This is a genomic window from Pseudomonas sp. QTF5 (assembly GCF_000512695.2).
Classification (GTDB): Bacteria; Pseudomonadota; Gammaproteobacteria; order Pseudomonadales; family Pseudomonadaceae; genus Aquipseudomonas.
Genome location: NZ_AZRW02000004.1, coordinates 57,197 through 114,867 on the forward strand (window position 1 = coordinate 57,197; position 57,671 = coordinate 114,867).

At 59.9% G+C, this 57,671-nt stretch carries 51 protein-coding genes and 1 other RNA gene (2 of these 52 running past the window's edge); 17 read left to right on the top strand and 35 right to left on the bottom strand.

Annotation, left to right across the window (positions count from 1 at the left end; all coding sequences use genetic code 11):
- From IC37_RS04440 to IC37_RS04450, 3 genes are all read left to right on the top strand, one after another.
- On the top strand, nt 1-73 hold the end of the coding sequence (locus IC37_RS04440) for an efflux RND transporter periplasmic adaptor subunit (RefSeq protein WP_030129829.1). It extends 1,088 nt beyond the left edge of the window; the window shows 73 of its 1,161 coding nt (coding positions 1,089-1,161); its start codon lies beyond the left edge, outside the window; the stop codon is at nt 71-73.
- On the top strand, nt 70-3,171 hold the full coding sequence (locus IC37_RS04445; protein ID WP_030129828.1) for a multidrug efflux RND transporter permease subunit: 3,102 nt from the start codon (nt 70-72) through the stop codon (nt 3,169-3,171). Before IC37_RS04440 ends, IC37_RS04445 begins: the two co-directional genes overlap by 4 nt.
- Before the next feature lie 316 nt (nt 3,172-3,487).
- Nucleotides 3,488-4,984: a sensor domain-containing diguanylate cyclase gene (locus IC37_RS04450; protein WP_030129827.1), complete on the top strand. Its 1,497-nt coding sequence runs from the start codon at nt 3,488-3,490 to the stop codon at nt 4,982-4,984.
- 168 nt (nt 4,985-5,152) lie between these two features.
- Here the strand turns inward: IC37_RS04450 and lpxC are convergent, their stop codons facing one another.
- The 18 genes from lpxC to rsmI all read right to left on the bottom strand — a co-directional run bounded on the left by lpxC (nt 5,153) and on the right by rsmI (nt 24,652).
- Complete coding sequence (gene lpxC / locus IC37_RS04455; protein WP_007939852.1) at nt 5,153-6,064, bottom strand: UDP-3-O-acyl-N-acetylglucosamine deacetylase; 912 nt, start codon at nt 6,062-6,064, stop codon at nt 5,153-5,155.
- Nucleotides 6,065-6,176: 112 nt separating this feature from the next.
- Complete coding sequence (ftsZ, locus tag IC37_RS04460; protein ID WP_030129826.1) at nt 6,177-7,370, bottom strand: cell division protein FtsZ; 1,194 nt, start codon at nt 7,368-7,370, stop codon at nt 6,177-6,179.
- An 80-nt stretch (nt 7,371-7,450) separates the two neighbouring features.
- Entirely contained in the window at nt 7,451-8,710 is a 1,260-nt protein-coding gene (gene ftsA / locus IC37_RS04465; protein WP_030129825.1) for a cell division protein FtsA, read from the bottom strand.
- A gap of 15 nt (nt 8,711-8,725) precedes the next feature.
- Complete coding sequence (locus tag IC37_RS04470; protein WP_030129824.1) at nt 8,726-9,592, bottom strand: cell division protein FtsQ/DivIB; 867 nt, start codon at nt 9,590-9,592, stop codon at nt 8,726-8,728.
- Between the two features lie 4 nt (nt 9,593-9,596).
- Entirely contained in the window at nt 9,597-10,556 is a 960-nt protein-coding gene (locus IC37_RS04475) for a D-alanine--D-alanine ligase (protein ID WP_030129823.1), read from the bottom strand.
- Nucleotides 10,553-12,013: a UDP-N-acetylmuramate--L-alanine ligase gene (gene murC, locus IC37_RS04480; protein ID WP_030129822.1), complete on the bottom strand. Its 1,461-nt coding sequence runs from the start codon at nt 12,011-12,013 to the stop codon at nt 10,553-10,555. Before murC ends, IC37_RS04475 begins: the two co-directional genes overlap by 4 nt.
- Nucleotides 12,006-13,076 (bottom strand): undecaprenyldiphospho-muramoylpentapeptide beta-N-acetylglucosaminyltransferase, encoded by a 1,071-nt coding sequence (gene murG, locus IC37_RS04485; RefSeq protein ID WP_030129821.1) that lies wholly within the window; start codon nt 13,074-13,076, stop codon nt 12,006-12,008. Before murG ends, murC begins: the two co-directional genes overlap by 8 nt.
- A complete protein-coding gene (ftsW, locus tag IC37_RS04490) occupies nt 13,066-14,283 on the bottom strand; it encodes a putative lipid II flippase FtsW (protein ID WP_030129820.1) in 1,218 nt (405 codons plus the stop codon). The genes murG and ftsW overlap by 11 nt, the downstream gene beginning before the upstream one ends.
- Nucleotides 14,280-15,626 (bottom strand): UDP-N-acetylmuramoyl-L-alanine--D-glutamate ligase, encoded by a 1,347-nt coding sequence (gene murD, locus IC37_RS04495; protein ID WP_030129819.1) that lies wholly within the window; start codon nt 15,624-15,626, stop codon nt 14,280-14,282. The genes ftsW and murD overlap by 4 nt, the downstream gene beginning before the upstream one ends.
- Nucleotides 15,627-15,631: 5 nt before the next feature.
- On the bottom strand, nt 15,632-16,714 hold the full coding sequence (gene mraY, locus IC37_RS04500; protein ID WP_030129818.1) for a phospho-N-acetylmuramoyl-pentapeptide-transferase: 1,083 nt from the start codon (nt 16,712-16,714) through the stop codon (nt 15,632-15,634).
- Complete coding sequence (gene murF / locus IC37_RS04505; RefSeq protein WP_030129817.1) at nt 16,714-18,081, bottom strand: UDP-N-acetylmuramoyl-tripeptide--D-alanyl-D-alanine ligase; 1,368 nt, start codon at nt 18,079-18,081, stop codon at nt 16,714-16,716. The genes mraY and murF overlap by 1 nt, the downstream gene beginning before the upstream one ends.
- Nucleotides 18,074-19,537 carry a UDP-N-acetylmuramoyl-L-alanyl-D-glutamate--2,6-diaminopimelate ligase gene (locus IC37_RS04510; protein WP_030129816.1) on the bottom strand — a complete coding sequence of 488 codons (1,464 nt, stop codon included), beginning with the start codon at nt 19,535-19,537 and terminating at the stop codon, nt 18,074-18,076. Before IC37_RS04510 ends, murF begins: the two co-directional genes overlap by 8 nt.
- Nucleotides 19,537-21,276, bottom strand: coding sequence for a penicillin-binding protein 2 (locus tag IC37_RS04515; protein WP_177409379.1), 1,740 nt, complete (start codon nt 21,274-21,276; stop codon nt 19,537-19,539). Before IC37_RS04515 ends, IC37_RS04510 begins: the two co-directional genes overlap by 1 nt.
- Nucleotides 21,276-21,569, bottom strand: a complete 294-nt coding sequence (gene ftsL / locus IC37_RS04520; protein ID WP_030129814.1) for a cell division protein FtsL — start codon at nt 21,567-21,569, stop codon at nt 21,276-21,278. Before ftsL ends, IC37_RS04515 begins: the two co-directional genes overlap by 1 nt.
- Entirely contained in the window at nt 21,566-22,513 is a 948-nt protein-coding gene (gene rsmH, locus IC37_RS04525) for a 16S rRNA (cytosine(1402)-N(4))-methyltransferase RsmH (protein WP_030129813.1), read from the bottom strand. Before rsmH ends, ftsL begins: the two co-directional genes overlap by 4 nt.
- Nucleotides 22,510-22,965 carry a division/cell wall cluster transcriptional repressor MraZ gene (gene mraZ / locus IC37_RS04530; protein WP_003205355.1) on the bottom strand — a complete coding sequence of 152 codons (456 nt, stop codon included), beginning with the start codon at nt 22,963-22,965 and terminating at the stop codon, nt 22,510-22,512. Before mraZ ends, rsmH begins: the two co-directional genes overlap by 4 nt.
- Nucleotides 22,966-23,318: 353 nt before the next feature.
- An RNA gene (rnpB, locus tag IC37_RS04535) (RNase P RNA component class A) lies at nt 23,319-23,672 on the bottom strand.
- A gap of 74 nt (nt 23,673-23,746) precedes the next feature.
- Nucleotides 23,747-24,652, bottom strand: a complete 906-nt coding sequence (gene rsmI, locus IC37_RS04540; protein ID WP_177409376.1) for a 16S rRNA (cytidine(1402)-2'-O)-methyltransferase — start codon at nt 24,650-24,652, stop codon at nt 23,747-23,749.
- A 177-nt stretch (nt 24,653-24,829) separates the two neighbouring features.
- Between rsmI and IC37_RS04545 the strand changes: the two genes are divergently transcribed.
- From IC37_RS04545 to IC37_RS04560, 4 genes are all read left to right on the top strand, one after another.
- On the top strand, nt 24,830-26,641 hold the full coding sequence (locus IC37_RS04545; protein WP_030129811.1) for a penicillin-binding protein activator: 1,812 nt from the start codon (nt 24,830-24,832) through the stop codon (nt 26,639-26,641).
- Nucleotides 26,641-27,003: a YraN family protein gene (locus IC37_RS04550; RefSeq protein ID WP_007904371.1), complete on the top strand. Its 363-nt coding sequence runs from the start codon at nt 26,641-26,643 to the stop codon at nt 27,001-27,003. Before IC37_RS04545 ends, IC37_RS04550 begins: the two co-directional genes overlap by 1 nt.
- 104 nt (nt 27,004-27,107) lie before the next feature.
- On the top strand, nt 27,108-27,701 hold the full coding sequence (locus tag IC37_RS04555; RefSeq protein WP_030129809.1) for a phosphoheptose isomerase: 594 nt from the start codon (nt 27,108-27,110) through the stop codon (nt 27,699-27,701).
- Nucleotides 27,698-28,276, top strand: coding sequence for a BON domain-containing protein (locus IC37_RS04560; protein ID WP_030129808.1), 579 nt, complete (start codon nt 27,698-27,700; stop codon nt 28,274-28,276). The genes IC37_RS04555 and IC37_RS04560 overlap by 4 nt, the downstream gene beginning before the upstream one ends.
- A gap of 122 nt (nt 28,277-28,398) precedes the next feature.
- Here IC37_RS04560 and IC37_RS04565 read toward each other — a convergent pair whose 3' ends face one another.
- On the bottom strand, nt 28,399-28,710 hold the full coding sequence (locus IC37_RS04565) for a YqfO family protein (RefSeq protein ID WP_030129807.1): 312 nt from the start codon (nt 28,708-28,710) through the stop codon (nt 28,399-28,401).
- Nucleotides 28,711-28,715: 5 nt separating this feature from the next.
- Nucleotides 28,716-32,612 carry a phosphoribosylformylglycinamidine synthase gene (gene purL / locus IC37_RS04570; protein ID WP_030129806.1) on the bottom strand — a complete coding sequence of 1,299 codons (3,897 nt, stop codon included), beginning with the start codon at nt 32,610-32,612 and terminating at the stop codon, nt 28,716-28,718.
- 274 nt (nt 32,613-32,886) lie between these two features.
- Between purL and mltF the strand changes: the two genes are divergently transcribed.
- The gene (gene mltF, locus IC37_RS04575; protein WP_030129805.1) at nt 32,887-34,347 is read left to right on the top strand and encodes a membrane-bound lytic murein transglycosylase MltF; all 1,461 of its coding nucleotides are present in this window, start codon (nt 32,887-32,889) and stop codon (nt 34,345-34,347) included.
- Between the two features lie 127 nt (nt 34,348-34,474).
- Here the strand turns inward: mltF and pdxJ are convergent, their stop codons facing one another.
- The 8 genes from pdxJ to lptF all read right to left on the bottom strand — a co-directional run bounded on the left by pdxJ (nt 34,475) and on the right by lptF (nt 42,897).
- Nucleotides 34,475-35,218, bottom strand: a complete 744-nt coding sequence (gene pdxJ / locus IC37_RS04580; protein WP_030129804.1) for a pyridoxine 5'-phosphate synthase — start codon at nt 35,216-35,218, stop codon at nt 34,475-34,477.
- 50 nt (nt 35,219-35,268) lie between these two features.
- Nucleotides 35,269-35,955, bottom strand: a complete 687-nt coding sequence (recO, locus tag IC37_RS04585) for a DNA repair protein RecO (RefSeq protein ID WP_030129803.1) — start codon at nt 35,953-35,955, stop codon at nt 35,269-35,271.
- Between the two features lie 169 nt (nt 35,956-36,124).
- Entirely contained in the window at nt 36,125-37,027 is a 903-nt protein-coding gene (era, locus tag IC37_RS04590; RefSeq protein WP_030129802.1) for a GTPase Era, read from the bottom strand.
- Nucleotides 37,020-37,709 (bottom strand): ribonuclease III, encoded by a 690-nt coding sequence (rnc, locus tag IC37_RS04595; protein ID WP_030129801.1) that lies wholly within the window; start codon nt 37,707-37,709, stop codon nt 37,020-37,022. The genes era and rnc overlap by 8 nt, the downstream gene beginning before the upstream one ends.
- A 184-nt stretch (nt 37,710-37,893) precedes the next feature.
- Nucleotides 37,894-38,748 carry a signal peptidase I gene (lepB, locus tag IC37_RS04600; protein WP_030129800.1) on the bottom strand — a complete coding sequence of 285 codons (855 nt, stop codon included), beginning with the start codon at nt 38,746-38,748 and terminating at the stop codon, nt 37,894-37,896.
- Between the two features lie 5 nt (nt 38,749-38,753).
- A complete protein-coding gene (gene lepA, locus IC37_RS04605) occupies nt 38,754-40,553 on the bottom strand; it encodes a translation elongation factor 4 (RefSeq protein WP_030129799.1) in 1,800 nt (599 codons plus the stop codon).
- A gap of 171 nt (nt 40,554-40,724) precedes the next feature.
- Complete coding sequence (gene lptG / locus IC37_RS04610) at nt 40,725-41,786, bottom strand: LPS export ABC transporter permease LptG (protein WP_030129798.1); 1,062 nt, start codon at nt 41,784-41,786, stop codon at nt 40,725-40,727.
- The gene (gene lptF / locus IC37_RS04615; protein WP_030129797.1) at nt 41,779-42,897 is read right to left on the bottom strand and encodes an LPS export ABC transporter permease LptF; all 1,119 of its coding nucleotides are present in this window, start codon (nt 42,895-42,897) and stop codon (nt 41,779-41,781) included. The genes lptG and lptF overlap by 8 nt, the downstream gene beginning before the upstream one ends.
- 291 nt (nt 42,898-43,188) lie before the next feature.
- Here lptF and IC37_RS04620 point away from each other — a divergent pair, with 291 nt between their 5' ends.
- From IC37_RS04620 to rlmF, 5 genes are all read left to right on the top strand, one after another.
- On the top strand, nt 43,189-44,679 hold the full coding sequence (locus IC37_RS04620) for a leucyl aminopeptidase (protein ID WP_030129796.1): 1,491 nt from the start codon (nt 43,189-43,191) through the stop codon (nt 44,677-44,679).
- Between the two features lie 60 nt (nt 44,680-44,739).
- Nucleotides 44,740-45,168, top strand: a complete 429-nt coding sequence (locus tag IC37_RS04625; protein ID WP_030129795.1) for a DNA polymerase III subunit chi — start codon at nt 44,740-44,742, stop codon at nt 45,166-45,168.
- A gap of 8 nt (nt 45,169-45,176) precedes the next feature.
- Complete coding sequence (locus IC37_RS04630; RefSeq protein ID WP_008072054.1) at nt 45,177-45,566, top strand: hypothetical protein; 390 nt, start codon at nt 45,177-45,179, stop codon at nt 45,564-45,566.
- Between the two features lie 265 nt (nt 45,567-45,831).
- Complete coding sequence (locus IC37_RS04640) at nt 45,832-48,678, top strand: valine--tRNA ligase (protein WP_030129794.1); 2,847 nt, start codon at nt 45,832-45,834, stop codon at nt 48,676-48,678.
- A gap of 290 nt (nt 48,679-48,968) precedes the next feature.
- On the top strand, nt 48,969-49,991 hold the full coding sequence (rlmF, locus tag IC37_RS04645; RefSeq protein WP_030129793.1) for a 23S rRNA (adenine(1618)-N(6))-methyltransferase RlmF: 1,023 nt from the start codon (nt 48,969-48,971) through the stop codon (nt 49,989-49,991).
- A 234-nt stretch (nt 49,992-50,225) separates the two neighbouring features.
- Here rlmF and IC37_RS04650 read toward each other — a convergent pair whose 3' ends face one another.
- A complete protein-coding gene (locus tag IC37_RS04650) occupies nt 50,226-50,507 on the bottom strand; it encodes an HU family DNA-binding protein (protein ID WP_007905514.1) in 282 nt (93 codons plus the stop codon).
- Nucleotides 50,508-50,902: 395 nt separating this feature from the next.
- Here IC37_RS04650 and yejK point away from each other — a divergent pair, with 395 nt between their 5' ends.
- Nucleotides 50,903-51,907, top strand: coding sequence for a nucleoid-associated protein YejK (gene yejK, locus IC37_RS04655; protein WP_030129792.1), 1,005 nt, complete (start codon nt 50,903-50,905; stop codon nt 51,905-51,907).
- Nucleotides 51,907-52,257 (top strand): glutaredoxin family protein, encoded by a 351-nt coding sequence (locus IC37_RS04660; protein ID WP_030129791.1) that lies wholly within the window; start codon nt 51,907-51,909, stop codon nt 52,255-52,257. Before yejK ends, IC37_RS04660 begins: the two co-directional genes overlap by 1 nt.
- Before the next feature lie 150 nt (nt 52,258-52,407).
- Here the strand turns inward: IC37_RS04660 and IC37_RS04665 are convergent, their stop codons facing one another.
- The 5 genes from IC37_RS04665 to IC37_RS04685 all read right to left on the bottom strand — a co-directional run bounded on the left by IC37_RS04665 (nt 52,408) and on the right by IC37_RS04685 (nt 56,357).
- Entirely contained in the window at nt 52,408-53,343 is a 936-nt protein-coding gene (locus IC37_RS04665; RefSeq protein WP_030129790.1) for a glutathione S-transferase family protein, read from the bottom strand.
- Between the two features lie 88 nt (nt 53,344-53,431).
- A complete protein-coding gene (locus tag IC37_RS04670) occupies nt 53,432-53,752 on the bottom strand; it encodes a GIY-YIG nuclease family protein (protein WP_030129789.1) in 321 nt (106 codons plus the stop codon).
- A gap of 40 nt (nt 53,753-53,792) precedes the next feature.
- A complete protein-coding gene (locus IC37_RS04675) occupies nt 53,793-54,263 on the bottom strand; it encodes a nuclear transport factor 2 family protein (RefSeq protein WP_030129788.1) in 471 nt (156 codons plus the stop codon).
- Between the two features lie 128 nt (nt 54,264-54,391).
- Nucleotides 54,392-55,708: a CynX/NimT family MFS transporter gene (locus tag IC37_RS04680; RefSeq protein WP_030129787.1), complete on the bottom strand. Its 1,317-nt coding sequence runs from the start codon at nt 55,706-55,708 to the stop codon at nt 54,392-54,394.
- Entirely contained in the window at nt 55,698-56,357 is a 660-nt protein-coding gene (locus IC37_RS04685; protein ID WP_030129786.1) for a FadR/GntR family transcriptional regulator, read from the bottom strand. Before IC37_RS04685 ends, IC37_RS04680 begins: the two co-directional genes overlap by 11 nt.
- A 166-nt stretch (nt 56,358-56,523) precedes the next feature.
- Between IC37_RS04685 and IC37_RS04690 the strand changes: the two genes are divergently transcribed.
- Nucleotides 56,524-56,835: a type II toxin-antitoxin system MqsR family toxin gene (locus IC37_RS04690; RefSeq protein WP_030129785.1), complete on the top strand. Its 312-nt coding sequence runs from the start codon at nt 56,524-56,526 to the stop codon at nt 56,833-56,835.
- Nucleotides 56,832-57,317: a type II toxin-antitoxin system MqsA family antitoxin gene (locus tag IC37_RS04695; RefSeq protein WP_030129784.1), complete on the top strand. Its 486-nt coding sequence runs from the start codon at nt 56,832-56,834 to the stop codon at nt 57,315-57,317. Before IC37_RS04690 ends, IC37_RS04695 begins: the two co-directional genes overlap by 4 nt.
- A gap of 65 nt (nt 57,318-57,382) precedes the next feature.
- On the opposite strand, the gene IC37_RS04700 is transcribed toward IC37_RS04695, so the two are convergent.
- Nucleotides 57,383-57,671, bottom strand: partial view of an amino acid ABC transporter ATP-binding protein gene (locus tag IC37_RS04700; protein WP_008053474.1) — the 3' end only. The gene runs 476 nt beyond the window's last position; 289 of the gene's 765 nt are visible here — the last part of the coding sequence; its start codon lies off the right edge, out of view; it ends in the stop codon at nt 57,383-57,385.

A 57,671-nucleotide genomic window follows, 5' to 3' on the forward strand; every position in this document is an offset into this window, starting at 1 on the left:
GCTCAAACCTGGTTCGACCGTGCAGGTAGTGACCGACCCACCGCAAGTGGTGCAATCGGAGCCGAAACCATGAAGGGCCATGGCTCGATTTCCGCGTGGTGCATCGATCATCCGGTGGGGACGGTCCTGCTGACCTTTGCCTTGGTGCTGCTCGGTGTCATCGCCTTCCCGCGACTGCCGATTGCGCCGCTGCCGGAAGCGGAATTCCCGACCATCCAGGTGGCCGCGCAACTGCCCGGTGCCAATCCCGAAACCATGGCCTCGTCGGTGGCTACGCCGCTTGAAGTGCAATTCAGCGCCATCCCCGGCGTGACCCAGATGACCTCGAGCAGCGCCCTGGGCTCGACCATTCTGACCCTGCAATTCACCCTCGACAAAAGCATCGACACCGCCGCGCAGGAAGTCCAGGCCGCGATCAACACCGCCGCCGGCAAACTGCCCAAAGACATGCCGAACCTGCCGAACTGGAGGAAGGTCAACCCGGCCGACAGCCCGGTGCTGATCCTCAGCATCAACTCGCCGCAAATGCCCGGCACCGAGGTCAGTGACCTGGTGGAAACCCTGCTCGCCCGTCAGATCAGCCAGATCGACGGCGTAGGCAATATCAACATCACCGGTCAGCAACGTCCGGCGATTCGCGTGCAGGCGTCGGCGGACAAACTCGCCGCCATTGGCCTGACCCTGGCGGACATTCGCCTGGCGATCCAGCAGACCAGCCTCAACCTGGCCAAAGGTGCGTTGTACGGCGAGTCGAGCATTTCGACCTTGTCCACCAACGATCAATTGTTCCACCCCCAGGAGTACGGTCAGCTGATTGTTTCCTACAAGGACGGCGCACCGGTTCATCTCAAGGATGTGGCCAAAGTCGTCAACGGTTCGGAAGACGCCTACATCCAGGCTTGGGCTGATGGTCAGCCGGGGGTGAACCTGGTGATTTTCCGGCAACCGGGGGCCAACATCGTCGAAACCGTCGACCGCATTCAGGCGGCACTGCCCACGCTGACGGCCATGCTGCCGGCCTCGGTGCAGGTCAAGGTGTTGATCGACCGCACCCAGACCATCCGTGCTTCGTTGCATGAAGTGGAAGTCACCCTGCTGATCGCTATCCTGCTGGTGGTGGCGGTGATGGCGCTGTTCCTGCGGCAGTTGTCGGCGACCCTGATCGTGGCATCGGTGCTCGGTGTGTCGCTGATCGCCAGTTTTGCCCTGATGTACATCATGGGCTTCAGCCTGAATAACCTGACGCTGGTGGCGATCGTGGTGTCCGTCGGGTTTGTGGTGGACGATGCGATTGTGGTGGTGGAAAACATTCACCGCCATCTGGAGGCCGGCGACGGTATGCGCGAGGCGGCTATCAAAGGCGCCGGCGAGATCGGTTTTACCGTGGTCTCGATCAGCTTCTCGCTGGTGGCGGCGTTCATTCCGCTGCTGTTCATGGGCGGCGTGGTCGGGCGGCTATTCAAGGAATTCGCCCTGACCGCCACCTCGACCATCATGATTTCCGTGGTGGTCTCCCTGACGGTGGCACCGACTCTGGCCGCGCTATTCATGCGCGCGCCGGTGCATCACGCCCATGGCAAACCGGGTTTCGGCGAACGCTTGCTGGCGCTGTATGAGAAAGGTCTGCGCCGCGCCCTCGCCCATCAGAAATTGATGATCGGCGTATTCGGCCTGTCCCTCGGCCTGGCGGTCGCCGGGTACATTTTCATTCCGAAGGGTTTCTTCCCGGTGCAGGACACTGGTTTCGTCCTCGGCACCACCGAAGCAGCGGCGGACATTTCCTACGGCGACATGGTGAAAAAACACCTGGCGATGGCCGAGATCGTCGCCGCCGATCCCGCTGTCGAGACGTTCTCCCATTCGGTCGGCGTTTCGGGCAGCAACCAGACTATTGCCAACGGACGCTTCTGGATTTCGCTGAAAAAACGCGGCGACCGTGACGTGTCCGCGAGCCAGTTCATCGACCGGATTCGCCCGCAACTGATGAAAGTCCCGGGCATCGTGCTGTACCTGCGCGCCGGGCAAGACATCAACCTCAGCTCCGGCCCGAGCCGTGCGCAGTACCAATACGTGCTCAAGAGCAACGACGGGGCACTCCTGAGCACCTGGACCCAACGCCTGACGGAAAAACTGCGCAGCAACCCGGCGTTCCGCGACATTTCCAACGACCTGCAACTGGGCGGCAGCATCACCCACATCAGCATCGACCGCAGCGCAGCGGCGCGTTTCGGCCTGACCGCCAGCGATGTCGACGAAGCGCTGTACGACGCCTTCGGCCAGCGGCAGATCAACGAATTCCAGACCCAGACCAACCAGTACAACGTGATTCTGGAGCTGGACACCAAACAACGCGGCAAGGCCGAAAGCCTCAACTATTTCTACCTGCGTTCGCCGCTGAGCGGGGAAATGGTGCCGCTGTCGGCCCTGGCGAAATTCGATGCGCCAACCATCGGCCCGTTGTCCATCGCTCACGATGGGATGTTCCCGGCGGCCAACTTGTCGTTCAACCTGGCGCCCGGCGTCGCGTTGGGCGATGCGGTGATCCTGCTCAATCAGGCCAAGACCGACATCGGCATGCCGGCGGCCATCAGCGGTAATTTCCAGGGCGCGGCCCAGGCGTTCCAGAGTTCGCTGGCCAGCCAGCCGTGGCTGATTCTGGCGGCGTTGGTGGCGGTGTATATCATTCTTGGCGTGCTTTACGAGAGCTTCGTGCACCCGCTGACGATCATCTCGACCCTGCCTTCGGCGGGACTCGGGGCGGTGATCATGCTGTGGATCTGTGGCCAGGACTTTTCAATCATGGCGCTGATCGGGCTGGTGCTGCTGATCGGCATCGTCAAGAAGAACGGCATTCTGATGATCGACTTCGCGCTGGACGCCCAGCGCAACCGTGACTTGCCGCCGGAAGAGGCGATCTATGAGGCGTGTATGACGCGGTTCCGGCCGATCATCATGACCACCCTCGCCGCCCTGCTCGGCGCCCTGCCGTTGATGCTCGGCTACGGCACCGGCGCCGAACTGCGCCAGCCATTGGGCATCGCGGTGGTCGGCGGCTTGCTGGTGAGCCAAGCGCTGACGCTGTTCACCACGCCAGTCATATACTTGTGGCTGGAGCGATTATTCCATCGACCCAAATCAACACCGCTGCCGGCGCTGGTGACCACAGACTGAGGCGGGGTCATGCGCGTTCTGAAAAAGCCGCGGCCACCGCGCAAGCCAGTTTACGACTGCTTCGCAACCGAACGCGGCGATGCGGCGTTCCGACAAGCCCCCTTGCCATAAAAAAGCCAGACCACCCGACAGGGTAATTATCGACTACCCGCCGAATGTCTTCTAAGCTCCAATTAGCAAAAGGCCATCATGTTTTGCTGGCCTTTTTTTTAATCCGGCATTTATATAGGCGCTCTGGACGCGACCGGTTTCTGGGACTCTGCCCGATTTTTGTAAAAGAATTTTCATAACGTCTTATTTTGCAGAAGTCAGAACCATGAGTGTGAGCAGTGCGAAATCTCAATATCCGATCCGTTCGACACGATCGGAGCGGCTTTTGGTTCTCAGCAGTTTGTTGTTGGTGATTGCGATACTGAGCATCGTGACCTTCCTGCTGATCCGTGAACGCGCCAACGCCGAATTGTCCGCCACTCGCGCCGCCAACAATATCGTGCAATTGATCGATGCCGACGTGCTGCGCAATGTCGAACTCTATGATGTGTCCCTGCTGGGCTTGATCGCTGCCTCCCAGCGAGAAGACCTCAAGAGCGTTTCTCCAGCCATTCGCCATCTGGCCTATTTCGATCGCGCCACCGCCGCGCCGTACAAGGGCAACATTTTATTGCTCGACAACAAGGGCGACGTAATCGCCGACTCGGCCTCGGTGGAGCCCAGGCAGGGCAACTATGCCGACCGCGAATACTTCCAGTCTCACGTGAACAACCCGGACCCGGGCATGTTCATCAGTCCCCCCTTCAGAGCCAGGGCGCCCGAACAGGATTGGCGTATCAGTTTCAGCCGCCGGGTGAGCGGCTCCCAAGGTGAGTTCCTGGGCGTGGCCGAAGCCGCCATGCGGTTGAGTTACTTCGATCAGTTGTTCAACAGTTTGAGCATCGGTCGTGACAGTACGGTCAATCTGATCAGCAAGGACGGGACTCTTCTGGCCCAGCAACCACGCCTGGCCGAAGAGCTGATCGGCAAGAACTTCAGTAACCGCCCCAACTTCCAGCGTATCGTCAAGGAAGGCAACGGCAGCTTCACCAGCATGTCCGATCGATACCATGACAAGCGCTTGTACACCTTCTCCAAGGTCGGGAACTTGCCGTTGATCGTCATCGTTGCGCTGTCCAGTGATGAGGTCTTTGCGGCCTGGAAGCGCACTGCGGTGGTGGTCAGCTTTGCGACCATTGCTCTGTGCGTGAGCCTGTTGTGGCTGACGTGGTTGCTCTGCCGGGAATTGCGTCGGCGCCAAAGTGCAGAGCTGGAACTGGCACAACTGGCCGCCACCGACCCTTTGACCGGACTGGCCAACCGCCGAAGCCTGGATCACGCCCTGCGCCATGAATGGTTTCGCGCCCAACGTTCCGGCCTGCCATTGTCGGTGCTGATGATCGATGTCGATCACTTCAAGGCGTTCAACGATCGCCATGGCCATCAGGGCGGCGACGATGCCTTGCGTTGGGTGGCCAAGGTGATCGGCACCCATGTTCGACGGCCGGCGGACCTGGTCGCCCGTTACGGTGGCGAGGAGTTTTCGGTAATCCTGGCTGAAACCGACAGCGTCGGCGCGCAACAGATTGCCGACAACATCCGTGCGGCGGTGGAGCAGTTGCCGCTGGTGGGAGGCGATAAGACACCGATTACTGTCAGTATCGGTATCAGCACCTGGACGACGGCGACCGACATCAGCCTGGAGCAGTTGTTGTTTGCGGCGGACAAGGCGCTGTATCAGGCCAAGGAAAACGGGCGGAATCGGGTGGTCGCTGCGGATTGATCGTTCCCACGCTCCGCGTGGGAATGCCTCCCCGGACGCTCCGCGTCCGTTTTGGCAGGACGCGGAGCGTCCCGAGCTGCATTCCCACGCAGAGCGTGGGAACGATCATACGATCATAAAAAAAGGCCACCCGAAGGTAGCCTTTAAAAAACTAGAGAGGTTTTTTGCTTACACGGCCGCAACAGGACGCATGTAAGAGATCGGTGCAGTGCTGGCGTCTTCGAAAGTCACGACTTCCCAGGCATCTGTCTGCTCAATCAACTTGCGCAGCAGCTGGTTGTTCAATGCATGTCCGGACTTGAAGCCCTTGAACTCACCAATCAGGCTATTGCCCAGCAGGTAGAGGTCACCAATTGCATCGAGGATCTTGTGCTTCACGAATTCGTCTTCATAGCGAAGGCCGTCTTCGTTCAGTACACCATCCGCGTCGACCACAATAGCGTTTTCAACGCTGCCGCCGAGTGCGAGGTTGTGCTTGCGCAGGTACTCGATGTCACTCATGAAACCAAAGGTACGGGCGCGGCTGACTTCTTTTACGAACGAAGTACTGGAAAAATCCACGCTTGCACTTTGTGTGCGGTCACGGAAAACCGGGTGATCGAAATCGATCTCGAAGCTCACTTTGAAACCTTCGAAAGGGACGAAAGTGGCGCGCTTGTCGCCGTCTTCCACTGTCACTTCCCGCAGGATCCGGATGAACTTCTTGGCAGCGTCCTGTTCTTCCAGGCCAGCCGATTGAATCAGGAATACGAAGGGTCCAGCGCTACCATCCATGATCGGGACTTCGGACGCGGAGAGCTCGACGTAGGCGTTATCGATGCCCAGGCCAGCCATGGCCGAGAGCAGGTGCTCCACCGTGTCCACTTTGACGTCACCGTTAACAAGCGTGGTCGACATAGTGGTTTCGCCAACGTTTTCCGCACGGGCAGGAATCTGCACCACAGGGTCGAGGTCAGCACGACAAAACACAATGCCGGTGTCGACGGGCGCTGGCTTGAGGGTCAGATAGACCTTCTCCCCGGAGTGCAGGCCGACACCTGTGGCACGGATAATATTCTTCAGGGTGCGTTGTTTTATCATGGCATGGGCCGCTTCAGCGCAAATTGCGAACTGGTATCAACAAAGGCTGGCGATGATAGCAGACCAGACCTTTGCTGAACACCAATCACCCTAATACCCCTGATACATTTCATCAATCGGCCTGACGACGCAGGAAAGCCGGGATGTCCAGGTAGTCCAGGTCATCGTGCGGGTTCATCTTCGCGGCAGTCGCAGCACCGGCCTGAGCCTGGTTGCGCATGACGGTCGGACGATCCAGGTCACGGTAGTTCACCGCAGGCTGTTCTTGACGAACAGGGGCTTGTTGTTGTGGCTGGGAGGCCATCGAGGTGTGAACGGTATTGTCGATGACCTTCACAGGCTTCTCGATTTTAGCGCCTAAACCGGTGGCAACAACAGTCACGTGCAGCTCATCGCGCATATCTGGATCGATAACGGTACCAACCTTGACCATCGCGTGCTCGGAAGCGAAGGCTTCGATGATGCTACCCACGTCGGAGTACTCACCCAGGGACAGGTCAGGACCGGCGGTGATGTTCACCAGGATACCGCGTGCGCCTTGCAGGTTCACGTCTTCGAGCAACGGGTTGCGAATGGCCGCTTCGGTGGCCTCACGTGCACGGTTCGGACCGCTGGCGCAGCCAGTGCCCATCATCGCCATGCCCATTTCGCTCATCACGGTACGCACGTCGGCAAAGTCGACGTTGATCATGCCCGGACGCTTGATGATGTCGGAGATACCGCGAACGGCACCGGCCAGTACATCGTCGGCCTTGGCGAAAGCCGACAGCAGGCTGGCGTCTTTACCGAGGATGGTCAGCAGCTTCTCGTTGGGAATGGTGATCAACGAGTCGACGCTTTCAGACAGCAGACGAATACCTTCGTCGGCGAGCTGCATGCGCTTGCGGCCTTCGAACGGGAACGGACGGGTCACCACCGCAACGGTGAGGATCCCCATTTCCTTGGCCACTTCGGCAATGATCGGCGCAGCACCGGTACCGGTACCACCGCCCATGCCGGTGGTGATGAACACCATGTTGGTGCCCTGCAGGACTTCGGCAATGCGCTCACGATCTTCGAGAGCGGCCTGACGACCTACTTCAGGGTTGGCGCCGGCACCCAGACCTTTGGTCACGCCGGTACCCAGTTGCAGGATGGTCCGCGCGCTGATGCTCTTCAGCGCCTGGGCATCAGTGTTGGCGCAGATGAACTCAACGCCTTCAATGTTGCTCTTGACCATGTGATTGACAGCGTTGCCGCCGCCACCGCCAACACCGATAACTTTAATTACCGGGCTTGCGGGGATGTTGTCTACGAGTTCGAACATTTTCCCTCTCCTTACGTTCTCTAGTTTTTTTCGCCTACTGCGTTTTGCTGCTTTACCACTTGTCGCTTGAAACTGCTTCGTTAGAAGTTGCCTTGTACCCAGCTCTTGATGCGATCGAGCAAGGCGGCTTTCGGTTCGTCATTGCTGTAACTGTCGCGGCTGCCGATGCCGGAGAACGAAACCCCGTCGGACTGCTTCTGCAGGCCGTACATCAACAGGCCTACGCCGGTGGAATAGATCGGGTTGCGGACCACATCGTCCAGGCCCTTGACGCCATGGGGCACGCCCAGGCGAACAGGCATATGGAAGATTTCCTCGGCCAGCTCAGTCGCGCCTTCCATCTTCGATGTACCGCCGGTCAGCACGATGCCGGCCGGGATCAGGTCTTCGTAGCCGCTGCGACGCAATTCGGCCTGGATCAGGGTGAACAGCTCGTCGTAACGCGGCTCGACCACTTCGGCCAAGGCCTGACGGGACAGCTCGCGCGGCGGACGGTCGCCGACGCTCGGCACCTTGATGGTTTCACCGGCACCGGCCAGTTTGGCCAGGGCGCAGGCGTAGCGGATCTTGATTTCTTCGGCGTACTGGGTCGGGGTGCGCAGCGCCATGGCGATGTCGTTGGTCACCTGATCGCCCGCAATCGGGATCACCGCGGTATGGCGAATCGCACCTTCGGTGAAGATCGCGATGTCGGTGGTACCGCCGCCGATGTCCACCAGGCATACGCCCAGTTCTTTCTCATCGTCGGTCAGGACCGAGTAGGCCGAGGCCAACTGCTCGAGAATGATGTCGTCGATTTCCAGGCCGCAGCGGCGCACGCATTTTTCAATGTTCTGTGCGGCGTTGACCGCGCAGGTGACCACGTGAACCTTGGCTTCCAGACGCACGCCGGACATGCCCAGCGGCTCGCGAACGCCTTCCTGGTTATCGATCACGTAATCCTGCGGCAGGGTGTGCAGCACACGCTGGTCAGCCGGGATCGCCACGGCCTGGGCAGCGTCGAGAACACGCTCAAGGTCGGCGGAGCTGACTTCGCGATCACGAATCGCCACGATGCCGTGGGAATTCAGGCTGCGGATGTGATTGCCGGCCACGCCGACGAACGCCGAGTGGATCCGGCAACCGGCCATCAGCTGCGCTTCTTCGATAGCGCGCTGGATCGACTGGACGGTGGACTCGATGTTCACCACTACGCCTTTTTTCAGGCCGCGGGACGGATGAGTACCGATCCCGACGATTTCGAGCGTGCCGTCGTCCGCGACCTCGCCTACCAGCGCCACCACCTTGGAGGTGCCGATATCGAGACCGACGATCATTTTGCCGCTTTGCACGTTTGCCATGGGTCCTGCCTCTTCTTAATTCTTCGCGACAGCGGGTTGGGCTGTCGTGGGCGCTACAGGTTCCCGCCAGCCAACGGCGAGGCCGTTGGCGTAGCGCAGATCGATGCGCGCAATGTTCGTAATCTGCTCTTTGAGCGTCTTGTCATAGATGGCAATGAAGCGGCGCATCCTTTCCACCAGCTTGCCGCGTCCCAGCAGCAGTTCGATTCCCGGGCCCGCGCTGCCGGCGCCGGTGGTCAGGAACCAGCTGCCTCGTTCACGCAACTCCAGGCGTGCAATCGAGAAGCCCAACGGTCTGAGCATCTGGCTCAGCACCTGGTATTGCTGCATCACTTGCTGCTGGGCCCGCTGCGGGCCGAACAGCTGTGGCAAGTGTTCGTAGTTCGCCAGCTCGCGCGGGGTGAACGCCTGCCCCTGGTTGTTCAACAGCGACTCATCGCCCCACCGGGCCACCGGCAGTTGTTCTTCCAGGCGAATCACTACTTGATCCGGCCATACCCGACGCACTTCGGCGTGGGCAATCCATGGCATCGTTTCAAGCTCGGTACGCATGCTCTCCAGGTCAATGGTGAAGAAGCTCGACGCCACGTACGGGGCGATCCGCTGCTGCACCGCTTGCTGGCTGATGTAACTCAAGTCGCCCTGCACCGCGATCTTGGTGATCGGCCGGTCGGCGTACGGCAGCAAACGCTGTGCGCCTTCATAAGTGCCGAACCCCAGCGCGACCAGCAGCACGGGCCAGAACAGGCTTCTCAGAAAACCAAAGTTGGCTTTCGGCAGGCGCGCGGACATCGGCTCTTTGGCCACCATTCGGCTGGCACCCCGCGGCACCGGCTTGCGGCCGGGTGCGGAGGGCTGATGTCTAAGCTGTGCGCCTTGCATCGTCTTAACCTCTAGTTTCTTCAACACTGGCGGCCAGAATCGCCAGAACCAGCTGCTGGAAATCCAGGCCGGCGGCACGCGCCGCCATCGGCACCAGACTGTGATCGGTCATGCCCGGTGCGGTATTGACTTCCAGGAACCAGAACTGCCCTTCGGCGTCCTGCATCACGTCTGCCCTGCCCCAACCGGCGATACCCAGCGCCTCACAGGCTTTGGCCGTGAGGTCCATGAGTTCTTTTTCTTTGTTGCTGTCCAGGCCACACGGGATCCGGTACTGGGTATCGGAAGCCACGTACTTGGCGTCGTAGTCGTAGAAACTGTGTGTCGTGCCCAGGGCGATTGGAGGCAACACCTGGTCACGCAGGGTGGCGATGGTGAACTCCGGACCTTGAATCCATTGCTCGACCAACACTTGCGAATCGTAGGTACTGGCCGCTTTCCATGCGTCGATCAACTCAAGAGCTGAAGACACTTTGGCCATCCCGATACTGGAACCTTCATGGGCCGGTTTGACGATCAAAGGGAAGCCCAGTTCCGTGGCCGCCGAAATACAATCGGCCTCGCAGCTCAACACGGCATGGCGAGGCGTCGGAATGCCGAGGCTGTGCCAGACCTGCTTGGTGCGCAGTTTGTCCATGGCCAGTGCCGAGGCCAGAATGCCGCTGCCGGTGTACGGAATGCCCAGGCATTCGAGCAGACCCTGCATACTGCCGTCTTCACCGCCACGACCGTGGAGGATGATGAAGGCGCGGTCGATTTTTTCGTTCAGCAGGCGCTGCAGCAGGTCATCGCCCACATCCAGACCGAAGGCGTCCACACCGGCGCTTTGCAGTGCTTCGAGCACTGCGTTACCCGACTTCAGGGAAACCTCACGCTCGGCACTCTTGCCGCCGAACATCACGGCGACGCGGCCGAAATCTTTCGGCGCGACAGTGGAGACGAGGTTGGCGTAAGCAGCAGTCATTTCAACTTCCCCACGCTTGGCGCGGCAACCGCGCCAGCGAACAACGGACTGTTCAATAGTTTCGGTGCGAGACCGCCGATATCACCGGCGCCCTGGCACAACAGAATGTCGCCGGCACGCAGCAGCGGCTTGACGATTGGCGCGAGGTCGATGCCGCGCTCGATGTAGATCGGGTCGAGTTGACCGCGCTGGCGAATGCTGTTGCACAGCTTACGGCTGTCGGCGCCCGGGATCGGCTCTTCGCCGGCCGGGTAGACTTCCATCAGCAGCAGCACATTGGCGTCGGCCAGTACATTGACGAAGTCGTCGTACAGGTCGCGGGTGCGGCTGTAACGGTGCGGCTGGTAGACCATCACCAGACGGCGCTCCGGCCAGCCACCGCGCACGGCTTTGATCACGGCCGCGACTTCGGTCGGGTGGTGACCGTAGTCGTCCACCAGCATCACGTTGCCGCCTTCAACCGGCAGTTCGCCGTATACCTGGAAGCGCCGCCCGACACCCTGGAACCCGGACAGGCCCTGGACGATGGCCTCATCGCTGACGCCTTCGTCGGTGGCGATGCAAATGGTCGCCAGCGCGTTCAGCACGTTGTGGTTGCCTGGCATGTTCACCGAGACATCCAGCGGCTCGCGATCTGGGCGCAGCACGGTAAAGAAGGTCTGCATGCCCTGTTGACGCACATTGATCGCGCGCACGTCGGCGTCTTCGCCGAAACCGTAAGTGACCGTCGGACGTTTCACCTGCGGGAGGATTTCACGCACCACCGGATCGTCCAGGCACACCACCGCCAGACCATAGAACGGCAGGTTGTGCAGGAACTCGACGAAGGTTTTCTTCAGTTTGTTGAAGTCGCCGTCGTAGGTCGCCATGTGGTCGGCATCGATGTTGGTGACCACGGCCACCAGCGGCTGCAAGTGCAGGAAGCTGGCATCGCTTTCGTCGGCTTCGGCGATCAGGTAACGGCTGGTGCCGAGCTGGGCATTGGTGCCCGCGGCATTCAGACGACCACCGATAACGAATGTCGGGTCCAGGCCACCGGCGGCGAACACCGAAGCGATCAGGCTGGTAGTGGTGGTTTTGCCATGGGTACCGGCGACGGCGATGCCGTGACGGTAGCGCATCAGCTCAGCCAGCATCTCGGCACGCGGCACGACCGGAATCCGGCGTTCCAGCGCGGTGGCGACTTCCGGGTTGGAAGTGTTCACGGCACTGGAGGTGACCAGCACATCGGCGTTCGCGGCGTTCTCGGCACGGTGGCCGATATAGATGTGGGCACCGAAAGATTCCAGGCGCTCGGTCACCGGCGAGGCTTTGAGGTCCGAACCGGATACTTCATAGCCCAGGTTCAGCAACACTTCGGCGATGCCGCACATGCCCACGCCGCCGATACCGACGAAGTGGATGCGACGGATGCGGCGCATTTCCGGATGAGGCATGGCTTTCTTATTCTCAACCATGGACCACCTCCAGGCAGGTATCGACCACGTTACGGGTGGCATCGGGTTTGGCCAGGCGGCGTGCCGCGGTGGCCATGTCGTTGAGTCGTTGCGGTTGCATCAAGACCTCTGTCAGGCGAGCGGCAAGATCCGCTGCGCCAGTCGTTCTTTGCGGCATCAGAAAGGCAGCGCCTTCACGGGCCAAATAATCGGCGTTGCGGGTCTGGTGATCGTCGATCGCGTGGGGCAAAGGCACCAGCATCGAGGGCAGACCGGCAGCCGCCAGTTCACTGATGGTCAGCGCGCCTGCGCGGCACACCACCAGGTCGGCCCAGCCATAGGCTTGGGCCATGTCTTTGATGAAAGGCTGCACTTGCGCCTCGACGCCAGCCGCGCGGTAGCGCTCTGCAGTCACTTCATCGTGGTTTTTGCCGGCCTGATGAAACACGTCCGGGCGCAGGTCGGGGGCGACTTGCGACAGGGCTTCAGGCAGCAACTTGTTCAACGGCTCTGCGCCCAGGCTTCCGCCCAGGATCAGCAAACGCGCCTTGCGACCGGCCAGAGCAGGTCGCGGTGTTTCGAGGAACAGCTCGGTGCGCACCGGGTTACCGGTGGTACGACGGCTGTTCGACAGGGTAAAGGTGTCGGGGAACGCTTCACAGACTCGGGCGGCCAACGGCACCAGCAACCGATTGGCGGTACCGGCCACCGCGTTCTGTTCATGAACGATCACCGGCACGCCAGCCAGTTTGGCTGCAACGCCGCCGGGACCGGTCACGTAGCCACCGAAGCCGACCACACACACCGGCCGCAGTTGACGAATGATCGCCCGCGCCTGCCAGATCGACTTGAGCAACATGAACGGTGCCTTGAGCAGGGACAATTTGCCCTTGCCGCGCAAACCGCTGGCGTTGATCCGATGCAATTGAAGACCGGCCGCCGGCACCAGATCGTTTTCGATCCCGCGAGGCGTGCCGAGCCAGTGCACGGTGTAACCGCGGGCCTGGAATTCGCGTGCACAGGCCAGTGCCGGGAACACGTGGCCCCCGGTGCCGCCGGCCATGATCAATACGTTAGCGCCCATGGTTCGGCTCCTCGGCGAAGTCGCTCTCATGGAATTCCATCTCTTCGCTGCCCAGGTGGGTTCGACTCTCCCACTCGATACGCAGTAACAAGCCAAGACAGGCACAGCAGATCACCAACGAACTGCCGCCATAACTGAGGAATGGCAGGGTCAGACCTTTGGTTGGCAGCAGGCCGACGTTCACCCCGATGTTGATCAGGAACTGACCGATCCACAGGAACGACAAGCCGTACGCGATATAGGCGGCGAAAAACTGTTTGGCCTTCTCGGCCCAATAACCAATGTACATGCCGCGAATACAGACAAAGACGAACAACGCCAATGTGCACAACGAACCCACGGCGCCCAGTTCTTCGGCCAGGACCGAGAACACGAAGTCGGTGTGGGCTTCCGGCAGGTAGAACTGTTTCTGCACGCTGTTGCCCAAACCAACGCCCAGCCATTCGCCACGACCGAAAGCGATCAACGCTTGAGACAACTGATAGCCAGCACCGAACTGGTCGGCCCACGGGTCCGCAAAGTTGGTCAGTCGCGCCATTCGATACGGCTGCATTTGAATCAACAACACCACCGCACCGACAGCCAGGACAACCATCAAGGAAAAACGGAACAGCCCGACCCCGCCGAGGAACAGCATCGCCGCAGCAGCCCCCATCATCACGACCGTGGCACCGAAGTCCGGCTCCATCAGCAACAGACCCGCCATCGGCAGCAAAACGATGAACGGTTTGAAGAAACCCATCCAGCTTTCACGCACTTCTTTCTGGCGACGCACCAGATAACCGGCGAGGTAAATCACCACGAACACCTTGGCGATCTCGGAAGGCTGAACGTTGAAGAAACTGAAGCCGATCCAGCGCATCGAACCGTTCACTTCACGGCCGATCCCGGGGATGATCACCATCACCAGCAAACCGAACGCACCAATCAGCATCAGCCAGCCCAGGCGTTGCCAGGTAGCGATCGGAATCATCATGGTGACGATGCAGGCACCCAGGCCCAGCACCACGTAGATAAGGTGGCGAATCATGTAATACAGGGCACTGCCCGACTGCACCGCTGCCACTTCGGTGGATGCCGATGCAATCATCACCAGCCCAAGACCCAGCAGCGCCAGGCAACCGGCGAGCATCGGAAAATCGAGGTCGATGCCGCGCCCGGTGATCAGTGGCGATGGATAAGGCTTGATGATATTGCTCAGGTTCATGCCAAGTCCTCCACGGCGCGGACAAACTGGTGACCGCGATCTTCGTAGTTCTTGAACATGTCGAAGCTGGCGCAGGCCGGCGACAGCAGCACCGCGTCGCCCGGCTCGGCGATGGCGCGGCATTGCGCGACGGCTTCATACAGCGAATTGACGCGAATCAGCGGTACGCCATCGCCGATGGCCTGGGCGATCAACTCGGAGTCCCGGCCCATCAGCACCACGGCACGGCAGTTGGCCGCGACCGGATCACGCAGATCCTTGAACTCGGCACCCTTGCCGTCACCACCGGCGATCAGCACGAGTTTGCCGTCGATGTCTGCACCCAGACCTTCGATGGCGGCCAGTGCGGCACCGACGTTGGTGGCTTTGGAATCGTTGTAGTAGCTCACGCCGTTGAGGTCGCGAACCCATTGGCAGCGATGCTCGAGGCCGGCGAAGGTGCGCAGGCTCGAGAGCATGGCATCGAATGGCAGACCCACGGCGTGGCCCAGCGCCAAGGCCGCCAGGGCGTTGGACTGGTTATGCGCGCCACGAATCTTCAACTCGCGCACCGGCATCAGGTTCTGGAATTCGAAAGCCAGATACTTCTCGCCCTCCTCTTCACGGATACCAAAGGCCTTGAAATCGGGCTTGCTCAAACCGAAGGTCCAGCATGGCTGGCCCTCGCCCATTAACGGGCGGCTAAGGGCATCCTGACGGTTAACCACGAACTGTTTGGCACCACGGAAGATCCGGTGCTTGGCCAGGTGATAGGCCGGCAGACCGCTGTAGCGGTCCATGTGGTCTTCGCTGATGTTGAGCACGGTCGCCACTTCGGCGTTGAGTTGATCGGTGGTTTCCAGTTGGAAACTCGACAACTCCATCACGTATAACTCGACATCGTCGCTGAGCAAATCCAGCGCTGGCGTACCGAGGTTGCCACCGACAGCGACACGTTTGCCGGCCGCAGCCGCCATCTCGCCGACCAGGGTGGTGACGGTGCTTTTCGCGTTGGAACCGCTGATGGCGACAATCGGCGCCTTCGCGTTACGCGCGAACAGCTCGATGTCGCCGGACAGTTTCACGCCACGGGCGGCGGCAGCCTGCAGGGCCGGGGTCGCCAGCGCCAGGCCGGGGCTCACGTAGAGCTCGTCGGCACGGCACAGGAATTCGACGTCCAGCTCGCCACAACGCACTTCCACGTGCGGATAGTCACGCTTGAGCGTGGCCAGTTCCGGTGGATTTTCCCGCGTATCGGCGACAGCGAACGACACGCCCCGGTTCGCCAGGAAGCGAACCAGGGACATGCCGCTCTTGCCGAGGCCGACAACGATGCGGAAGTGGTCAGAAGCGATCAGAGACACTGGTTCTACCTCAGCTTCAGGGTGGCAAGGCCGACCAGTACCAGAATCACGGTGATGATCCAGAAACGGACGATCACACGCGGCTCGGGCCAGCCCTTGAGTTCAAAATGGTGGTGTATCGGTGCCATGCGGAACACACGGCGACCGGTCAGCTTGAAGGACGCAACCTGGATGACGACCGACAGAGTCTCCATCACGAACACGCCGCCCATGATGAACAGGACGATTTCCTGACGGACGATCACTGCGATGGTGCCCAGGGCCGCGCCCAGCGCCAGTGCGCCGACGTCGCCCATGAACACCTGGGCCGGATAGGTGTTGAACCAGAGAAAACCCAGGCCCGCACCGATCAACGCGCCGCAGAACACGATCAGCTCGCCCGCGCCCGGTACGTAAGGAATCAGCAGGTATTCGGCGAATTTCACGTTACCCGACAGGTAGCAGAAGATCCCCAAGCCGCCGCCGACCATCACGGTAGGCATGATCGCCAGCCCGTCGAGGCCATCGGTCAGGTTGACCGCATTGCTCGAGCCGACAATCACGAAATAGGTCAGGACGATGAAACCCGCGCCCAGCGGAATGCTGTAGTCCTTGAGCATCGGCAGGATCAGGGTGGTTTCTACCGGCGTTGCCGCGGTCATATAAAGGAAGATCGCCGCGCCCAGGCCGAACACCGACTGCCAGAAATACTTCCAGCGGCTAGGCAGGCCGCGAGAATTTTTCTCGATGACTTTGCGGTAATCGTCGACCCAGCCGATGGCGCCGAACAGCAGGGTCACCAACAACACGACCCAAACGTAACGGTTGCTCAGGTCAGCCCAGAGCAAAGTGCTGACGCCGATGGACGACAGAATCAGCGCGCCACCCATGGTTGGCGTGCCGGACTTGGACAGGTGCGATTGCGGGCCGTCGTTACGAACGGATTGACCGATCTGACGGGTCTGCAAAGTGCGGATCATCCACGGGCCGTAGCACAGCGACAAGACCAGCGCGGTCAGCACACCGAGGATCCCGCGCAGGGTCAGGTACTGAAAGACCGCGAAGCCTTTGTAGAACTGTTGCAGATACTCCGCTAGCAGCAGCAGCATTAATGTTTCTCCAGACGGGTCCCGCACAAAGCGGCGACGATGTTTTCCATCGCGGCGCTGCGCGAGCCCTTGATCAAAATGGTGGTGTTTGTGTCCTGCTCGGCTTCCAGGGCCTTGATCAGCTCAGCCTGTGTGCTGAAGTGAAAAGCCTGCTCGCCGAAAGCGTGTACGGCGTGAGCCATCATTGGCCCGACCGCGTAAAGCGCGCAAACCTTGCCGCGGGCGTACTCGCCCACATCGCGGTGCCCCTGCTCCGCCCAATCGCCCAACTCGCCGATATCTCCGAGCACCAAAACGGTGCGACCGGAAAAGCCGGCGAGTATATCAACGGCGGCGCACATGGAGGTGGGGTTTGCGTTGTACGTGTCATCGATCACGCGCATGCCGTTAGTTGCCAGTTGCGCGACGGTGCGGCCCTTGACCGGTTGCACCGCGCCGAGACCGGTGGCGATGCCGAACAGCGACACGCCCAAGGCATGGGCTGCAGCGGCGGCGGCCATGGCATTGGCGACGTTATGAGTGCCGAGCAGGTTCAGTTGAACCCGCTCCACACCCTCAGGACTGTGCAGGTTGAACGCCGGGCAACCGCGGGCATCGCGGTCCAGGTCGCTGGCGTAGAAGTCAGCGCTGATGTTGCTCAGGGCAAACGTCAGCACTTTGCGACCGGCAGCTCGGGTTTTCCAGATTTCAAAAGCCTTGTCGTCGAGATTCAGCACGGCGACGCCATCGGCATCCAGCCCTTCGAGAATCTCACCCTTGGCTTCAACGATTTTTTCCGGCCCGCCGAACTCGCCGACGTGGGCGGTCCCGGCGTTGTTGATGACAGCCACGTGCGGCTTGGTCATGCCGACGGTGTAGGCAATCTCGCCGAGCCGCGAAGCGCCGAGTTCGATCACGGCAGCGGTGTGTTCCGGTGCCAGTTCGAGCAGGGTCAGCGGAGCGCCCAGGTCATTGTTCAGGTTGCCACGGGTCGCCAGCACCGGACCGCGCGTGTGCAGGATGCTCGCGAGCATTTCCTTGACCGTGGTCTTGCCGCTGGAACCGGTGATGGCCACGACCGGCTGAGTGAACGCCGCACGGTTCATCGCGCCCAATTGGCCGAGGGCCTGGCGGGTGTCCTTGACCAGCAGTTGCGGCAGCGCGCTGTCGGCAACTTCGCGCTCGACCAAGGCACCCACGGCGCCTTTGGCGGCGACGTCATTGAGGTAGTCATGGCCATCGAAACGCGGGCCGGCCAGAGCGATAAACAGTTGGCCGGGCTTGATCGCGCGGCTATCGATGCTGACGCCGTCGAAGCTGGCGTCGCTGGCAATCAGACGGCCATTCAATGCGCCGGTCAGTTCGCTCAGTTTCAAGGCTTTAAGCATGGGCCACCTCCCATGCAGTCAGGGCGTGATCGGCCTCGACCAGATCGGAGAAAGCGTGGCGCTCGCCGTTGATTTCCTGATAGTCCTCGTGACCTTTACCGGCCAGGACAATCACGTCATCCGCCGAAGCGCTGGCGATCAATTGGGCAATCGCCTGGCCTCGGCCGGCGACGAAGGCAACTTTATCCTCAGCGGTGAAACCGGCGCGGATGTCGTCGAAAATCACGGTCGGGTCTTCGGTGCGCGGATTGTCATCGGTGACCAGTACGCCATCGGCCAGACGCTCGACCACTTCCGCCATCAGCGGACGCTTGCCGCGATCGCGATCACCACCGCAACCGAACAGGCACAGCAACCGGCCTTTGGCGTGAGGACGCAGGGCCATCAAGACTTTTTCCAGCGCATCCGGTGTGTGGGCGTAATCGACCACCACCAACGGCTGAGTACCGCCGCCCAGGCGCTGCATGCGACCGACCGGGCCTTCGAGTTTCGGCAGCACTTTGAGGATTTCGTCCAGCGCGTAGTCCAGCCCGAGCAAGGCGCCAACCGCGGCCAACACATTGCTCAGGTTGAAACGACCGAGCAAGGTGCTGCGCAAATGGTGCTCGCCTTGCGGCGTAACCAGCGTTGCGCGCACGCCTTCGTCGTCGAACTGCGCTTCGCGGCAATACAGGTAGGCGCTGGAATCTTCCAGGCTGTAAGTGATCAGTCGCGACTCGCCTTTATCGGCAGCCAGTTGCCGGCCGAAATCGTCGTCGAGGTTGACCACCCGGCACTTCAAATCATTCCAGGCAAACAACTTGGCCTTGGTTTCGCCATAGGCCTGCATGGTGCCGTGGTAATCCAGATGATCGCGCGACAGGTTGGTCATCACCGCCACATTGAACGCCAACGCAGTCACGCGGCCCTGATCCAGGCCGTGGGAAGAAACTTCCATGGCCACGGCTTTGGCGCCGGCCTTCTTCAGGTCGGCGAGAGTCGCTTGCACCGCAATCGGGTTCGGCGTGGTGTGCAGACCGCTTTCCAGCGCGCCGTAGAAACCGGAGCCCAGAGTGCCGACGATGCCGCAGTGTTGACCGAGCAGGTCGAGCGCTTGGGCGACCAATTGGGTCACGCTGGTTTTACCGTTGGTGCCGGTCACGCCGATCAGATTGAGGTGACGGCTCGGTTCGCCATAAAAACGCCCGGCAATGTCCGACAGCTGCGCCGCCAGGCCTTTGACTGGAATCAGCGGTACGTCGGTAATCGGCAGCACGGTCGCGCCTTCGACTTCATAAGCCACAGCAGCAGCGCCGCGTTGCAAGGCGTCGGCGATGTGCGCACGCCCGTCGAACTTGCCACCAGGAACCGCGAGAAACAAATCGCCTGCTCGTACGTTGCGGCTGTCCAGCGCCAATTCGCGGATCAACAGATCGCGGCCGGCGTGGGCAAAAATCTTGTTCAGGCTCAGCGACATCAGCCGCGCCCTCCATTAGCTTTCAGCGGAACGACCGGTGCGGCGTTCGCTTGTTGAGTGGCTGGCAGGTTGTCCGGGGTGATGTTCATCAGACGCAGGGTCCCGGACATCACTTTGCTGAACACCGGCGCCGAGACCAGACCACCGAAGTAACCGGCCTTGGTCGGTTCATCGATCACCACCACGATTGCGTAACGCGGATCGTTCATCGGGCCGAAACCGGCGAACAGCGAGCGGTAGGAGTTCTCGGCGTAGCCTTTGGTTCCGACCGACGTTTTACGTGCGGTACCCGACTTGCCGCCCACGTGATACGCCGGCACCTGCGCACGGAATACACCGCGCGGGGCTTCGATCACTTGTTGCAGCATGGTTTGCATGGTTTTTGCGACGGCTTCCGGCAATACCTGTGTGGTTTGCGGCGCCTTGTCGGTTTTGATCAGGGTCAGCGGCGCGAGACGACCATTATTGGCCAGGGCCGAGAAGGCGTGGACCAACTGGATCGCGGTCACGGAAATACCGTAGCCGTAGGACAGCGTGGCGGTTTCAGCCTTGCGCCATTCGCGGTAGTTCGGCAGGTTGCCGACGCGCTCACCCGGGAAACCCAAGCCGGTGTCCTGGCCTAGGCCGACTTTCTGCGCCAGGCGGAAAATCGTTTCGCCGCCGATATCGAACGCGACCTTACTCATGCCGACGTTACTGGAATTGATCAGAATGCCAGTCAGGTCGAGTACCGGGCCTTCGCTCTTGGATACGTCCTTGATGGTGTACTTACCAATCTGCAAGGTGCCTGGATAAACCTCAACGGTATCGGTCGGCTTCCAACGCCCGGTTTCAATCGCGGCGCTCATGGAAATCGCTTTCATGGTCGAACCCGGCTCGAACACGTCGATCATCGCGCGGTTGCGCATCATCGCCGGTTGCAGGTTGCGACGGTTGTTCGGGTTGTAGGTTGGCTGGTTGACCATGGCGAGAATTTCGCCGGTCTTCACGTCCATGATCACCAGGCTGCCAGCCTTGGCGCCGTTCTCGATGATTGCGTTGCGCAGTTCACGGTTGGCCAGGTATTGCAGGCGCAGGTCAATGGACAACGCCAAGGGCTTGCCGGCCTTGGCGTTTTTGGTGACCTGGACATCCTTGATCAACCGGCCGCGCCGGTCCTTGATCACCTGTCGTTTGCCGGGCACGCCGGCCAGCCATTCGTCGTAGGCCAGCTCGACGCCTTCGCGTCCGTGGTCATCGATGTCGGTAAAGCCGACCATATGGGCGGTAACTTCACCGGCCGGGTAAAAACGCCGGAACTCTTCGATGCCATAAACACCCGGCACTTTCAGATCGAGCACAGCCTGGCCCTGCTCGGGGGTCAGCCCGCGCACCAGATAAATGAATTCTTTGTTGGCCTGGGCTTCGAGACGTTCGGCCAGGGCTTTCGGGTCCTGCCCCAAGGCAGCCGCCAATGCCGGCCACTTCTCTTTGGCCGTTTGCATTTCCTTGGCGTTGGCCCACAGGGTGGTGACCGGAGTACTCACGGCCAACGGCTCGCCGTTACGGTCGGTGATCAGACCACGGTGAGCCGGAATCGGAATATGACGAACACTGCGCGCATCGCCCTGACCTTTAAGGAAGGCACGGTCGACCACTTGCAAATCGATGATGCGCCAGGCAATCGCCGCCACCATGATGCCGAGCAACCCGACCACCAGACGGAACCGCCATGGAAAGAGCGCGCCTTCAAGTTTCATCATGGCGCCACCATCTGCACTTCAGCGGCGCCGGGAATGCGCATCTTCAGTTGCTCGGTCGCCAACACTTCGATACGGCTGTGAGCCGTCCAGGTGCTCTGCTCGAGAATCAACCGGCCCCACTCCGCCTGCGCCTTGTCGCGCACGCTCAATTCGTTGTACAGCGAATTCAACAGCTGACGGTTCCAGTGCGCGCTATAGGACACGCCGATGGCCGACACGAGCACGCCGACAAACAGCAGCAGCATGAAAAAGCTTCCGCCGGGAAGTGGCTTGGCGAAAAGCTTGCTCACCGCAACTTCTCCGCGACACGCATGATGGCGCTACGGGAACGTGGGTTGGCTTTGAGTTCGGCCTCGGAGGCGGACTGCGCTTTGCCATGGATTTTGATTTTCGGTTCGAAAGCGACGTGACGGACCGGCAGGTTGCGCGGCAGGTTGTCGGCTTCGCCTTTCACCAGTTTGCGCATGAACAATTTGACGATGCGGTCTTCCAGCGAATGGAAGCTGATCACCACCAGACGACCGCCCACTTCCAGACATTCCAGAGCGGCTTCGAGACCGGTTTCCAGATCACCCAGTTCGTTGTTGACGTGAATACGCAGGCCCTGGAACGCACGGGTGGCCGGGTTCTTGCCCTTTTCCCACGCCGGGTTGGCGACTTTCAGCACTTCAGCCAGATCGCCAGTGCGCTCGAACGGCTTGATGTCGCGACGCTCGGCCACGGCACGCGCCATGCGGCCGGAGAAACGTTCTTCGCCATATTCCTTGAACACCCGGGCGATTTCTTCCACCGGCGCGGTGTTGACGAACTCGGCGGCGCTGATCCCGCGGGACGGGTCCATGCGCATGTCCAACGGGCCGTCGTTGAGAAAACTGAAACCGCGCTCAGGGTCGTCGAGCTGCGGCGAAGACACGCCGAGGTCGAGCAGAACACCGCTGACCTTGCCGGCCAGACCGCGCTCGGCGACTTCCGATCCGAGCTCGGCAAAGCTGCGCTGTACAACGACAAAGCGGCCGTCTTCGGCCGCTAGCGTTTGCCCGGTGGCAATCGCTTGAGGATCTTTGTCGAATCCGAGCAACCGTCCATCAGGTCCGAGCTGGCTGAGGATCAACCGACTGTGTCCGCCACGTCCGAACGTACCGTCCAGATAGCAGCCATCAGGACGTACGGCGAGAGCCTCGACGGCTTCGTCAAGCAATACGGTGATGTGGTTAAAGCCGCTATCAATAGTCACAGGATCAAATCACGCAGTTCATCAGGCATAGCGCCCGGTTGTTGAATAGCAGCCAGGTCAGCGGCAGAAACCGCATTCCAGGCATCCTCGTCCCACAATTGGAACTTGTTCAGTTGGCCTACCAACATTGCGCGCTTATCCAACTTGGCATATTCGCGAAGACGCGGCGGAACCAGAAAACGACCACTGCCATCGAGCTCGAGGTCGACGGCATTACCAATCAGTAAACGTTGCAGGCGGCGGTTCTCTTCGCGAAGCGAAGGCAGTGCGCGCAGTTTGGTTTCGATAATTTCCCACTCATCGAGGGGATAAACACACAAACACGGATCAACGGCATCGATGGTGACGATTAATTGACCGGAACTACGCGAAACCAGCTCGTCACGGTACCGGCTCGGCATAGCGAGACGGCCCTTTGCATCGAGACTGATAGCGTTAGCTCCGCGAAACACGTCAGCGTTTCTCCAAATATTAGCGTTTTACGCTCAAAAAACCCACTTCATGCCACTTTCCGCCACTTGCGCACACTATAGGAATGCGCCCACCACACCGTCAAGGCGCGGATTAAAGGAAAAGCCTTACAGAACGGAGATTTAGGAGCGTAAAAGGAGGGTTAACGAGAATCTGACAGATGAATTTGCTCAATAACTTGAATCAGCACAGAAGGCTGCGTTCAGAAGTTAAAGTAGTTTGTTAAGAGTAAGATTTTTTCGGTATTACAAAAGCGCTTCTGCTATTGATTCAGCAGGGGAGGGAAATTGCCATAACGCACATCGCTGCCCAATGATGAAGCAGAGAAAAAAAGGTGGAGAGTCGATCTGTAAGCCGGGTTCTGTCTTGAACAGTCATTCGTCTACGATGGCCATCACTGGACATCTTTAGCAACCTACCCGGTCCCAGCGCGGGCCACGCCTTGGGACCCTATTTGGTCTTGCTCCAAGTGGGGTTTACCTAGCCACGAACTGTTGCCAGACGTGCGGTGCGCTCTTACCGCACCTTTTCACCCTTACCGGCGCCGAAGCGCTTAGGCGGTTATTTTCTGTGGCACTTTCCGTAGGCTCACGCCTCCCAGGCATTACCTGGCACTTCGCCCTATGGAGCCCGGACTTTCCTCCCCCCCCTAATTTTCATAGAGGGCAGCGACTGTCCGATCGACTCTCCGCCGCGAAGGTTAACGGCAGAGCGGCCGAAGAACAAGCAATAAAAGCCTCTGGCCGGCGCTGCACGTCGGTTTTACTCGCCTTTCTGTTTATCCAGCGCGACCTGATAGAGCACATTCTTGCGCTCACCGGTAATTTGCGCCGCCAATGCCGCCGCACGCTTGAGCGGCATTTCTTCGAGTAACAGGTTGAGAATACGCATGGCTTCACTGCTGACAGCGTCTTCAGTCTCAGGGGCAGTCCAGCCCGCCACCAGCACCACACACTCGCCACGCTGCTGATTGCTGTCCGATTCGACAAACTCGCGCAACTCGGCCAACGGCAAGCCTTTGAGGGTTTCGAAGGTCTTGGTCAGCTCCCGCGCCAGCAATGCCGGGCGCTCGGCGCCGAATACCAGCTCCATGTCTTGCAGGCATTCAAGGATCCGATGCGGTGCTTCATAGAAAATCAGCGTGCGCGGCTCTTCTTTTACCAGTTCCAGACGAGCACGTCGGCCGACAGCCTTGGCCGGCAAAAAACCTTCGAAGATGAAACGGTCGGACGGCAGCCCCGCCGCCGACAACGCCGCAATCAAGGCGCACGCTCCCGGAACCGGCACCACATTGATTCCCGCGGTACGAGCCTGTCGCACCAGGTGATAACCCGGATCGGAAATCAGCGGCGTCCCGGCGTCGGAGATCAACGCCACATCGTCGCCCGCCAGCAGACGCGTGATAAAGCGGTTACCCTCCTCTCGTTCGTTGTGTTCATGGCAGGCCGCCAGCGGCGTCGGAATGCCGAAATGCTGCATCAATCGCTGGGAATGGCGAGTGTCTTCGGCAGCGATCAAAGCGACCTCGCGCAGGATCTTCAGCGCACGCGCACTGATGTCGTCCAGGTTGCCGATGGGCGTCGCCACCACATAAAGCGAGCCAGCAGCGGAATTCAAAGCACCTGGAGCAGTCAAAGCGCACACCTCATGATCGGTAAAAGGCGACATTGTAGCGCGTAGCGGCGTTTGCGATACGCCTCACCCTCCCCGGGTTTTCCAGCCTTTTGTGCAGTGCTGCAACATTTACACGAGCTAAATTGATCGATTCACGCCAGTAACATCGCGCCCCGGCCAGTGCTTGGGTACAATTCCCCGCTAATTTGATCGAGTATCAGGAACACTTACATGATCGCTTGCCTGCGGCTGTTCTCTGCCCTTTGCCTCGCTGCCTTGCTGGCGGCTTGCGCCAGCTCGCCCTCTTCCAGCCTTGGCGAACTTCCACGGACCCCGGACGCCAGTATCGAGCAATTGCTCGAACAGGCCGCTAAAAGCAAAGATCCGGAAAAAGCCGCTCTATTGCGCTTGAGCGCGGCAGACCTGGCTTATCGTCAGGGCAATGCCGGCCAGTCCGCGCAAATCCTGCAACAAGTACCGACGGAACAACTCAAGCCAGGCCAACAAGTCTTCGCCAGTACCCTGGCGGCTGAACTGGCCATGGTCCGCAATCAGCCGAAAGCGGCGCTGACGGCCTTGAGCCATCCGAGCCTGCAACGCTTGGGCGAGCTGCCCGTCGAACAACAGGTTCGCACCGGCACCGTTCATGCCCGCGCCCTTGAGGCCGATGGCCAGACCCTGGCCGCCGCACGGGAGCGCATCTTCATTGCCCCGATGCTTGAAGGTGAAGCAGCCAGCAAAAACCATGAAGCGATCTGGACCCTGATCGCTTCGCTGCCGACCGATCAATTGCAGCCGACCACCGACGATGACCTCGGCGGCTGGATACGTCTGGCGCTGGCGGTGAAAACGGCCGGCACTTTGGAACAGCAGCAAGCCGCGATCGACAACTGGCGCGAACGGAATCCAAAGCACCCGGCTGCCATCCAGCTGCCATTGCCACTGACCAAACTCAAGGAACTGGCCAGCCAGCCCCTGAGCAAGATTGCCCTGCTACTGCCACAAGACGGCCCGCTGGCATCGGTTGGCAAAGCACTGCGCGAAGGTTTCATGGCCGCTCACTACCAGGCGCAACAAGCCGGGCAGAAGCCGCCAGCCATCGAGTTCTATGACAGCTCGCGCCTCACCTCTCTCGACGAGTTCTATCGCAAGGCCCAGGCCGATGGCGTGCAACTGGTGGTCGGCCCGCTGGAGAAGCCGCTGGTCAAACAGCTCAGCGCGCGCCCGCAACTGCCGATCACCACCCTGGCGCTGAACTACAGCGAAGGCGAACAAGGTCCGGCTCAACTGTTCCAGTTCGGCCTGGCCGCTGAAGACGAAGCCCGCGAAGTGTCCCGTCGTGCGCGCGCCGATGGCCTGCACCGCGCCGCCATCATGGTGCCGAAAGGCGAATGGGGCGACCGCGTATACAAGGCGTTCAGCCAGGATTGGCAAGCCAACGGTGGCAGCATCGTCGCGGCCGAACGCGTCGACCAACCGGTCCAATTGGCCCAGCAGATTGCCGACATGTTCCAGTTGCGCCAGAGCGAAGGCCGCGCCAAGAGCCTGCAAAGCACCGTTGGCTCGCAGGTTGCCGCACAACCTTCGCGTCGTCAGGACATCGAGTTCATCTTCCTGGCCGCGACGCCGCAGCAGGCTCAACAGATCAAACCGACCCTGAACTTCCAGTACGCGGGTGACGTGCCGGTTTACGCCACCTCCCACGTGTTCAGCGCCAGCGGCGACCAGAACCAGTACAACGACATGAACGGTATTCGCTTCTGCGAAACACCATGGCTGCTGGATGCCAACGACCCGCTGCGCAAACAGGTCACTGCACAATGGCCACAAGCCGGTGGCAGCCTGGGCCGCCTGTACGCGATGGGCGTTGATGCCTATCGTCTGGCACCGCGCCTGGGGCAACTCAAGGCCTTGCCGGACAGCCGCATCCAAGGCCAATCGGGCAGCCTGGGCATGACTCAGAATCAGCGGGTCGAGCGTCAGTTGCCATGGGCAGAGTTCATCAACGGTCAGGTTCAACGCCTGCCGGATACCTCACGCTGATGCCTGACAGGTCACGCCAGCAAAGCGGTAAAGATGCCGAGCGTCATGCGCTCGAGCATCTTCAGCAACAAGGTCTGCGCCTGCTGGCGCAGAACTGGTTGTGTAAACGCGGCGAGCTTGATCTGGTCATGCTTGATGGCGATACAGTAGTATTCGTCGAAGTCCGCTACAGAAAAAACACCCAATGGGGTGGCGCGCTCGATAGCATCGATGGGCGCAAACGGCAGAAACTGATTTTTGCCGCGCAGTATTTTCTTCAGCGAGAGTCGCGCTGGGCCAATTCCCCCTGCCGCTTCGACGTGGTTGCCATCGACAGCAACCTTGATCAGTTGAACTGGTTGCAGAATGCCTTCGACAGCTGATCGCTGCGCCCCGAACCGGACATCTTCACCCAACACTTTTTGCTCTTTGCTTTGCGGGCTGCACATTCATGTGCCGAGTAGCCGCGCTAATTAAGGTCACACAGATGGACATGCAATCGCGAATTCGCCAGCTTTTTCAGGCCAGTATCGACACCAAGCAACAGGCGATGGACGTACTTGCACCGCACATCGAGCAAGCCAGCCAGGTCATGGTCAACGCCCTGCTCAACGAGGGCAAAATGCTGTCCTGCGGCAACGGCGGTTCCGCCGGTGACGCACAGCACTTCTCATCCGAGCTGCTCAATCGCTTCGAACGCGAGCGCCCGAGCCTGCCCGCCATCGCGCTGACCACCGACAGCTCGACGATCACCTCGATCGCCAACGATTACAGCTACAACGAAATTTTCTCCAAACAGATCCGTGCCCTCGGCCAGCCGGGCGATGTTTTGCTGGCGATTTCCACCAGTGGCAACTCGGCAAACATAATTCAAGCGATCCAGGCCGCACATGATCGCGAAATGATTGTCGTAGCATTGACCGGTCGTGATGGCGGCGGCATGGCGTCACTGCTATTGCCTGAGGACGTCGAGATTCGCGTACCGGCCAACGTCACTGCACGCATTCAGGAAGTCCACCTGCTGGCGATCCATTGCCTTTGCGATTTGATCGACAGCCAAATATTCGGGAGTGAAGAATGACCCCTAATCGCCTGGGCCTTCTGGCCTTGACCCTGTGCCTCGGCATCAGCGGCTGCACCTCGGTGGTTAACGCCAGCCGTGAAGCGCCGATTGACGATGACCGCGGCACCCGCACCTTCGGCAGCAAGATCGACGACTCCCTGATCGAAACCAAGGCCGGTGTAAACATCGCCAAGGCCGATCCAGACCTGGACAACAACTCGCACATCGTCGTCACCAGCTTCAACGGCGTGGTGCTGCTCGCCGGGCAAACCCCTCGCGCCGACCTCAAGGCCAAGGCCGAACAGGTTGCCGCCGCCGTTCAACGGGTAAAGAAGGTTCACAACGAGCTGCAAGTACTGGCGCCCTCCTCGCTGCTGGCGCGCCAGAATGACACTTGGCTGACCACCAAGATCAAGACCCAGATGCTCACCGACGCCTCCATCCCGGGGTCGCGCATCAAGGTTGTGACCGAAAACGGCATCGTCTACTTGCTGGGTCTGCTGACCAAGCAGGAAGCGGCCCAGGCGACCAATCTGGTACAAGGCGTTTCCGGCGTGCAGAAGATCGTGAAGTTGTTTGAGTACATCGACTGATCGGCTTGTAGGCGTCTGCGCAAAACGGTGGAACTCTCACCCAGGATTGCGCACATGCCGGACGCACAAAAAAACCCGCTGAAATCACTTCAGCGGGTTTTTCATTTCAGCGGCCAGGAAGATCAGAAATCCTCCAACCGCCATACCTCGTAAGCCGGCGCCTCATAGGGATGGCTCTCTTTCAGAGCCACCACCACCGCCTGAATCAACTCATCGCTGACCACAAGCTCAACCTTCCATTCCTCAACCTGCTCGACCTGCCCCGCTTCACCAATGAACGGCTGGCTGCCATCCAGCGGGCGAAACTGACCCAACCCAAACACCTGCCACGCGCAGTGATCATAAGCCCCGATCCGCCCGCCACCGGCAGCGAACACAGCGCTTTTGACCACCTCGACATGACTGGCCGGAACAAAAAAACTGAGCTTGTACACGGCGCTTAGTTTACCCAGACCCGCGCGTTACGGAACATACGCATCCAAGGTGCGTCTTCGTTCCAGTCTTCCGAACGCCACGAGTTCTGCACAGCACGGAATACACGCTCCGGGTGCGGCATCATGATGGTCACGCGACCGTCACGGCTGGTCAGCCCGGTGATCCCACGCGGCGAGCCGTTCGGGTTGGCCGGGTAGTTTTCGGTGACCTTGCCGTGGTTGTCGACGAAACGCATTGCCACGCAACCCGACAGATCGGCTTCCAGCAACGCTTCTTCGCTGGCGAATTCGGCATGACCTTCGCCGTGAGCAATAGCGATCGGCATACGCGAACCGGCCATGCCCTGCAGGAAGATCGAGTTCGACTCCTGAATCTGTACCATCGCCACACGAGCTTCGAACTGCTCGGAACGGTTACGCACGAAGTGCGGCCAGAACTCGCTGCCCGGGATCAGCTCGTGCAGGTTGGACATCATCTGGCAACCGTTGCACACGCCGAGGGTGAAGCTGTCGTTACGTTCGAAGAAGCCCTGGAAGGCATCGCGAGCGCGGCTGTTGAACAGCGCGGACTTGGCCCAGCCTTCGCCGGCACCCAGTACGTCGCCGTACGAGAAACCGCCGCAAGCCACCAGACCTTTGAACTCGTTCAGGTCGACACGGCCGGCCAGAATGTCGCTCATGTGCACGTCGATCGCGTTGAAACCGGCGCGGTCGAACGCGGCCGCCATTTCCACCTGACCGTTGACGCCCTGCTCACGCAGCACGGCAACCTGTGGGCGGATGCCTTTCTTGATGTAAGGCGCGGCGACGTCCTGGTTGACGTCGTAGCTGAGCTTGACGCTCAGGCCCGGGTTGTCTTCTTCCAGCAGCACGTCGAACTCCTGTTCGGCGCAGTCGGCGTTATCACGCAGACGCTGGATCTGGTAGCTGGTTTCAGCCCACTGACGTTGCAGCAGACGACGCTGACCTTCGAACACGGTGTCGCCGTTGAAAGTGATGCTGATCTCGCCGTTGTTCATTGGCTGACCGATCACCGACACACAGTCACCCAGGCCAGCTGCGCTGAACTGCGCGAGGATGTCTGGAGTGGCGTCCTGGCGAACCTGGATCACCGCGCCCAGTTCTTCGTTGAACAGGATCGCGGCGATATCGGCGGAGGTTTCTGCCAGACCGTCGAGGTTCAGGCTCAGACCGCAGTGCCCGGCGAAGGCCATTTCTACCACGCTGGTCAGCAGACCACCGTCGGAACGGTCGTGGTAAGCCAGCAAGTGGCCGTCGGCGTTGAGGCCCTGAATCACCGCGAAGAAGGCTTTCAGGTCTTCGGCGTCATCGACGTCCGGGGCCTGCTTGCCGAGTTTGCCGTGAACCTGAGCAAGGATCGAAGCGCCCATGCGGTTCTGACCGCGACCGAGGTCGATCAGGATCAGGTCGGTGGTGCCCTTGTCCATGCGCAGTTGCGGGGTCATGGTCTGACGGATGTCAGCCACGGGCGCGAAACCGGTCACGATCAGCGACATCGGCGAAGTCACCGTCTTGTCGACGCCTTCATCGTTCCAGCGGGTGGCCATGGACATCGAGTCCTTGCCCACCGGAATGGTAATGCCCAGCTCAGGGCACAGTTCCATGCCGACCGCTTTCACGGTGTCGTACAGACGCGCGTCTTCACCCGGGTGGCCGGCTGCGGACATCCAGTTCGCCGACAGTTTGATGTCGGAGATTTTGGCGATGCGCGACGCCGCGATGTTGGTCAGGGTTTCGCCGATGGCCATGCGGCCCGACGCCGGAGCGTCCAGCAGAGCCAGCGGAGTGCGCTCGCCCATGGCCATGGCTTCACCGGTATAGACGTCGAAGCTGGTGGCGGTGACGGCAACGTCAGCCACCGGAACCTGCCACGGGCCGACCATCTGATCACGGGCCACGAGGCCGGTGATGGTACGGTCGCCGATGGTGATCAGGAAGCTTTTGCTGGCCACGGCCGGGTGATGCAGAACGCGCTCGACGCAGTCGGCAATCTCGAGGGTCGACGGATCGAAATCGTCGCCCAGCTCGTTTTCGCGAACGGCCGAACGGTGCATGCGCGGGGCTTTGCCCAGCAGCACTTCGAGCGGCATGTCCACCGGGCTGTTGCCGAAGTGGCTGTCGGTCACGGTCAGTTGCGGTTCGGCAGTGGCTTCACCGACCACGGCAAACGGGCAACGCTCACGTTCGCAGATCGCCTGGAAGCGTTCGAAGTCCGCAGGTCCGACCGCCAGAACGTAGCGTTCCTGGGATTCGTTACTCCAGATTTCGTGCGGGGCCATGCCCGGCTCGTCGTTTGGAATGTTGCGCAGTTCGAAGCGACCGCCACGGTTGCCGTCGTTGACCAGTTCCGGGAAGGCGTTGGACAGACCGCCCGCGCCGACGTCGTGGATGAAGCTGATCGGGTTGTGTTCACCCAACTGCCAGCAACGGTCGATGACTTCCTGGCAGCGACGTTCCATTTCCGGGTTTTCGCGCTGTACCGATGCGAAGTCCAGATCCGCCGAGCTGGTGCCGGTGGCCATGGAAGAGGCAGCGCCGCCGCCCAGGCCGATGAGCATTGCCGGGCCGCCGAGCACGATCAGCTTGGAGCCAACGGTGATTTCGCCTTTCTGTACGTGTTCGGCACGGATGTTACCCATGCCGCCGGCCAGCATGATCGGCTTGTGGTAACCGCGAACTTCGTCGCCACGCGGGGTGGTGATCGATTGTTCGAAGGTACGGAAGTAGCCAGTCAGGGCCGGACGACCGAATTCGTTGTTGAACGCGGCGCCACCCAGTGGGCCTTCGATCATGATGTCCAGCGCGGTAACGATGCGCTCAGGCTTGCCGTACGGCACTTCCCACGGCTGTTCGAAGCCCGGGATTTGCAGGTTGGACACGGTGAAACCGGTCAGGCCTGCCTTTGGCTTGGCGCCGCGACCGGTTGCACCTTCATCGCGAATCTCGCCACCGGAACCGGTGGATGCGCCCGGGAACGGGGCAATCGCGGTCGGGTGGTTGTGAGTTTCGACTTTCATCAGGATGTGCACCGGTTCCTGCACCGCGCCGTACTGGCGGGTCTCAGGGTCCGGGAAGAAACGGCCGGCGACGGAGCCGACGATCACCGAGGCGTTGTCCTTATAAGCCGACAAAACACCTTCGCTGTGCATCTGATAGGTGTTCTTGATCATGCCGAACAGGCTTTTTTCCTGGCTCTGACCGTCGATATCCCAACTGGCGTTGAAGATCTTGTGACGGCAGTGCTCGGAGTTCGCCTGGGCAAACATCATCAGTTCGATGTCATGCGGGTTGCGCTTCAAGCCGACGAAGGCTGCGACCAGATAGTCGATCTCGTCTTCGGCCAGGGCCAGGCCCAGCTCGGTGTTGGCTTTTTCCAGCGCGGCGCGGCCGCCACCCAACACGTCGATCGCGGTCAGGGGCTTGGGTTCGGCGTGGCTGAACAGGCCGGCGGCTTGTTCAAGGTTGTCCAATACGATCTGGGTCATGCGGTCATGCAGCGCGCCTGCGATCAGCTGCGCTTCGGCATCGCTGAACTGGCCGGCGACGTAGAACGCGATACCGCGCTCCAGGCGCTGGATCTTGGTCAGGCCGCAGTTGCGAGCGATGTCGCTGGCTTTACTGGACCACGGCGAGATGGTGCCAAAACGTGGCAACACCAGAAACAGACGACCGGTTGGCTCTTGTACTGGAACGCTTGGGCCGTACTTCAGAAGGCGCGCGAGCACCTGCTGTTCGTCGCCGGTCAGGACGCCGGTAACTTCGGCGAAGTGAGCGAATTCAGCATACAAGCCGCTGACAGCCGGAACCTTCTGGCTCAGTTGCTCAAGGAGTTTGCTGTGGCGAAAGGCAGAAAGGGCAGGAGCGCCGCGCAGGATCAACATCTTCGGGACAGCCTCGGGAAGGGGTGTGCTTTGAGGCCGTGCATTCTAGCCTAAACCGCCCGCGACATCACCCGAAACGGTACGCACAGCTGTACCCGAACGTCGGGCCGGGTATTCGGGCCCGAAACAGGCGTGCGCCGCAGGTTATTTTTTCTGTCACAAAATGCTGTTCGGGCCCATTCCTGCGGGCTCCAAGCGGGTTTTAGACTCTCTAGCAGACAAGCCCTTCGCTGTCGAGATATGGCGCTTGTGGTCCTTTGCGTATACTGCGCAGATGTTTTCCCCAACGGCTTTGCGTCCGCGGTATGCCAAATGGCTGATCGCAACCGGACTCTTCCTGGTGCTCAGTGGCTGTGTTGATAAACCCAACACGCTGGAGCGCGTAAAGGAGGATGGTGTGCTGCGGGTGGTTACCCGTAACAGCCCCGCCACCTACTTTCAGGATCGCAACGGTGAAACCGGCTTCGAATACGAGCTGGTGAAGCGCTTCGCCGAAGATCTGGGGGTCGAACTCAAGATCGAAACCGCCGACAACCTCGACGACCTGTTCAGTCAGGTGGGCAAGCCCAATGGCCCCGTGCTGGCTGCTGCCGGTCTGGTCAGCAGCGAGCAACGCAAACAGCAGGTGCGGTTTTCCCACTCTTACCTCGAAGTCACCCCACAGATCATTTACCGCAACGGCCAGTCACGGCCGACCGATGCGGGCGATCTGGTCGGCAAGAAGATCATGGTGCTCAAGGGCAGCACCCACGCCGAGCAATTGGCGGAGCTGAAAAAGAAATTCCCTGGCATCCAGTACGAAGAATCCGACCAGGTTGAAGTGGTCGACTTGTTGCGCATGGTCGATGAAGGTCAGATCGACCTGACCCTGGTCGACTCCAACGAAGTCGCGATGAACCAGGTGTACTTCACCAACATACGGGTCGCCTTCGATCTCGGTGACTCCAGCAATCAGAGCTGGGCCGTGGCCGCCGGCGAAGACAACAGCCTGCTCAACGAGATCAACACCTATCTCGACAAAGTGAAGAAAAACGGCACCCTGCAACGGCTCAAGGATCGCTATTACGGGCACGTCGACGTGCTCGGTTACATGGGCGCCTACACCTTCGCCCAGCATCTGCAGCAGCGGTTGCCCAAGTACGAACAGCATTTCAAGACGTACGCCAAAAAAGAGAAAGTCGACTGGCGTCTGCTGGCGGCGATCGGTTATCAGGAATCACTGTGGCAAGCGGCGGTCACTTCCAAGACTGGCGTGCGCGGATTGATGATGCTGACCCAGAACACGGCGCAAGCCATGGGTGTGTCCAATCGCCTCGACCCCAAGCAGAGCATCATGGGCGGCGCGAAGTACCTGGCCTATATGAAGGAGCAATTGGACGAGTCGATTCAGGAGCCGGATCGTACGTGGTTCGCGCTCGCAGCCTACAACGTCGGCAGCGGTCACCTGGATGACGCGCGCAAACTGACGGCCAAGGCAGGGTTGAACCCGGACAAGTGGCTGGACGTGAAGAAGATCCTGCCGCGCCTGTCGCAGAAACAGTGGTACAGCAAGACTCGTTACGGCTACGCCCGGGGCGGCGAGCCGGTGCATTTCGTGGCGAACATCCGTCGCTATTACGACATCCTGACGTGGGTTACACAGCCGCAGCTGGAAGGCAATCAGGTCGCCGAGGGCAACCTGCACGTGCCGGGGGTCGACAAGACCAAGCCGAGCCAGGAAACCCCACCGCTCTAAAAGCCACCACCCATCAAATGTGGGAGCGGGCTTGCTCGCGAAGGCGGCTCAACATTCAACATCTCTGTCGACTGCCACACCCCATTCGCGAGCAAGCCCGCTCCCACATTGGTTTTGTGTTTGGCTTTTAAACTTTGGCAGCAGCCAGAATCAGCGCTTTCATCTCCGACACCGCCGACTTGAACCCGACGAACAACGCATGGGCTACCAGCGCATGACCGATGTTCAGTTCATTGATGCCCTTGATCGCCGCAACAGCCTCGACGTTGTGATAGTGCAGGCCGTGACCGGCGTTGACGATCAGCCCTTGGGCCAGACCGAATGCCACGCCATCGGCCACGCGCTTGAGCTCTTCAGCCACTTCGGTTGGCGTCTCGGCATCTGCATAACGCCCGGTGTGCAATTCGATGGCCGGCGCACCGACACGGCGGGACGCTTCGATCTGGCGCTCGTCTGCGTCGATGAATAGCGACACTTCACAGCCGATCTTCGCCAGACGATCCACCGCCGCCTTGATCCGCGCCTCCTGCCCTGCCACATCCAGACCGCCTTCGGTGGTCAGCTCCTGACGGGTTTCAGGGACCAGGCAGATGTGCGCCGGGCGGATGCGCTCGGCGAACACCATCATTTCTTCGGTGACGCCCATTTCGAAGTTCATGCGGGTTTGCAACACGTCCTTGAGCAGCAGCACGTCGCGCTCCTGAATGTGCCGGCGGTCTTCGCGCAGGTGCACGGTGATGCCATCGGCACCCGCCTCTTCCGCGTCCAGCGCTGCCTTGACCGGATCCGGGTAACGAGTACCCCGGGCCTGACGCAGGGTGGCAACGTGGTCGATGTTCACGCCAAGAAGAATGCGATTGCTGGTGGTCACGGAAGCGCTCCTGAAATAAGGGAAAGTTCGGTGCACAGCATACGGGGAGACTACGGCTTTCGAAACAACTCGCGACTGACCAACGGACGACCGCCCAGGTGAACGGCCAGCGCCTGACGCATCAAGCGCTTGGCAGCGGACAGCGCTCCGGGCGCAGACCAGTCGGCATCGGCCATGGCCAGCAGTTCAGTGCCATTGAACAGACCCGGTTGCAGCAGATAGACCCGTTCCAGGCCTGCGTCCACTTGCAAGCGGTAGAGGCCGTCCGGCGCGATGGGGTCGCCATGGATGTCGGTATTCAACGCAAAGCCGTAACCGAGGTCGTCGAGCAACCGCCATTCGAAGGAGCGCAGCAAAGGCTCCAATGGACGGCCTTCGGCCAGGGCGAGCAAGGTCGCGGCGTAGTGATCGAAAACCGCGGGATGAGGGTCTTCGGCGGGTAGCAGACGGATCAGCAATTCGTTGAGGTAGAGACCGCTGAACAGTGCCTCGCCGTTGAGCCAAGTAGAAACACCGGCGCTTTCCATGCGACCGACGTTTTTCAGCTCGCCCCGGCCACGGAACTCGACTTCGAGCGGCACGAACGGCCGCGCCAACGTCCCCGCCTTGCCCCGCGCGCTACGCAACACCGCCCGCAGCCGACCTTGCGGCGTAAGGAAATCCACCAGCGCACTGCTTTCGCGGTAGGCGCGGCTGTGGAGGACGTAGGCGGGTTGGCCAATAGGGGGTTGAGACATGGGAGTCAGGGTTCTCAATGACGGAACGCAGTTTTACAAACAACCCAAAACCAATGTGGGAGCGGGCTTGCTCGCGAAAGCGGTGTAACAGTCAACATCAATGCTGAATGTTACATCCTCTTCGCGAGCAAGCCCGCTCCCACAGTAGATCTATGTGCTGCCAAACGATTTACAGGTCGCCGTAACCCAACGAACGCAACGCACGTTCGTCATCGGACCAGCCGCCCTTAACCTTGACCCACAGGTTAAGCATGATCTTGGAGTCGAACAGCAGCTCCATGTCCTTGCGCGCCTCGGTGCCGATGCGCTTGATGCGCTCGCCCTTGTCGCCAATGATGATTTTCTTCTGGCCGTCACGTTCGACGAGGATCAACGCATGGATGTGCAGGGTTTTGCCCTGCTGCTTGAACTCTTCGATTTCCACGGTGATCTGGTATGGCAGCTCGGCGCCCAACTGGCGCATGATTTTCTCGCGCACCAGTTCGGCGGCGAGGAAGCGGCTGCTACGGTCAGTGATCTGATCTTCGGGGAAGAAGTGATCGTTTTCCGGCAGGTGCTCGGCGATCACTCGTTCCAGCGCGTCCAGATTGTGCCCGTGCTGGGCCGAGATCGGCATGATCTGCGCGTTCGGCAGCTGTTCCTGCAGCCAACTCAGGTGCGGCATCAGCTCGGCTTTGTCTTCGATACGGTCGGTCTTGTTCAGCGCCACGATCAGCGGGCCGGTCACGTACTGAACGCGTTCGAGGACCATCTGGTCTTCGTCGGTCCACTTGGTGCGGTCGACCACGAAGATCACCACGTCGACGTCTTTCAACGCCGCCGAAGCAGTCTTGTTCATGTAGCGGTTCAGGGCCTTTTCGCCGCCCTTGTGCATGCCCGGGGTGTCGACGTAGATCGCTTGCACGTCGCCTTCGGTCTTGATGCCGAGCATGTTGTGACGGGTGGTCTGCGGCTTGCGCGAGGTGATCGCCAGCTTCTGACCCAGAATGTGGTTCAGCAGCGTGGACTTGCCCACGTTGGGACGGCCGACGATGGCAACATAGCCACAGCGGGTTGCAGTTGAATCAGTCATTGCCATTCTCCACACCCAGGGCAATCAGTGCTGCGGCGGCCGCTACCTGTTCGGCAATACGACGACTCACACCCTGACCTCGGCTTTTTTCATTCAGTAAGATGATTTCACATTCGACGAAGAACGTCCGGCAATGTGGCTCACCCTGGATATCCACCACTTCGTAACGCGGCAGCTCGCAACCACGGGACTGCAGGAATTCCTGCAGACGGGTTTTCGGATCTTTGTTGGTGTCGACCAGCGTCAGGCCTTCGAACTCTCCGGCCAGCCAGGCCAGCACACGCTCACGCGCCACGTCCATGCCGGCGTCCAGGTAGATCGCACCGATCAGCGCTTCCAGGGCATCGGCCAGAATCGACTCGCGACGGAAACCGCCGCTTTTCAATTCACCGGAGCCCAGGCGCAGGTATTCGCCCAGGTCGAAACCACGGGCCAGTACGGCCAGGGTCTCACCTTTCACCAAGCGTGCGCGCAAACGCGACAACTGGCCTTCGCGGGCCAGCGGGAAGCGATCGAACAGCGCCTCGCCAGCGACGAAGTTGAGGATGGCATCACCGAGGAACTCCAGGCGTTCGTTGTTGCGCCCGGCGAAGCTGCGGTGAGTCAGGGCCAGGACCATCAGCTCCTGGTCTTTGAAGGTGTAGCCGAGCTGACGCTCTAGACGGCTTAAGGAGACGCTCACGGTGTACCCACGCTGAGTTCGTGGCTGGATTCCACCGCCATCGCCGTGGTGCGGCGCAGGCTTGGGACAATTAACGCTGTGTTCAAAAATAACGTCCTGAATATCGTTGTTTTCATGCTTCTGTCACCGGTTATGCCGACTCCAGAAATGCATTCGGCGCTGTATTCAACAGCGCCGTGTGTGATTACTTGATCAGGCCAACCCGCGAGAAATTCGGCAGGTGACTGAGTTTGGGTTCCGGCCAGCTCATCCAGACTGCGAAGGCCTTGCCGACGATATTCTTGTCGGGAACCATGCCCAGCAGATCCTTGGGAATACTCGGATCATCCCAGTAGCGACTGTCGTTCGAGTTGTCGCGGTTGTCGCCCATCATGAAGTAGTGCCCGGCAGGCACGGTCCACGAACGATCCGGCGCTGCGCGGTAGCGGCTCATTTCCTTGCGGATAAGGTGCTCGGCAACGCCGAGTTTTTCCTTGTAGAGCTCGGCGCTGCCCAACGTGCCCGGCTCGGAACCGACCAGTTGTTCGGCGATCGACTCACCGTTGACGAACAGACGCTTGTCAGCGGTGTAGCGAATCTGGTCACCCGGCAGGCCCACCACACGCTTGATGTAATTGACGTTCGGGTCGCTCGGGTAGCGGAACACCATCACATCGCCGCGCTGCGGATCACCGACTTCGATGACTTTCTTGTCGATCACCGGCAGGCGGATCCCGTAAGAAAATTTGTTCACCAGAATGAAGTCGCCGACGTCCAGGGTCGGTTTCATCGAGCCGGAAGGAATCTGGAACGGTTCCACCAGGAACGAACGCAGCACCAGCACGATGAACAACACCGGGAAGAACGATTTGCCGTATTCGACCAGCAGCGGCTCTTTGTTCAGTTTCTCGACCACCACCATGTCAGCCTGGCTGACGCTACCCTGGTAAGAGTTAATGGCAGCCCGGCGCCGTGGCGCCAGGAACAGCAGATCGAGCAACGCCAACAGGCCGCAGACGAACACGGCGATGACCAGCAACAGCGGGAAATTTAGTGACATAGGACCTAACTATCCAACCTGAGCACTGCAAGGAAGGCTTCTTGTGGAATCTCCACGTTACCGACCTGCTTCATGCGTTTTTTACCGGCCTTTTGCTTTTCCAGCAGCTTTTTCTTACGGCTGACGTCACCACCGTAGCATTTGGCCAATACGTTCTTTCTGAGTGCCTTGACGGTTGTACGCGCCACAATCTGACCACCAATGGCGGCCTGGATCGCCACGTCGAACATCTGCCGCGGAATCAGGTCTTTCATCTTCTCGGTCAACTGGCGACCTTTGTAGTGCGAGTTGTCGCGGTGCACGATCAGCGCCAGGGCGTCGACCTTGTCACCGTTGATCAGCACGTCCAGTTTCACCAGATTAGCTGATTGATAACGGTCGAAATGGTAATCCAGCGAAGCATAGCCACGGCTGGTGGATTTCAGACGGTCGAAGAAATCGAGGACCACTTCGTTCATCGGCAAATCGTAGGTCACTTGTACCTGGCTACCGAGGAACAGCATGTCGTGCTGCACGCCACGCTTTTCGATACACAGGGTAATGACGTTACCCAGGTGCTCTTGCGGCACAAGGATATTGGCCCGCACGATCGGTTCACGCATGTCTTCGATCGACGACAAATCTGGGAGCTTCGACGGGTTATCGACGTAAATCGTTTCGCCGGTTTTCAGCAGCAGCTCGAAAATTACCGTTGGCGCGGTGGTAATCAGGTCCAGGTCGTACTCGCGCTCCAGGCGCTCCTGGATGATTTCCATGTGCAGCATGCCGAGGAACCCGCAACGGAAGCCGAAGCCCAGCGCGTCGGAGCTTTCCGGGGTGTACTGCAGGGACGAGTCGTTGAGCGTGAGCTTTTGCAGGGCTTCACGGAAATCTTCGAAGTCGTCGGAGCTGACCGGGAACAGACCGGCGTAAACCTGCGGCTGAATGCGCTTGAAGCCTGGCAGCACGTCAACGTCTGGCGTGGAGCTCAAGGTCAGGGTGTCACCGACCGGTGCACCATGAATGTCCTTGATGCCGGCAATGATGAAGCCCACTTCGCCGGCCTTCAGGTCAACGGTGGCGGTGTGTTTCGGGTTGAAGACACCGACGCTGTCCACCAGGTGGATCTTGCCGGTGGATTTGACGAGGATCTTGTCGCCCTTCTTCACACGACCGTGACGCACGCGAACCAGGGAAACAACGCCCAGGTAGTTGTCGAACCAGGAGTCGATGATCAACGCTTGCAGCGGATCTTCGATGTTGCCGGTCGGCGCAGGAATGGTGGTGACGAGGCGCTCGAGCACTTCGTCGACGCCCAGACCGGTCTTGGCAGAGCACTCCACCGCGTCGGTGGCGTCGATGCCGATGATTTTCTCGATTTCTTCTTTGACGCGCTCCGGATCGGCCTGTGGCAGGTCGATCTTGTTCAGAACCGGCATGACTTCCAGGCCCTGCTCGATCGCCGTGTAGCAGTTGGCAACCGATTGCGCTTCAACGCCCTGACCGGCATCGACGACCAGCAACGCACCTTCACAAGCCGCCAGCGACCGGCTGACTTCGTAGGTGAAGTCAACGTGGCCGGGGGTGTCAATGAAGTTCAGCTGGTACTTGATGCCATCGCGAGCAGTGTAATAAAGGGTGACGCTGTGGGCCTTGATGGTGATCCCGCGTTCACGTTCCAGGTCCATGGAGTCCAGCACCTGGGCTTCCATTTCGCGCTCGGCAAGGCCGCCGCACATCTGGATGAAGCGATCGGCCAGCGTCGACTTGCCATGGTCAATGTGGGCGATGATGGAGAAATTGCGGATATGACTCAAATCACTCACGGATCAACACTCAAAAAGGCTGCAGGCATAGCCCGCCGAAAAATAGCCGGGAATTGTACCTGATCCACGGCGCAAGCGTCACGTTCGCAGGTCAGACGGCGCTTACAAAAACGCCCCGGTCTTGCGACAGGGGCGTTTTGAGTGACAAGCCATATCGGGAACAACCCGCGATCAACCGGCCCGGCGCAACAGCCAGACCCCGGCCAGGGCACAGACACCGGCTGGCACCAGCACCGCAAACAGCGGCGAGAAACCGAACACCAGGCTCGAAGGCCCCAACAAATCCTGGACGATGCGGAAGGTGAAGCCCACCAACACACCGGTAAAGACCCGCTGACCGAGGGTCACCGAACGCAGCGGACCGAAGATGAAGGAAATCGCCATCAGCACCAATGCAGCGGTCACCAGCGGCTGCAACACCTTGACCCAAAACGCCAACCAGTAACGACCGTTGCTCAGGCCCTGGTCAGCCAGGTAGTGGATGTAACTCCACAGACCGGTGATCGACAGTGATTCAGGCGCCATCACCACGGTGCTCAGCAATTGCGGGCTCAGGGCTACTTCCCAACGCTCCACCGGAGTCGTCACTACTTCGGTGTTCTTTTCATGGAACAACGTGGTCGTGACATCGCTTAGTTGCCAGTGATCCGTGTCGAATTCCGCGCGTTTGGCAAAGCTCGAAGACAGTATGTGGCGTTGATCGTCGAAGCGATAACGGGTCACGCCGTACAGCAGACCATTGGGTTGCACGGAGTTGACGTGAATGAACTCGTCACCCTGACGGTGCCACAGACCGTGCTTGGCGCTTTGCGCATCGCCGCTGCCCTGGGCCAGCGAGCGGTTGGCCTGAGCGGTGACTTCCGTGGCCGGCGCGACGTACTCACCGATCACCAAGCCCACCGCCATTAAAAGCAGCATCGGCTTCATGACAGCCCAGACGATTCGCCCGAGCGACACGCCCGCAGCGCGCATGATGGTCAGTTCGCTGTGGCTGGCCAGGCTGCCGAGGCCGATCAGGCAACCGATCAGCGCCGCCATCGGCAACATATCGTACAGACGGCGCGGCGCAGTCAGCAGGACATAGCTCAGGACATCCGCCAGTGTGTAGGTATCGCTGACGTCGCCCATCTCATCGATGAAGGCAAACAACGTTGCCAGACCCAGAATGATCCCCAGTACCGCCAGGATCGCCATGAACACGCTGCTACCGATGTAGCGATCGAGCTTATCCACGGGCCACCTCCAGCGCACTGCGGCGACTCGCCATCTTCAAGCGCAATGGCTCCCAGTACAGCAAGCCCAGACCGATGGCCAGGAAGATCGCATGCACCCACCACAAACCCAATGCGGGCGGGATCTTGCCCTTTTCAAGGGCGCCGCGAGCGGCAATCAGGATGGTCAGGTAAGCCATATAAAGAAGAATCGCCGGCAGCAGCTTGAGGAAACGGCCCTGGCGCGGGTTGACCCGCGACAGCGGCACCGCCATCAGGGTCACGATGAAAACCAGCAACGGCAGGGACAGACGCCATTGCAGCTCGGTGCGCGAGCGGATGTCATCATTGCCCAGCAGGGAGCGGGTGGTCATCGCATCGCGGTCGGTGACTTCGTCGCTGACGTCCGGCTTGGGCAGCAATACGCCGTACTCGTCGTATTTGATGGCGCGGTAGTCGGCCTGGCCCGGATTACCGTCGTAGCGGTAGCCGTTGTCGAGAATCAGATACCGATTGCCGTCGGGGCGAATTTCCTGACGGCCCTTCTCGGCCACCAGTACGGAAATCCCGCGATCCTTTTTGTCGGAATTTACATTCTTTTGCGAAATGAACACGCCGCCCAGATTGATGCGGTCATCCGACAATTGTTCGGTGTAGGTCACCCGAGTACCGTCGCGCAGGGCCTGGAAGCGGCCGGGCTCAAGAGTATCGAACTCAGTCAGTGCGTCCTGTTTGTTCAGCAGCAGCTGGAACTGGTTGGCACCTTGTGGCGCCAGGCTCAGGCTCAGCCATGCCACCACCAGCGCAACCAGCGTGGCCGGAAAGAGGGTGATGCGAAACAGCCGCTGCTGGCTCATGCCGGTGGCGGACAACACGGTCATTTCGCTGTCGAGGTACAGACGACCGTAGGCCAGCAAAATCCCGAGAAACAGCCCCAAAGGCAGGATCAACTGCAGGAAACCCGGCAGACGGAAACCCATGATCAGGAACAGCGAGCCCGGATCCAGAAGGCCAGAGGCCGCCTGGGCGAGGTATTTGATGAAGCGCCCGCTCATGATGATGACCAGCAGCACGGCGCTGACGGCGCTCAAGGTCAACAGGACTTCGCGGGATAGATAACGGAAGACAATCAAACCAGACACTCCAGGGTTGTCAGGCTAAGCGGCCAAACAAACGTATCAGTCGGCCCGCAGGGCAGAGCCGCCGAAAAAGATGCGCATTATCCTGTGATTGGGTGCGCCTGTCACTGCGCATGCTCAAGCAGGCGCCTGAACCGCTGAAGTTCGCACAACCGAGGGTTGTCAGGCGCCGGTAGCGAGGTTCAAACTGCGGCCTTTGTCGCTGGCACTGCTACCTGCGTCTTTCTACTTATAAGCAAGCCTCTGCGCGTCGCGCACTTTGACCATTAATTCAGGGACCCGGACATGGAACTGGTTGTAAAAAGCGTTAGCCCGGAAACGTTGAAGACCGCCACGCTGGTGGTCGCCGTCGGCGAAGGCCGCAAACTCGGCGCCGTTGCCAAACAACTCGACGAGCTGAGCGGTGGCACCATCAGTGCCGTGCTCAAGCGCGGCGACCTGGCCGGCAAAGTCGGCCAGAGCCTGTTGCTGCACAGCCTGCCTAACCTCAAGGCCGAGCGCGTGTTGCTGGTGGGCGTGGGCAAGGATGAAGAGCTGGGCGATCGCCCGTTCCGCAAAATCATCGCCGGCATCCTCAACACCCTTAAAGGCCTGGGCGGCAGCGATGCAGTGCTGGCCCTGGACGAAGTCGTGGTCAAAGGCCGCGACAGCTATGGCAAGACCCGCCTGTTGGCCGAAACTCTGGTGGACGGCGAGTACACCTTCGACCAGTTCAAGAGCCAGAAAGCCGACCCGCTCTCCCTGAAGAAAGTCACCCTGGTGACCATCAAGGCAGCACAGGCCGAAGTCGAACGCGCCGTGGCCCACGCCACCGCGATCGCCAATGGCATGGCCTTCACCCGTAACCTGGGCAACCTGCCGCCAAACATCTGCCACCCGACGTTCCTGGGCGAGCAAGCCAAGAACCTGGGCAAAGAATTCAAGAGCCTGAAAGTCGAAGTCCTCGATGAGAAGAAGATCAAGGACCTGGGCATGGGCTCGTTCTACGCCGTCGGCCAGGGCAGCGCCCAGCCACCGCGCCTGATCGTCATGCAGTACAACGGCGGCAAGAAATCCGAGAAGCCGTACGCACTGGTCGGCAAAGGCATCACCTTCGACACCGGCGGTATCAGCCTCAAGCCGGGCGCAGGCATGGACGAAATGAAGTACGACATGGGCGGCGCTGCCAGCGTATTCGGTACCCTGCGTGCCGTGCTCGAGCTGAAACTGCCGATCAACCTGGTATGCATCCTGGCCTGCGCCGAGAACATGCCGAGCGGCAACGCTTCGCGCCCGGGCGACATCGTTACCACCATGAGCGGCCAGACCGTGGAAATTCTCAACACCGACGCCGAAGGCCGTCTGGTGCTGTGCGATGCCCTGACCTACTCCGAACGCTTCAAGCCGCAAGCGGTAATCGACATCGCCACCCTGACCGGCGCTTGTGTCGTCGCACTGGGCTCCCACACGTCGGGCCTGCTGGGCAACAACGACGAGCTGATCGGACAACTGTTGAGCGCTGGCCAATCCGCCGACGACCGCGCCTGGCAACTGCCGCTGTTCGATGAATATCAAGAGCAGCTGGACAGCCCGTTCGCCGACATCGCCAACATTGGCGGCCCGAAAGCCGGCGCCATCACCGCTGCCTGCTTCCTGTCGCGTTTCACCAAGAACCTGAACTGGGCGCACCTGGACATCGCCGGCACGGCCTGGACCAGCGGCGGCAAGGACAAGGGCGCCACTGGCCGCCCGGTTCCCCTGCTGACCCAATACCTGCTGGACCGCGCCAAAGCCTGAAACCGATGAACCTGAGTGGCGTCACTTTCCGGTGACGCCACCCAAGGCTCAGGAACCGCAATGACCAAAGTCGACTTCTATATCCTGCCCAGCGCCGATCCTTCGGCACGGCTGGATTTCGCCTGCAAGCTCACCGAAAAAGCCTGGCGCATGGGCCACCGCATTTACCTGCATTGCAGCGATGCCGCCCAGCGTGATGACCTCGATGCGCGGTTGTGGGCCTTCAAGGGCGAAAGCTTCGTGCCCCACGGTCCCGCTGAAAGCGAGCCCGACGGTTTGATTGTCCTGGGTCTTGGCGATGACTGCGGTCAGCATCAGGATCTGCTGGTCAATCTCGACCTGAAAGTCCCGGCCTTCGCCAACAAATTCGCTCGGGTGGCGGAAGTGGTGGTGGAAGATCCGACGATTCGTTCGGCTGCGCGGGAGAGTTTCCGTTTCTACCGCGAACAGGGCTATCCTCTGCAAGATCACCGTTTACAGCGACTCTGAGCATTCCGATGGACACTCCAAAACCGCAGCAAAATTCCGCGCATCTGCTGGATGACCTCGAGTCGATCCGCCAACTGCTCGGCGATGACAACCTGCAACCGCCCTTGCTGACCGACACGGTCATTGAAGGTGATCAGGAACAGATCCCCATGCTGTTCGACACTGTCGGCAATGCGCCGCAACCGGTCGAAACAACACCACCGCCTGCTCCAGCCGCACAACCGTCGCCGGCCGCCAGCAAAGGCCCCGACGCCCTGCTGCACCTGGACAGCGAACTGCGCGCCGCCGCGCTATTGATCATGCAAGACGTGATCGACGACTTCGCCCCGCACATCGAAACCGAAATCAAACGCCGTCTTGATGCGCGGATGGAGCGGTTGTTGAGCCAGTACGAATAACCCTGAGTCGAGCGGGCTTCTGTGGCGAGGGAGCTTGCTCCCGCTCGGTTGCGAAGCAGCGCAAAGCCTGAACACGCGGAGTACCTGACACACCTGACTTGCTGATGTCGGGGCCGCTTCGCGCCCCAGCGGGAGCAAGCTCCCTCGCCACAGGCCCATTCCACACTTTGATCTGCGCCCTGTCCGCACCTGCTCGCCCTACGCCCCATGCCCCGCTATACTTGCCGGCTTTTCCTGAATAAATGCCAATAGGGTCCCGCCGCGCATGGATAAGACCTACCAGCCGCACGCCATTGAAACTTCCTGGTACAACACCTGGGAGTCTGAGAACTATTTCGCTCCGCAAGGCGCGGGTGATTCCTACACCATCATGATTCCGCCGCCGAACGTCACTGGCAGCCTGCACATGGGCCATGGCTTCAACAACGCAATCATGGACGCGCTGATCCGTTTCCGCCGCATGCAGGGTCGCAATACCCTGTGGCAGCCGGGCACCGACCACGCCGGTATCGCCACGCAAATGCTGGTGGAGCGTCAGCTCGAAGCCCAAGGCCAGAGCCGTCATGACCTGGGCCGCGAAAAATTCCTCGAAAAAGTCTGGGAATGGAAGGATCAGTCCGGCGGCAATATCAGCCGTCAGATCCGCCGTCTCGGTTCGTCCGTGGACTGGAGCCGTGAGCGCTTCACCATGGATGACGGTCTCTCGGAAGCGGTTAAAGAAGCGTTCGTACGCCTGCACGAAGACGGCCTGATCTACCGCGGCAAGCGTCTGGTCAACTGGGACACCAAGCTGCACACGGCGATTTCCGACCTCGAAGTGGAAAACCACGACGAGAAAGGTTTCCTGTGGAACCTGAAGTACCCGCTGGCCGACGGCGCCAAAACCGCTGAGGGCAACGATTACCTGATCGTCGCGACCACTCGCCCGGAAACCATGCTCGGCGACGCCGCCGTGGCCGTTAACCCGAACGATGAACGCTACAAAGCCCTGATCGGCAAATTTGTCGAGCTGCCGCTGGTTGGCCGCCGCATCCCGATCATCGCCGACGATTACTGCGATCCTGAATTCGGCACCGGTTGCGTGAAAATCACCCCGGCCCACGATTTCAACGACTACGAAGTCGGCAAGCGCCACAACCTGCCGCTGCTGAACATCTTCGACAAAAACGCCAATGTTCTGTCCGCAGCCCAGGTGTTCAACCTGGACGGCACGCTGAACACCGAAGTCGACGGCAAGCTTCCAGCCGAATACACCGGCCTGGACCGCTTCGAAGCGCGCAAGCAGATCGTGGCAGCGTTCGATGCCGCCGGCCTGCTGGTCAGCGTCGACGATCACGCCCTGAAAGTGCCGAAAGGCGACCGCTCCGGCACCATTATCGAGCCGTGGCTGACCGACCAGTGGTACGTCTCCACCAAGCCATTGGCCGAGCCGGCCATCGCTGCGGTTGAAGACGGCCGCATTCAGTTCGTGCCCAAGCAATACGAAAACATGTACTTCTCGTGGATGCGCGACATCCAGGATTGGTGCATCAGCCGTCAGCTGTGGTGGGGCCACCGGATTCCGGCCTGGTATGACGAGTCGGGCAAGGTCTATGTCGGTCGCGACGAAGCCGAAGTACGTGCCAAGAACAACCTCGGCCCGGACGTTGCGCTGCAACAGGACAACGACGTACTCGACACCTGGTTCAGTTCGGGCCTGTGGACTTTCTCCACACTCGGCTGGCCAGAGCAGACCGAATTCCTGAAAAAATTCCACTCCACCGACGTGCTGGTGACCGGTTTCGACATCATTTTCTTCTGGGTTGCCCGGATGATCATGCTCACCATGCACTTGGTGAAAAACGAAGACGGAACTCCGCAGGTTCCGTTCAAAACCGTTTATGTGCACGGCCTGGTACGTGATGGCCAGGGCCAGAAAATGTCCAAGTCCAAGGGCAACGTCCTGGACCCGCTGGACATCATCGACGGCATCGAACTGGAAGAGCTGGTGCAGAAACGCACCTCCGGCATGATGCAGCCGAAACTGGCGAAGAAGATCGAGAAGCAGACCCGTGACGAGTTCGCCGACGGCATCGCCAGCTACGGCACCGACGCCCTGCGCTTCACGTTCTGCTCGCTGGCATCGACCGGTCGCGACATCAAGTTCGACATGGGTCGCGTCGAAGGCTATCGCAACTTCTGCAACAAGATCTGGAACGCCGCGCGCTACGTGCTGGACAAGGGCGAAGACTGCGGTCAGAACGGCGAAGCCTACGAGCTGTCCCTGGCGGATCGCTGGATCATTTCGCAGCTGCAACGCACCGAAGCCGAAGTGACTCGTCAGCTCGATCAGTTCCGTTTCGACCTGGCTGCACAAGCCTTGTACGAGTTCATCTGGAACCAGTATTGCGACTGGTACCTGGAACTGTCCAAGCCTGTGCTGTGGGACGAAAATGCACCGGTCGAACGTCAGCGCGGCACCCGTCGCACACTGGTTCGAGTACTGGAAGTCGCGCTGCGTCTGGCGCACCCGTTCATGCCGTTCATCACCGAAGAAATCTGGCAGCGCGTCGCGCCGCTGGCCGGTATCGAAGGCAAGACGATCATGTTGCAACCTTGGCCAGTGGCCAACGAAGCACGCATCGATCAGGGCGCCGAAGACGACATCGAATGGCTCAAGGGCCTGATGCTCGGCACGCGTAACATCCGTGGCGAAATGAATATCGGTCCAGGCAAGCCGCTGAACCTGTTCCTGAAAAACGTCAGCGCCGAAGACCAGCGCCGTCTCACCGAGAACGAAGCCCTGCTGAAGAAGCTGGCGCGTCTGGAATCGATCACCGTTCTGAAGGCCGGCGAAGAAGCACCGCTGTCCGCCACCGCTCTGGTTGGCGAGATGGAAGTGCTGGTGCCCATGGCCGGCCTGATCGACAAGGACGCCGAACTGGCTCGCCTGGACAAAGAAATCCTGCGTCTGCAGGGCGAAGTTCAGCGAGTGGGCGGCAAGCTGTCCAACGCCGGTTTCGTTGACAAGGCCCCGGCCGAAGTCATCGAGAAGGAACGCGCCAAACTGGCTGAAGCTGAACAGGCTTTGGGCAAGCTGGCCGAGCAACATGCGCGGATTGCCAGTTTGTAACTGGTAAATCGCAATGAAAAAGGGAGGCCCATGAGGTCTCCCTTTTTTATGCCTGCCCCATTCTCCCAAACGCCGCAAATCCCCCTGTGGGAGCGGCAGTGCGACGATTCGACTTGCTCGCGAAGGCATTCCTACATCCAACATTCAAGTCGCCTGACACACCGCTTTCGCGAGCAAGCCCGCTCCCACATTTGAACAGCGTGACCTGCACGATGGGGATCGACACCGCTCCCACACTGGATGTGGGACAATACCCGCCACTTTTAGCCATACCCGAATCGACAACGCCCATGAACGCCCCCCGCACACCAAGACCTGCGCGCAAGAAGCCTGACTCCGCTACCCCGGCCAGAGCCGTGGAGCCCCGCGAGAAGGCCAGCCTGCATCCGCGCAATCGCCATCAGGGTCGTTACGACTTCCCGGCGCTGATCAAGAGCACGCCGGAACTGGCGAAGTTCGTGATCATCAACCCGTATGGCAAGGAAAGCATCGACTTCGCCAGCCCGGACGCGGTTCGGGTGTTCAACCGGGCGCTGCTCAAGTCGTTCTACGGCATTGCCCATTGGGACATCCCGGCTGATTACCTGTGCCCACCGGTTCCGGGCCGCGCCGACTATGTGCATTTCCTGGCCGACCTGCTGGCCAGCGTCAACGACGGCGAGATTCCTCGCGGTGCGCCGGTCAAGGTGCTCGATATCGGCATGGGCGCCAACTGCGTCTATCCATTGATCGGCTACAGCGACTACCGCTGGCACTTCCTCGGCTCGGAAATCGACCCGACGGCCGTGGCTGCCGCCAAAGCCATCGTGCAGTCCAACGGGCTGAACAAAGCTATCCAGCTGCGCCAGCAAAGCAATCCCAAGCACATTCTGCTGGGCCTGCTCGAACCCGGCGAACGCTTTGACCTGACCATGTGCAACCCGCCGTTCCACGCCTCGATGGACGAGGCAACCAAGGGCAGCGAGCGTAAATGGCGCGCACTGGGCCGCGCCGATCCGAAACGCAAACTGCCGGTGCTGAACTTCGGCGGCCAGTCCGCCGAACTGTGGTGTGAAGGTGGCGAAGCGCGGTTTGTGACGCAATTGATCGCCGAGAGTGCGCATTTCCAACACAAAGTGCTTTGGTTCAGCACCCTGGTCTCGAAAGCCTCGAACCTGCCTGCGATCCAGACGGCGCTGAAAAAGGCCGGCGTACTGGAAAGTCAGGTCGTGGAAATGTCTCAGGGGCAGAAGCAAAGCCGCTTCGTCGCCTGGACCTTCCAGACCAAATCCGAACAGCAGGTCTGGCGCGAACGTTGGGCGCGTAAAAGCTGAGTAACTGACCGACGTAGATCAACTGTGGGAGCGGCGGTGCGACGATTCGACTTGCTCGCGAAAGCGGTGTGTTAGTCGAATTCAATGGTGACTGACACACTGCCTTCGCGAGCAAGTCGAATCGTCGCACCGCCGCTCCCACATTGGTTTAGAGGTGTTGCAGGTCAATCGTCAAATCGCAGACACAAAAAAACCGTACCCGGATTGCTCCGGAGCACGGTTTTTTAACAAATCTTACTTGTTGACAGCGTCGGTCAGGCCTTTGGCTACAACCAGCTTGATCACTTTCTTGGCAGCGATTTCGATGGCAGCGCCAGTCGAAGGGTTGCGGCCGGTACGGGCAGGACGCTCAGTCACTTTCAGCTTGCCGATACCTGGCAGGGTGATTTCGCCGCCGTTTTCCAGCTGATCGGCAACGATTTGGCCCAGTTGGTCCAGAGCGTTACGCGCGGTGGTTTTTGGCGCGTCGATAGCTTCAGCGATGTCGGCGATCAGTTGGTCTTTAGTAAGAGCCATGTAATGTTCCTTCCCTATCAAATTCATATGGATTGCAGAGTGCAGTGTCAGCCATCGAGCCCGATCTTCTGGATCTGGCACCCTCGGCCATAACCACGACGAGTCGGGGTTATAGATACCGAAATCAGGGTTTGGTTCGACCTGACAAATGCTGAATGCACGCTTAACGCAGTGACTTCGCGTAAGACCGGGCAAAACTAGCACAGAGACGGGGAAATATCCGCCTCTAGCTACCCATTTGGTCAGCTTTATTGCTCTAAATCGGCAAAAAACTGCATAAGGGCCGTAGGACAGCTTCGAATTGCCCTTGGTACACGCCAAAACCAGTGGTTGCGGTACACTGGGCGCTTTTTCGGGGGAGCACGCCCTCCTCTCTTCAATCAGCCGAGAAGCCCATGCCGATCCGTCATTGCATCGTCCACCTGATCGACAAAAAACCCGACGGCACACCCGCAGTTCTTCATGCCCGCGATTCCGAACTGGCTGAGTCCAGCGCCATCGAGAACATGCTCGCCGACCTCAACGAGAGCTACAACGCCAAACAAGGCAAGGCCTGGGGGTTCTTCCATGCCGAGTCCGGGGCGCATCCGTTCAGCGGCTGGCTGAAGGAATACTTCGACGGTGGCAAAGATTTCACAGCCTTCAGCCGGGTGGCGGTGGAGCATCTGCAAAAGCTGATGGAAGAATCCAACCTGTCGGTCGGTGGCCATGTGCTGTTTGCGCATTACCAGCAAGGCATGACCGATTACCTCGCCATCGCCCTGCTGCACCACAGTGAAGGCGTGGCAGTGACCGATCAGCTGGATGTGACCCCTTCGCGACACCTGGATCTTGGCCAGTTGCACCTGGCGGCACGAATCAACGTCTCCGAGTGGCAGAACAACAAGCAGTCCAAGCAGTACATCTCGTTCATCAAAGGCAAGAACGGCAAAAAGGTTTCGGAGTACTTCCGCGACTTCATTGGCTGCCAGGAAGGCGTCGACGGCCCCGGCGAAACCCGCACCCTGCTCAAGGCCTTCAGTGACTTCGTCGAAAGCGAAGACCTGCCGGAAGAATCCGCACGCGAGAAGACCAAGACCCTGGTGGATTACGCCAGCAGCCAGGCAAAAATGGGCGAGCCCATGGGCCTGGAAGAATTGTCCGGGCTGATCGACGAAGAACGCCCGAAAGCCTTCTACGATCACATCCGCAATAAAGACTACGGCCTGTCGCCTGAGATCCCCGCGGACAAGCGCACCCTGAACCAGTTCCGCCGCTTCACCGGCCGCGCAGAGGGCTTGTCCATCAGCTTCGAAGCGCACCTGCTGGGCTCGAAGATCGAATACGACGAAGAGGCCGGCACGCTGATCATCAAAGGCCTGCCGACCCAATTGACCGACCAGCTCAAGCGACGCAACTGATGCTCGGCGGCGTGTTGAAGAAATGCCTGTTGATCTTGCTGGTGGTCGTTATTTACCAGAACTGGGGCAAGATCGAGCGGGTGTTTCACCCCTCGCAAGTGGTGTCCGGGCAGACCCAGGCCAAGGCCAACGTCGTGCTCTACGCCACCGAATGGTGCGGCTACTGCAAGCTGACCCGGCGCTTTCTCGACCAGAAGGGTATTCCGTACAAGGAATTCGATATCGAGAAGGATGCCCAGGCGCGCAAGGCCTATGAGGCGCTCGGAGGACGCGGGATTCCGCTGATCGATGTGAACGGGACGTTGATACGCGGGTATGACCCGGACAAGGTTCTTGCGGCGCTGAAATAACCATCAGTTTCACACAATCCTTGTGGCGAGGGAGCTTACTCCCGCTGGACTGCGCAGCAGGCCCAACGATCTTGTGAGCGCTGCGCACTCAAGCGGGAGCAAGCTCCCTCGCCACAGTCCGAAACCAACCCAATAATCCGCGATGTCAGGTTACTGCGCTTCGATGCGAAACCCGAACCGCGGAAAGTGCACATGCACAACGCCGGCCCGCTCGTCTTCGCGACGCAGAATCAATTCTTCGCTACCCGCATACAGCAATTCACCCGCCACGGGATCAACCCCATAATCGGTCGCAGCGATCACCACCTGCTGACCAACCTCGAACCCGTTTGGCTCCTCGAACTGCTCATCCGGCAACGCAGCCGGCGTGGCGTTGCGCGCGACCTCAAGCGCCTCCTCAGAAGTCATCTCGCTGAATGCGCCATGACCAAAGCCCATCACCCGGCCAAACCACGCTGACACAGCCGGATAAACATCTACCAGCGGTGAGGTCACGTGCGTCGCTTTGAGGAACCACAGCGAGTGAGCCAGTGCAAAGTCGCCAATAGATGGCTCGCCGAACAGGAAGTCGCCCTGTTCGCGCTGAAGCTGCTGCTCCAGGCGGGCCATGATCGTTGGCCACTGGTGCCGAGCCTGCTCGGCCGACAAGCGTGTGGCGCTGCCACCGCTGAACAAACCGGCGCGATCGGCCAGGAAGCCCTTGATCGCTTCCGGTGACAATTTACCGAAGCGCACTGCCACCGATGCTGGCTGGAATACCAGGCTGACCGCATGCTGGAACACCACCGAATCTGCCCATGCCGCGAAGGTTGCGGTGATCATTTCCTGGCCTTCCGGGAAGAACGCCGGCAAGGCTTTTTCCTGCTCCAGACGCCGTGCGATCAGCGCGGTGTCGCAATAGATATCAGCGCCAATCTGCAATACCGGCGTCTTGCGGTAGCCGCCGGTCAAAGACGTCAAATCAGGTTTGGGCATCACCGGCGAGATGTTCACCGAGCGCCAGGACAGCCCCTTGAAGCCCAGCAGCAAGCGGGCCTTTTCGGCGAAAGGGGACGTCGGGTAATGATGCAGAATCAACTCGGACATGCTCGGCTCCGCCGCTCGGATAAAGAGCCAGCAGCTTAGCGCGCAATCCGCAAGCGGCCTACCCATCTGCCTGATGGGCGCTTATCAGTCAGATTGATAAGCCTGCAGCCGCGCTCGCCACCAGACATTCCTTGGCGCTTTTCTTGAGTTTTTTGATCAGGCGTTCCTGGCGCAGTGCTTCGCTTTTGTCGCGACAGACTTCGGTGTAGACCAGTGCCACGGCCGGGCTCGACAGGAAGAAGCGCGCGCCTTTACCACTTTGGTGAGTAGCGAAGCGGCGGACGGGATCATCGCTGATCCCGCAATAGAGCGAACCATTGGCCGCGCGAACGAGGTAGACGAACCAGGGTTTGCTGACGGGCAGCGGCAGTTCGGCGGCAATGACGGAAGATTCGCTCGAGGTGTTCACGTGACGATCAAGGTTTATAGGAAAACAAGCCGCGATCTTATCAGCGACTGGCCTGGAATGCCTTCAGCCCCTTCAGCGCCTGAGCACGAACGGCGTTTCTCACCACCGGCGTCCAGCCCAACAACAACCCTTTGAAACCCAGCGCCTGACGCGACCAGCGCCACAGATCAAAGTTGTCGTGATGCTCGCAGATCTTGCCATCGCGAAACACGAAACGTGCCTGGATATCGTTGACCACGGTATTGCCGGTCTGGCTGAACAGATAGGTCGCCACCCAATGGGCACCACCGGTGCGTTCATCGCTGCGCACGTTATCGAAGGTCAGGGAGAAGTCCTTGGCCCGGGTGGTGAGCATGCGCCACATGTCGCCGGCATCGCGCCCGCGCAGTTCGCCGAAGGCCGGATCACTGAACACCACGTCGTCGGTGTAGCAGGCGCTCATGGCCTCGGCATCCAGCCGCTGGAAGGCTTGGTAGAACCGGGTGATCAAGGCGTTGTGGGCATCACTCATGGACAGGTTCCCTCTGGATGTGCAAATAGATGCACAAAGTGGCTTCGAAAGATTGCCTGCACGATAGTCAACAAATGCGAGGAACACTATCGGCATTCGTGGCCCGAATACCGACAGTGCGCAGAACGTCAGACTCTCTCGCTTTGAACCTGAACGTACAACGAACGCCCGGCACCGAGGCCGGCGATGATCGCGCCGAGGCCGATGACACCGAAGATCCAGCCCAGGGCGTTCCAGCCGCCGGTCCAGTCATGTACCACGCCGACCGCGAACGGCCCCATGGACGCCAGGGTGTAACCGAAGCCCTGAGCCATGCTCGACAGGTTGGCCGCGACATGGGCATCCCGCGAGCGCAGCACGATCAGGGTCAACGCCAGGCTGAACGTGGCGCCCTGCCCCAACCCCAGCAAAATCGCCCAGCCCCACAAGCCGTCGATTGGTGCATAGAGGCAACCGAACAAACCGCCGAGAGTCATTGCCATGACGATCACGATCGCCAGCCGCTGATCCTTGCCACGCGTCGCCAGCCAGGGTGCTGCCAGCGAGCTGATCAACTGGACAATCACCGAACCCGACAACACCAGACCGGCCTGGGTGGGTGTCAGACCACGGCCGATCAGAATCGACGGCAGCCAGCCAAACACGATGTAGGCCAAAGACGATTGCAGGCCCATGTACAAGGTCACTTGCCAGGCCAGCGGATCACGCAGTAGCCCTCGAACCCGATAGGCAACATGGTGCGCGCCGTGTTTCTGGCCGACTTGCGGCAACCAGAAAATCGCCGCGACCAACGCTGGAACCACCCAGAAGCCGAGGCCCAAGGCCCAGCTTTTGTCGAAATGTTCACTCAACGGCACAGTCGCGCCAGCCGCCATGGCCGCGCCCAGGCACAGAGCCATGGTGTAGACGCCGGTCATGGTGCCGGCCTGTTTCGGGAAATCGCGTTTAACAATGCCGGGCAGCAGCACGCCGATCACCCCAATGCTGGCGCCGGCCAGCACACTGCCGGCGAACAGACCGATCTCGCCGAACGAACTGCGCAAAATGATCCCGCCGGCCAGCATCAGAAGAATCCCCAACACCACTCGCTCGGCACCAAAACGTCGCGCCAGCACCGGCGCCAATGGCGCGAACAGACCGAGGCAGAGTACCGGCAAGGTCGTCAGCAAACCGGCCTGGGCAGCCGATAACCCCAGCGTCTTCGAAATCTCGCTGAGTATCGGCGCCATGCTCGACAACGCCGGACGCAGGTTCAGCGCCACCAGAATCAGACCGAGCAACAGCAACCATGGCCGCTGAAGGACCGGGGGAGTTTGCTGAACCTGTTCGTCGTCGGCCTCGGCGTCGATCAACAGCTCTTCGAGCTCCGCCTTGCGCTTGTGCTCAGTGATGCTGCTGTTGCTGGCCTGCTGGGTGGACATGGAATTCTCGGTTTCAAGGTTCATTGATCAACTGCCTCGACAGGGCTTTAGCCCGTTCCGGGTCGCGTTGCTCCACGGCGTCGAGCAGTTCGACATGAAGGTCGAACACCGCTTGGCGTCGGGGTGAGATGTTCAGGGTCTGGCGCAAGTGCGCGCCGACGATGCTGGAGAAGTAGCGATACAGCTCGCTGAGGGTCGGGTTGTGCGCCGCATCCACCAGTCGACGGTGAAACACCAGATCGCAAGCAATGTAGGTGTCGAGATCGCCGTGGTAGTGACTGCCACTGACATCTAGTGCCTCGCGCAATGCAACCAGGTCTTCATCAGTGCGGCGTAACGCGGCCAGGCCAATGGCTTCGACTTCCAGAATGTGTCGGGTTTCCCGAGCCTGTTCCTGAGTACAACGGGACAGCGCCTTCATGGTATCCAGCGGATCGACCACTGCACGCAGATAGCTGCCGTCGCCCTGACGAATCTCGATCAACCCGGAAAAGGCCAACACGCGCATGGCTTCGCGCACGGTATTGCGGCTGATACCCAGCTCAGTCGCCAGTTCTGGCTCGGTGGGCAAACGCTGGCCGACCGTCCAGAGACCTTGATTGATGCGCAGGCGTAACTGATCCAGAGCCTGATCGACCAGGGATCGTTTAATTAATGGAGAAATGTCTGACATAGGATTCGCCCTTTCATCCAATCATAGGATGAATTTCCTGACATGTTAGTCAGCTCCGCGTAGGACGGCAACCGCCTACGGTCAGAGAGAGGGAATGGAGCGGGATTTTCGATTAGTCAAAATTACCCTTTAAGGGTAATTTCTGGGATAGGGTTCACGGTTTCTTATGGAAAAGAACACACCCCACTACAACTTGTCGGTGATCAAGGCGGATGTCAGGCGACTCGGAAGAAAAGCATTCACCAAGACCGCAGAAAAAACCGGCATGGATCTCGGCTTTAGCATCAGAGAGATGCAAGAGATCGTTTTCGAGTTGCAAAACAAGATGTTGTACAAATCGATGACCAGCCATGACGATTATCGAATCTGGCAGGACGTGTATCACATCAATTCACAAGATCTGGAGATTTACATCAAGGTGACGTACCGCCCTGCCGGTGGCCCACCGGTAATCTCCTTCAAGGAGAAAAACCCATGAAAACCCAGCAATGTTTCAGCTGCGGTGCACGTGAGGGAATGAGGCATTTCGAGGGGCGCGGCGAAACCCTGAGTGTCAAAGGCATGGAGCGCCGTGTAGATGATCTTTCTGGCTGGGAATGCCAGCAGTGCGGGGAAGTCGAGTGGGACCCCGATAGTGCAGAGCGTTATGGGGAAGCAGGTGACGCGCTAGTCATTGCTGCCCGGCAAATGATCGGCGCCGAGATGAAGCGCATCCGCCGCAAGTTGCACCTTACGCAAAAAGAAACGGTGCAACTGCTGTCAGGCGGGGGGCACAACGCGTTTTCACGGTACGAACGCGGCGAAGTACTTCCGCCGAAGGCGTTGATGCTACTAATGCGCCTGCTGGATCGCTACCCGCATTTGCTCGTCGATGCGAAAGCCTTGGGCGAAGGGGCGGATTTGAGGGGGGGGTTCAAATTTACTGAGCACAAGGAACATGAAACCCTCACCGTTTCCTGAGCCACAAAAAAAAAAAAACAAACCCGGCACCAGGCCGGGTTTGTTTTATGAACCTCATCCCCGCATCAATGCAGGATCTGGCTCAGGAACAGCTTCGTACGCTCGTTCTGCGGGTTGTCGAAGAAGTCGTTAGGCGCAGCCTGTTCGACGATTTCACCCTTGTCCATGAAGATCACGCGGTTGGCCACGGTACGGGCGAAGCCCATTTCGTGGGTTACGCAGAGCATGGTCATGCCGTCTTCGGCCAAGCCGATCATGGTGTCCAGAACCTCTTTCACCATCTCTGGGTCGAGTGCCGAAGTCGGTTCGTCGAACAGCATGATTTTCGGTTTCATGCACAAGGCACGGGCAATC

Excerpts from the sequence above, each read along its gene's own strand:
- IC37_RS04445 (WP_030129828.1), top strand. The coding sequence starts at position 70 with ATGAAGGGCCATGGCTCGATTTCCGCGTGGTGCATCGATCATCCGGTG.
- IC37_RS04450 (WP_030129827.1), top strand. The coding sequence starts at position 3,488 with ATGAGTGTGAGCAGTGCGAAATCTCAATATCCGATCCGTTCGACACGA.
- lpxC (WP_007939852.1), bottom strand. The coding sequence starts at position 6,064 with ATGATAAAACAACGCACCCTGAAGAATATTATCCGTGCCACAGGTGTC.
- ftsZ (WP_030129826.1), bottom strand. The coding sequence starts at position 7,370 with ATGTTCGAACTCGTAGACAACATCCCCGCAAGCCCGGTAATTAAAGTT.
- ftsA (WP_030129825.1), bottom strand. The coding sequence starts at position 8,710 with ATGGCAAACGTGCAAAGCGGCAAAATGATCGTCGGTCTCGATATCGGC.
- IC37_RS04470 (WP_030129824.1), bottom strand. The coding sequence starts at position 9,592 with ATGCAAGGCGCACAGCTTAGACATCAGCCCTCCGCACCCGGCCGCAAG.
- IC37_RS04475 (WP_030129823.1), bottom strand. The coding sequence starts at position 10,556 with ATGACTGCTGCTTACGCCAACCTCGTCTCCACTGTCGCGCCGAAAGAT.
- murC (WP_030129822.1), bottom strand. The coding sequence starts at position 12,013 with ATGGTTGAGAATAAGAAAGCCATGCCTCATCCGGAAATGCGCCGCATC.
- murG (WP_030129821.1), bottom strand. The coding sequence starts at position 13,076 with ATGGGCGCTAACGTATTGATCATGGCCGGCGGCACCGGGGGCCACGTG.
- ftsW (WP_030129820.1), bottom strand. The coding sequence starts at position 14,283 with ATGAACCTGAGCAATATCATCAAGCCTTATCCATCGCCACTGATCACC.
- mraY (WP_030129818.1), bottom strand. The coding sequence starts at position 16,714 with ATGCTGCTGCTGCTAGCGGAGTATCTGCAACAGTTCTACAAAGGCTTC.
- murF (WP_030129817.1), bottom strand. The coding sequence starts at position 18,081 with ATGCTTAAAGCCTTGAAACTGAGCGAACTGACCGGCGCATTGAATGGC.
- IC37_RS04510 (WP_030129816.1), bottom strand. The coding sequence starts at position 19,537 with ATGTCGCTGAGCCTGAACAAGATTTTTGCCCACGCCGGCCGCGATCTG.
- IC37_RS04515 (WP_177409379.1), bottom strand. The coding sequence starts at position 21,276 with ATGAAACTTGAAGGCGCGCTCTTTCCATGGCGGTTCCGTCTGGTGGTC.
- rsmI (WP_177409376.1), bottom strand. The coding sequence starts at position 24,652 with ATGTCGCCTTTTACCGATCATGAGGTGTGCGCTTTGACTGCTCCAGGT.
- IC37_RS04545 (WP_030129811.1), top strand. The coding sequence starts at position 24,830 with ATGATCGCTTGCCTGCGGCTGTTCTCTGCCCTTTGCCTCGCTGCCTTG.
- IC37_RS04550 (WP_007904371.1), top strand. The coding sequence starts at position 26,641 with ATGCCTGACAGGTCACGCCAGCAAAGCGGTAAAGATGCCGAGCGTCAT.
- IC37_RS04555 (WP_030129809.1), top strand. The coding sequence starts at position 27,108 with ATGGACATGCAATCGCGAATTCGCCAGCTTTTTCAGGCCAGTATCGAC.
- IC37_RS04560 (WP_030129808.1), top strand. The coding sequence starts at position 27,698 with ATGACCCCTAATCGCCTGGGCCTTCTGGCCTTGACCCTGTGCCTCGGC.
- purL (WP_030129806.1), bottom strand. The coding sequence starts at position 32,612 with ATGTTGATCCTGCGCGGCGCTCCTGCCCTTTCTGCCTTTCGCCACAGC.
- mltF (WP_030129805.1), top strand. The coding sequence starts at position 32,887 with ATGTTTTCCCCAACGGCTTTGCGTCCGCGGTATGCCAAATGGCTGATC.
- recO (WP_030129803.1), bottom strand. The coding sequence starts at position 35,955 with ATGTCTCAACCCCCTATTGGCCAACCCGCCTACGTCCTCCACAGCCGC.
- era (WP_030129802.1), bottom strand. The coding sequence starts at position 37,027 with ATGACTGATTCAACTGCAACCCGCTGTGGCTATGTTGCCATCGTCGGC.
- lepB (WP_030129800.1), bottom strand. The coding sequence starts at position 38,748 with ATGTCACTAAATTTCCCGCTGTTGCTGGTCATCGCCGTGTTCGTCTGC.
- IC37_RS04620 (WP_030129796.1), top strand. The coding sequence starts at position 43,189 with ATGGAACTGGTTGTAAAAAGCGTTAGCCCGGAAACGTTGAAGACCGCC.
- IC37_RS04625 (WP_030129795.1), top strand. The coding sequence starts at position 44,740 with ATGACCAAAGTCGACTTCTATATCCTGCCCAGCGCCGATCCTTCGGCA.
- IC37_RS04630 (WP_008072054.1), top strand. The coding sequence starts at position 45,177 with ATGGACACTCCAAAACCGCAGCAAAATTCCGCGCATCTGCTGGATGAC.
- IC37_RS04640 (WP_030129794.1), top strand. The coding sequence starts at position 45,832 with ATGGATAAGACCTACCAGCCGCACGCCATTGAAACTTCCTGGTACAAC.
- rlmF (WP_030129793.1), top strand. The coding sequence starts at position 48,969 with ATGAACGCCCCCCGCACACCAAGACCTGCGCGCAAGAAGCCTGACTCC.
- IC37_RS04650 (WP_007905514.1), bottom strand. The coding sequence starts at position 50,507 with ATGGCTCTTACTAAAGACCAACTGATCGCCGACATCGCTGAAGCTATC.
- yejK (WP_030129792.1), top strand. The coding sequence starts at position 50,903 with ATGCCGATCCGTCATTGCATCGTCCACCTGATCGACAAAAAACCCGAC.
- IC37_RS04660 (WP_030129791.1), top strand. The coding sequence starts at position 51,907 with ATGCTCGGCGGCGTGTTGAAGAAATGCCTGTTGATCTTGCTGGTGGTC.
- IC37_RS04665 (WP_030129790.1), bottom strand. The coding sequence starts at position 53,343 with ATGTCCGAGTTGATTCTGCATCATTACCCGACGTCCCCTTTCGCCGAA.
- IC37_RS04675 (WP_030129788.1), bottom strand. The coding sequence starts at position 54,263 with ATGAGTGATGCCCACAACGCCTTGATCACCCGGTTCTACCAAGCCTTC.
- IC37_RS04680 (WP_030129787.1), bottom strand. The coding sequence starts at position 55,708 with ATGAACCTTGAAACCGAGAATTCCATGTCCACCCAGCAGGCCAGCAAC.
- IC37_RS04685 (WP_030129786.1), bottom strand. The coding sequence starts at position 56,357 with ATGTCAGACATTTCTCCATTAATTAAACGATCCCTGGTCGATCAGGCT.
- IC37_RS04690 (WP_030129785.1), top strand. The coding sequence starts at position 56,524 with ATGGAAAAGAACACACCCCACTACAACTTGTCGGTGATCAAGGCGGAT.
- IC37_RS04695 (WP_030129784.1), top strand. The coding sequence starts at position 56,832 with ATGAAAACCCAGCAATGTTTCAGCTGCGGTGCACGTGAGGGAATGAGG.